This is a genomic window from Paraclostridium sp. (genome assembly GCF_051656405.1).
In the GTDB taxonomy this organism is placed as follows: Bacteria; Bacillota; Clostridia; order Peptostreptococcales; family Peptostreptococcaceae; genus Paraclostridium.
In genome coordinates, this window is the sequence record NZ_JBOGBV010000064.1 from 1 (window position 1) to 41617 (window position 41617).

Below are 41617 nucleotides of genomic sequence, written 5' to 3' on the forward strand. Positions count from 1 at the left end.
TGCTGCATCTTTAAGTTCATATATTAAATAATAATTTGGTTCTATTTTATCTGTATCTTCAGCATATTCACTTAGTTTATTTATTAATTCGTCTATGCTTAAATTTTCCTTTGTAAAATTTTCAATTTCTACTAATAAGTTCTTTACTTCATTTAATGTTTTAAAATAACCTTCATTATCATTTCTATCATCCTTAATTTTACCTATTGTTAAGTTAATACTTTCTAAAAATCTACTTATAAATAAACTTTGCATAATTTCAATAGGTAAGTTTATATCTTTATCTATTTTTTTATACATATCACATACTACGTCTCTTATTCCTATGTATGTTTTTTTGTTTAACTCATTTACAAAATCTAAATTTTTATTTTCTAATATACAGTTTATTTCCTCACTTATGTACTCTATAGAACTCTTTATTGTTTTTTTAGATTGTGTTTTAAGCTTATTTTTATTAGCTATCATCTGAATTGCCATTATTGCTAATCCACAAAATGCAAGAGCTACTATTCTAGTTGGTAACTCTTTTATGTCAACAGGACTGTATAACATAAATAAATACCCTAATGTAAATGCTACATAAGTAGGCTTTTTCGTATTATATGTAAAGTTATATAAAACTGTAAATATTAATATAAAAGTTATAATTAATGCTAAAATTGAATTATTTGCTGCTAGAAAAGCTCCTACACCTAATACAACCTCTAAACCTACAAAATACACTGTATTTCTTACTGGGTTTATAGTATAATCTGTTCCTAGTAAAGATAGAGCGGCTGTGATACCTGCAACTCCAACTAATGTATTTGCATCTCCAAAAATACTTTTAAAACCTATAATTGCTGCTACTATAACTACAAACATTATGGTAGTAGATAAGATTTTTTTCTTCTCCATAATAAAATCTCCTTTGATGTTCTCAAAAATTTTCTATAGAATAATATACCACTACTTATATACTTTTAAAACATAAAAGGAGTAATTTCGTATTACTCCCTCTAAGTTTAAATTTTTCGAATTATAAAATTAGTCTAACCATTTAACTAACCCGGTTTCCATATCATAATTAGATCCAGTTACTTTAACTTTTTTCTCATCAATATATTTTTTAATAATTTCATTTTCTTTAATTAGGTTCATCGAGTTCTCAGTATTAAACTTAACTGCATTATTATAAATTTCTTCTTTTGAGCCACCTTGTATTTTTGCTTTTTCATAACTTGGTTCAATTTTCTTAACTATAGTTTCTAACTTTCCATTCATATTTTTTTCAGATGCTCCTTTTATAACTCCACAATCATCATGCCCCATAACTACAACCAAAGGTACATCTAACTTACTTATTGCGTATTCAATACTTCCTAATACAGTGTCATCAACTACATTTCCAGCAACTCTAATCACAAATAGTTCTCCTAACCCTGTGTAAAATATATTTTCAGGAACTACTCTTGAATCAGAACAAGTTAAAATAACAGCATAAGGTTTTTGTCCGCCTTCATTGAGCTTTTTTCTTGTAGATTTATCAATTTGATTTTTATTGTAGTTCACATCTATATATATTTCATTTCCTTTTTTTAGTCTATTTAAAGGATTTTCTTTAGTATCACTATAAGTTTGAATAATATTTTGATTATTATTACTTAAACTTTTTTTCTCTAATTCTTCAACAAATGACTTTAGAAAAAACAATGCTGCAAGTATAAAAATTGCTAACAATAACTCCTTTTTTTCTTTCATATATATCACCTATACTTATAAATATTATTTTTTCAAACTTATTGTTTCCTAAATATATATATTGATGCGAAAAAATATTCAATTTTAAATTATTTACTTCTTTGTTTATCAATTATATCATCTACTATAACTGCCAAAGTTAAAATAAATGCTTCATCTTCAAAATCAGTTTCTACATTATAGCTATCCGTAAAAGTAAAAACTTCTTTATGAATTCTAGCTATTTGCTCACTTCCTTTATATATTTCATAATTGTGATCAATTATATCTCCTGTTACATTTAAATCCCCATATTTACTTTCTATCTTTATACTATCTCTCATAAACGAAGGCTTTTTATTTACCTCAGCTACAACTTCATTACCTTCTTTAACTTGGTATTTAGCTAGAAGTGATATTACAGTCTCCTTAACAGAATATAATGTTTTTTCATCTTTAATAAGATCAAATTGAAGACCAACTGCAAATAATTTATTATCTACAAAGAACACTTCTTCATTTTCTTCATTTTGTATCCAGAAGTCTTCTTTAATTTTAAACAATTTAGATTTCATATAATATTTCATTATTTTTCCCCTTCACCTTTAATATTTACCTATATTATTTATTATATAGTTTACTTGTATTCATAATGATAATATCAATAGATTTTAAGCTTTTCTAGTTATAAATTTTAATATAATAAAAAAGGAAGTAATAAAAATTACTTCCTTTTTTATTATATTAAATTATTCTGCTCTTTCAGATTTAAATGCTTTTTTTAACATTGATATAGAAGTGTAAGTTATAACTACTATAACTACCCATTTTAGTATATCAATTGGCATACTCTTAACTATAAATGCAGCTATAAATACACCTACAACTCCACCTATTGTTATAAAAAATGAAGTTTTCTTAGCATAAGCTCCTTCTTTTATAAACTTAGTACTTGCAACTGGCATTAACATTGCACAAGATCCCATCATTATAGGGAAAGCAACATCTGGTGACATTCCTAAGAAGTATACCATAGCCATACATGGAGAATATAATCCAACACCTGCAGTCATTAGTGCTCCTAATATAAAATTACCTATTATTCCTATAACTAATTTTGCTCCACTTAATCCTGTAGCAGTTCCGCCTCCAGGCATTAATCCTAATTGAGCTAATAACATTAAAAGTGCAGTTATTGCTAATGCAATTCCCATTATAATTTGTATCTTACGTTCATCCATCTTAGCTATAACTCCAGCTCCAAGATATGAACCTACTACAGCTGCCCCTATTAAGCATATTAAAGTTACTGGATCTACCTTTATAACAGTTGTAAATATAAATGCTTCTAAAACAACTGGTATAGTGTGACATACATTTAATGTACCAGGTATTAACCTATCTGATATATTCATCTTTAAAGCATTAAACATTGCAACCGTTGGTGCAAAAGATCCTATTCCCAGTGTATCAAAAAAGTCTGTTACAAAACCTGTTGCTACTGCTTTACCTGCTGATACATCTTCAAAATTATTTTCTGCTTTTGCTTTTGATATATCCTTGAAATATGAAAATCCAAAGAAAGCTGTAAATACACCTAGTAAAACTCTTATTACGTTAATCATAGTTGAACCCCCTAATATATACTTGTTTTTTCCCCTTAATCATCACATTCGTGAGTCGGCTCATTTTAACTTTCACCCCCTGTAAAAGCCTAATACCTTTAAAAAAAGCAAGTATTGTGCCACTTGTTCTTTTATTAACAATAAAATTTTAAATCGTTTAAATCTTTCAAATCTTTGGTATTTTATATATATTTGCATTGGAATCTATTTATTCTTAAAATTTTGTGTAATTTCTTCTAAACTTGTCAAAAAGTCAATAAACAGACGTATTTTTTTAATATCTCAGATGAAAACATTCTATTAATGGCTATTTTACTTGCTTTTTAGATTTAATTTTTATAATGTCAATTTTCAGACTATTGTCATTTTTTAGACGTATCTTTCATTAAATATATGATGTCCTAAATTATAATTTTTTATAATATTTTTTAATTTTACTTATAGATAAAAGTAAGCTTATATTGTGAAATCTTTTAAGGTAGAAAAAACATATAGGGAGATTTTAAATGCTTAATAATAACAACCAAGAACTATCAATTCCAATAATTGATAATCATAATTCTAAAAAGAATAATTAAAAAAACTTTATAAAAAAAGAAATAGTACTAATACTTTCAGTTTCTTTAGCAATTATAACTTCTTTTATATCTAGTCCAAAATTATCATATATTGATTTTAAAGTTTTAATACTACTATTTAATCTTATGGTAGTTGTTGCAGCTTTTAAAGAACTTAAAGTTTTAGATAGTATCACTATATCATTACTAAGAAAATGTAGTACTTATACAGCAATATCATTTTCACTTGTATTTGTAACTTTTTTAGCCTCAATGTTAGTCACAAATGATGTAGCACTTATTACCTTTGTTCCTCTTAGTATAGTAGTTGCTAAAAAGTCAGATATTAATGTGTTAAAAATAGTTATTTTACAAACACTTGCCGCAAATTTAGGAAGTAGTTTTGCCCCTATGGGCAATCCACAAAATCTATTTATATACTCTTTTTATAACTTAGATCCTAGTGACTTTTTTAAGATAACTGCTCCTTTGGTAATTTTATCTGTACTATTTTTAAGTGTTATCATATTAAAAAGTAAAAAAATTAAGTTAGATTTAGACTTAGAAGATGTAGAAATTGAAAATAAAAAAGATGTAATTTTCTTTTCTATATTATTTGCTATTATACTTTTATCTGTTTTTCACATAGTAGACTATAGACTAGCATTTATTATAACTTTATTAACTGTACTTATCTTAAATAAAAAATTACTAACACAAATTGATTATTCATTACTTCTTACATTTATAGGATTTTTCATATTTATAGGAAATATTTCTACAATGAATTCTATTAGAAGTTTTATGATGGGTATTTTAAATAGTCCTCAATCTACATTTATAACTTCAATACTATCTAGTCAGGTTATAAGTAATGTTCCAGCTACTATGCTTTTATCTGGATTTACAAATAACTTTAAAGAACTATTACTTGGTGTGAATATTGGAGGTATGGGTACTCTTATAGCTTCTTTAGCTAGTGTTATTTCATATAAAATTTATACTAATGAGTTTAAAGCTGATAACTCTACTTATTTAAAATATTTTACATTTTATAATGTATTAGGACTTATAATTACAATTCCAATAGTTTATTTAATATTATTTGTTTAGATGTAAAAAAGGTGTATCCCAAAGTTTCGGATAAATATGTAAGTTTTTCTCACAAAGCTGTAAAAATGCTTTAAAGGTCGATAAAACTTATATATTTATCCTTTTCTAGTTTTGGTATACACCTTTTTTAATTTATATTATTAATTTCCGCTTATAAATCCCCATTTATAATTTTTGTAATTTCAAATGTTTATTAACTTCTTTTCTTCTTTTTAATCTTCTTAAATGCTACAACTCCAGCAACACCTACAACAGCTGTTCCTCCAAGTCCCATAGCTAAATCTTTTTTGCTTTCTTTTTCCCCTTCATTGTACTGCTTTTCTATCTCTGATTTTATTGGATTAAACTTCTCATCAAACTTTAATGTTTCATCATCGTAACCTTGGTTAAAACTAGCTTCTAAAACTTTAGATCTAGCATCTGTCCCTAAATTAAACCCTTCATCATAGCTAGCTTTGTATTTTGAATCTATTTTATTATTATACTTATTTATAATTCCATTTTTGTAACCAATAGCTTTATGTTCTTCATTTTTTATATTTGTATATGTATCTTCATATGACGCTTTATATGCATCTATAAACTCAGAATCAACCCCTGATTCAAAGTTTCTATCTTTTATATTATTCTCACAATCGTTTTTTCCAAGTGCTCTATATTCAGCTATCTTTTCATCTTTATATTCTTTGTTTCCCTTATCAAAGTTTTCTTTGTATGATTTTACAACTGTTTCTTGCACATATACATTATCGTAATTATTCGATTTACCATCATTATAACCCTTTTCTATTGCTTCACTTTCCTCTTTTTCTAACTTTTCTTTACCCTTATAAAAAGCCTCTCTGTACGCCTCTTGATAATCCGATTCATAACTACCTGAATATGAGTACTCACTACTATCCCTCATATTATACCCATCGTTATAACCTTCATTTGAACCTTTTTCAATTATACTTTGTCTTGATGGTCCACTTGGTACTTGAACTTTAGAACTGTTATTACTTTGAGAGTTCGAATTGCTTCCTCCTTGAGATGATGAACTTTCACTTGATCCTCCACCTGTATAAGGGCATCCATTTGTGTGTAAGTGTGCTGGATATCCTCCACAATGATAGTGATATGATCCTAACCCAGACTTGTTTTTGTTGTCTCTATGACCTCCAGATGAATCAGTTCTTCCTGAATGTGCATCTGCTACAAATGGTTGAGCTATAATCATAAGTGCTGATGCTAATACTACAAACCTTTTTTTCATATTTATGCAAAACCTCCATATTTTTTGTCCTCAACCATTTTAACATCATTTGAATAAATTTTAAAAGAACTTTCAAAATACAATTTATCCTATTTTTCGACATTGTTAAATTGCCTAATATTCAACTAATATAATTCTTGTATTATGTAAAAACCTATATAAAAAACTGCATAATTAACTTTTAATTATTCAATTTATTTCTTTATTGACATAAATTCTCTTAGTTGTTAATCTGAAAATACATTATATAAAAATTATTAAAGGGGAGTTTTCATGAAATTAATTAAAATACTAAGTTTAATTGGAGTATTACTTTTACTTAATGTAGGATGCGCTAATGCAAAGTCAATCTCATCAGAGTCTGAAACTAAAACTACTTCTATAAACAAAGAGATTCAAATTTTAGAAGTTAATGCTAACTTAAAAGATACGTCTAAGAAAGGGGCAAATAGTATATCATTTCTTCAAGAAGAAGCTAAAGGTAGTTTGAATTCAGGATCTAAAAAGGCATTTAATATTGATTTGAAAAAAGGTCAATCTTTAAAAATAAATACCGAAACAGAATACCCTATTACAATAATGTTAAAGGATAATTCTACTGAAAAATATGTATATAACAAAACTCAAATGCCTAAAAACAATTCTATTTTATTGAATGATGTTGAGAAAGATGGTAATTATGAATTAATGTTGGATTTTAACGAAGTTGAAGTTTTTAATTTTAAAGTTTATATAGTTACTAACTAAAATTTTCAAATTATTACCCCTATGTCGAGTTTTCCGATATAGGGTCATTATGCAGTGCTTTTGGTAAAATGTAAGTTTTTCTCCCAAAACTTTAAAAGTCGATAAAACTTATATATTTATCCTTCGCTATTTTTATAGTTTAATACCCCTGTCGGATTTTCCGACACAGGGTATAAAGCTTTATTACTCTAGTAATCCAGTTTCATTTTCAATTATTTGAATGGCTTCAAATCTACAATATGTTGTTTCATCAATTTCTACATTATGTTTTTTACTGAGTTTACTTATTTTTAATGTATACCATATTAGCAAAATATGCTTCAATTTCTATATTAAGCTTATTTGCTTGATATCTATAACTTGAATAACTTTTATATGGCAACTTACATATACTAACTAAATCTTTCCATAAGTATAATTCGATATTATAATAATTACTAAATAAATCAAACTTTTCTTTTTGGTTAGATTTATCTAATATATTATAATCAATCCCTTTAATTTCGATATATTTATCATCTTTTATCAAGTAAAAGTCAGGAGTATATCTTTTACCGTTACTTAATTTAAAGCATGTTGCCTCATATTCAAAATCAATATTATTTATCATTAAATAATTTGCATAAACAACTTCATAACTAGATCTACAGTATACTTTCTCATTACATTTTATAAAATACCATCTATCTTTATTTGAACTAGTGCTTGATTGTAGTTTACTCCTAAGTTCTCTTCCATAGCACCCACAAGAAACTGTCTTTGCTTGCCTCATCTTTGTATAGCATTTTAATGATATACTTCCACAATCACAACTACAAACCATTAAGTATTTTCCTCTGTCTTTATTTAAAACTATATCTACAATTTGTAATTCCCCATACTTCTCACCTATTTTTTTGGAAGCTTCTTTATAGTTATTCATCCTGTAGTTTTCCATATTTTTATAGCATCCACAACTTCTAGTATCGCCATTATTTAAATACTTAGCTTTAACAATTATACATCTCCCACAATCACACTTGCATAAGTATCTTCTTCGTCTATCTTTTGAGTTTTCAGCTCTTTCTAATACAACTAATTTCCCAAATCTCAAATTTACTAAATCTTCATATCTTGCTTTAGTAGTTAAGTTGTTTTCTTTCAAATAGCTAATTATTGTATTTTTACCTACTCCTAATTTTTCCCCTATTTGTATTTGAGTATATCCTTCATCTATTAATCTAACTACTTTGTCAAAATCTATTTGAAGTTTCTTTCTTCCCATTTGATTCACCTCTCCTTGATAGTGACTTCACTATTATGGTATGTATATATCATAGTGTTATAAGTGGTAATTTTTTGGTTATAATACACTTTGAGGTGATTTTGTGATTAATAAAGAAATTAACATGAGAACTACACTTACAATTCCTAAAAGTTTAAAATCTAAGCTAGAGCTTCTTGCAAAAAACGAAAATAGAAGTGTAAATAATCTTATAGTAACTATTTTGTACAAATACGTTAATGACGAATTAGTTTTAATAAATAAAAAAAAATACACTCATAAATAGTGTAGTATTTTGGATAAAGATATAAATTTTTCTTTTACATTTGTATGTGCTTAAAACGTTTATAAAACTTATACCTTTATCCTTCCTGTTTTATATTGATATATAATTTTTAATTTATTAATACTTCATTTTATCAGGTATTACCCCTCTTACTCCACCTTTTGGACAATCAGTATCTCCAAAGTATCTTGGAATTAGGTGTACATGAACATGCATTACTGTTTGTCCTGAAACTTCTCCACAATTAATCCCTACATTGTATCCATCTGGTGAATACTTTTCATCTAATAACTTCTTTCCTTCATCTATAAGTTTAAAAATAGATTCTCTTTCCTTGTTAGTTATATCAAAGAAGTCTTTCACATGTCTTTTAGGAATGAATAACATATGGCCTTTATTTACCGGAAACTTGTCAAATATAGCATAAGCCAAATCATTTTCTAAAACATAATCTTTCATATCACAAAATATACAACTCATACTTTGCTCCTTTCCAATCTCATCAAAACTCAAACTTTATATAATTTTTACTTCTCAAATTTATCTTTATAAAACTTTTTCAATCTATAATCTATACAGTCTTTAAACTCCTTAATAAAGATATCATTATCTAAAAACTCTAACATACGATTATCTAAACAAAACATATCTTCTTCCATATAAAAATATTCACTACTAGTTTTTAAAAAGGCATCTATAGGATTTTTCTTTGCATTATTTATAAACTTATCAGTGTATATAGCTTTTTCATCTTTTATATCTTTATCTTTCATAATAAAATATTTATTAGTTCCTGATTTATAAAAACTAATAAAAGATTCATTTAAATCACTATCACTAACTTTAGCTTTAACATTTCCATTATTATAGAAAGCTGATAATATAGGTATTTTATAAAACTTTTGCATCCCTGTAGTTGCTACCATATTTAAAAACTCGCCTGCAAATGAGTCTTTTAAAACTTGTTCAGCATCAGTTATTTCACCTATCTCTTGTAAATACCCTAAGTAGTCTTTAAATATATCATTCTTCCCTTTTATATTTATGTATATCTCATCTTCAGCATAAGTAAATATATCTAACCTAGATGGTCTATGTCCTACATATGACTTAATTCTAAAATACTCTTCAGTTATCTTGTCTTTTACCTTTTGATTTTCTTTTCTCATTCTTTCAAAAATATCCACAAGCCTAAAATCAAAATCTATAAAACAATCTTCAGGGAAATCTTCCTCCGAAGGCATATTTCTATTTGATGATGCATTTACTTTATTTTCACCGATTAGAAGATATGGTACTAAATTAGCCTTTTTATAGTTACCTATAAAATCTAATACATTTAAATACTTTTTATTTTTATCTTTTCTAAGTCCTCTTCCTAATTGTTGTAAAAATATAGTTGGTGACTCTGTAGGTCTTAAAAACATAACCATGTCTATACTTTTAACATCTAACCCTTCATTAAACATATCAACTGAAAATATAACTTTTAATTCTTCATCTCTTAGCTTATTTAAAGCTATATTTCTATCCTCGTTATATTCTCCTTCCCTTCCACTATATACTGCACATGAAGGTATCCCTTGTTCATTGAAATATTTAGCCATAAACTCTGCATGAGATTTACTTGTACAAAACCCTAACGCCCTAGATGATTTATATTTTTTATAATGATTAAATATTAAATCAGCTCTTTTATTTATGCTCAAAGCTTCTTGTAATTCCTTTATGTTGTATTTTCCATTCTTATACTCTACTTCATCATAATTTACACTTTCATCATATATTCCATAATATCTAAAAGGAACTAGCCAACCTTTATCAATTGCAGTTTTTAAAGTAGCTTCATAAACTGTGTTGTAGTCGCATACACTAAAAACATCTTTATTATCTAACCTCTCTGGAGTCGCCGTAAGCCCTAACATAAACTTAGGTTCAAAATAATTAATTATATTTTGATAGTTATTTGATACTGCATGATGAAACTCATCCACAACTATATAATCAAAATAGCCCCTTTCAAAATAATCTTCATTTAAATACGTTTCTTTACCTAAACTTTGTACAGATGCGAAAATAATATCTTTATTAGTGTCTCTTTGAGAATTCATAAAAAAGCCCATATTAAACTCTTCTTCACATCTTTTATAATCTTCAATCTCTATATTTTCAGATACCTTTAACGGTGTTTCTTTTTTGTTTTGTAGATAATCATAACTTTCTATATTGTTATCAACTACCACTATATTTTTATCTATTCGCTTATCTATTCTTATAGTTTTGAATGTTTCATAAGCTTGCTTTAATATTTCTTCTCTATGTGCGATAAATAATACTCTATTAAACTCTCTACTATCAAAAGCCGCTAAATATGTCTTTCCTATGCCTGTAGCTGCTACTACTAACCCCTTATCATTTCCAGCTTCTCTAGTTTTTCTAAGCTCATATAAAGCTTCTATCTGCGCCCCTCTTGGCTCAAATATACTCACTACATTATTTTCTTCTTTTACATCTTTTTTAAACTCATCTACACCTATATTAGAATATATCTTAGGTCTTTTCCATGTTTTTGAGTAAGTCTCTAACTCTTGGTCATTTACTATAATTGATTCATTGTAAAATAAATCTTCAAACATATCTTTAAAATATTTATAATCATCTATATTTTTATGTTTATCTATACGATAATTCCATTCTATACCTTCAGTTAATGCTGATTTTGATAAATTTGAAGACCCTATAAATATTTCTCCTCCATCTTCATATTCAAATATATAAGCTTTTGGGTGGAAGCTCCTTTTTGTATCATTATAAAATCTTAAATCTACATTATCACCTAGTATATCTTTTATAAGATATAGTGCAGATGGTTGAGTTATATTTAAATAATTTCCTGTTAAAATTCTTATTGGTATATTTTTATTTGATATTTCTTCTAAGTCTTTTCTTAATAGCTTAACTCCACTTTCCATAAGAAAAGATACTATAATATCTATACTTTTAGCTTTATAAAAGCTTTGTTTTATATGTTTATATAAATGGTCATTATTTCCTGTTATACAATTTAAGTTCATATACTCCCCTTTCATAAATATATATTATTATATATTTTTACTTTTATATTTTATCATGTTTTGACAAAGGTTATATGAACTTCTATAATTTAAATTGTAATTTTAAATTTGGAGGTAATTATGAAAGTTTACGATAAATTAGTTAGAGATAGAATCCCTGAAATTATTGAATCTAGTGGGAATAAGTGTGAAATTGAAGTTGTTAGTGATGAGGTTGCCCTAGAGTATCTTTATAAGAAACTTAACGAGGAAGTTAGTGAGCTTTTAGACGATAAAAACCTTGATGAGATAGCTGACGTTATGGAAGTTTTATTTGCTATTGGAGCTAAATATGGTTATTCCGAAGAGGATGTTTTAGGTAGAAGGAATGAGAAGAAAGATGCTAGAGGTGGTTTTAAAGATAATTTGATTTTGAAAAAAACGTGGTAATAATTATTTTTAAAAATATATAAATTTTTAAATGTTTTAATTACACTATTTTATGATCAATTTTTAAATAGAGTAAAGAGGAAATGAATAGTATATTTTAGCCACATTTCAAGCATCTCTTTAGCTTGTGTTCCAAAATATACTATTCACCCCTCACCCAACAAAAAAACTAATCAGAAAAGTATCTTAACAAAAAACGCAGCAAATGGTATAGCTATAATAGTTCTTTCTATAAACAATATAATCAACTGCTTTAAATTAACTGGTATTCCAGTAGACTTCATAACAACAATAGACTCAGCAAAAAATATAACCTGAACAGTAGAAACCATAACAACAAAAGCTCTAGCTGCTTCACTTATAACATTAGCTTGATCTGCAATTATTAATGTAGGAATAAACATTTCTGTTATACCTACAGGCATACAAGCTGCAATAGCATTAGCATCAGGAACTTGACAAATTTTTAAAATAGGTAAAAATAAATATCCAAGCCATTCAAAAACAGGTGTATGTTTAGCTATAATCATACTTAAAATTCCTATAACACAAAGTAACGAAACAACCTTAGGTAAAACTTTAAACCCATCTACCAAGCTATCCTTGATACTCTTAAACAAACTCTCTGAATAATAAGCTCTTTTAGTAGCTCTATCAACACCTTTTTTAATCATGCCTTTACCATACTTAGGCTCATTTTTTATATCTTCAATACTTTGTTCTCTTCCATTTATATAGACACTTTCCATTTTATTAATAGGCGGTATCCTAACCACGAAAAATGCTACAATAAAAGCTAATAAAAATGAAGTAAAATACACAGGTAAAAAATATTGTTCAATAGATGCTGTTTTCATTACGACAAAAGCATATCCCACACTAACAGCACTAAAAGATGTAGCTATTATAGTTGCTTCTTTTTTTGTGTAAGTTGTATTTTTAAACAACCTACTAGTTATTATTATAGACATGGATGTTGAACCTACAAATGAAGCTGTTGCATCAACTGCACTCTTTCCAGGAACTTTAAATAAAGGTCTCATCAAAGGCTCTAGCAATACTCCAAAGAAATCTATACTTCCGTAGTTAAGTAAAAATGGAACAAAGAAAGCTCCTACAGGTATAATCCAAGCAACTCCTATTACAATGTCTGGAATAACAACTCCACCTATATCATTTCCTACTATTATTTGTGGTAAATTCATATTAGATATTGTAATTTTCAAACAGTACATAAGCATAAATATAGCTGCCATCAAATATAAAATAGGATGTATTTTTGAATCACTTTTATAATATTCATATAATTTATTGCCAGGCCTAGCTATATACTTTCCATATACGCTACAGATGGCATTTCCTGTAATTAAAATTGCTACATACCAAAATCCTGGTACTCCTAAAAAATTAACTATAGCATTATAAATAATTCCAAATAATATATTGTGTTTTCCATTTTGTTCTATAGGTATAAAAAATATCATTATAGCAATAGCTGAAAATATAAGAAACTTAATGGTTCCAATTTTTCTTTCATCTTTAGTAAGCTTTAGCGAGTCTATAAAACCCGAATCATTTAAATTATCAGGAGTAATACTTGCCTTTTGTAAATTTTTACTCATAACGAACCTCCTTTAGTCTTATTGCTAATATGTATATGGAACATATCTCGTCCTCGTGAATATTCTGATAATTGTTTAATTTTTTATATAACAAAATAAAATACATTCAAATAAACCATGTTAATTTTGACAAACTAAAATGGAAAATTAAAGACGAAAGGAACTTACATCAATGAAAAAATTATTAAAAGGCTTTTTATTATTTTCATTTTTACTAATTTTAGTTTTAACACCTATCAAAACTAAAGCTTTAGAACATACTTTTTCTAAAGATACTAATTGTAACAAGTCTATATGTGATTTAAAAATGGCCGAAAGAAGACTTTGGATAGACCATGTTTCATGGACTAGAAATTACATTGTAAGTGATTTATCTTCACTTGAAGATAAAAGTTATGTATTATAAAGGCTACTTAAAAATCAAGATGATATTGGAAATTCAATTAAACCTTATTATGGAGAAGAGGCTGGAAATAAGCTTTCAGACCTATTGAAAGAACATATAGCACTTGCTGGAAAAGTTGTTGATGCTGCTAAAGTTGACAATAAAAATGATTTAGAAAAATATAATAAACTATGGTATGAAAATGCTGATAAAATTGCTAGTTTTTTAAGCTCTGCTAATCCTAATTATTCTGAAAAAAATCTTAAAGACATGTTGTATAAGCATTTACAATTTGTTACAGATCAGGCTGTTGCTAGGTTAAATAAAGATTGGAAAGCTGATATTGAAGCATACGATAAAGGTGAAAATCATATGATTATGTTTGCAGATGTTCTTACTGATGGAATAATTAAACAATTCCCTCAAAAGTTCAAGTAATTGATACCTAATAATTGATTTTATATACTATATTTATTAATTGTACAAAAGTAACTGATTTGCTCCTCTTCAAACAAATAGGGAGGAATAGTGTATTTTAGCTACATTTCAAGCATCTTTTCAGCTTGTGCACCAAAATCTCCTTGCTCCTCATTTCCCTATACAACCAGAAGGAGCCTTATATGTTGCAGTCACATTTCAAGCATTTTCCCAGCTTGTGTGCCAAAACATATAAGGCTCCTTCTTGCCCTTACTCTTTAATTAACTTTTGTTCTATTAAAAACTCTTTTGCTACAGTATCTGGGTCCATATGTAGCTCATCTACCTTATAATTAAGTTCCATCATAATTTCCTCTGTTAAAACCGCTCCTAAATCATTTAAAACAGGTTCAATTTCAGGATACTTCTCTAAAACATCACTTTTAACTATAGGAGTTACATAATATGGAGGGAAAAATTGCTTATCATCCTTAAGTAGTTTCAAATCAAATTTTTTGATTAAACCATCTGTAGTAAACGCATCTATTACATCCACATCTCCATTTTTTAAAGCAACATACCTAGGCGAACTATCTAATGCAACTTCATCTTTTAAATCAAAGTTGTAAGCTTTTTTTAATCCTAAAAGCCCATCAGCTCTATTTAAAAATTCAAATGTAGTTCCTGACTTAAAGTCCTTTGAAACCTTAGCAAAATCACTTATTGTTTCTAAGTTATATTTTTTCGCTGTTTCTTTAGTTACAGCTAATGTATAAGTATTATTAAATTTCATTGGAGTTAATACTTGTAAATCATTTTTTTCTTTTAAGTCAGTTTTAACGGTGTTATAAACCTTATCCATATCATTTGCAGGCGGATATTTAAGTATATCAGAATATGCAGTCCCCATATACTCTAAATACATATCAATCTCACCTGTGTTTAAAGCTGAAAAAATAACTTGTGTACCTCCAAGATCAGTTTTCTTTTTAACTGATATATCAGTATTTTCTTCTATCATATATGCTGCTAAGTTTGTTAAAACTGATTGTTCTGTAAAATCTTTTCCACCAATTGTTATAGACTTATCTTTTTTTACACCACCTGTTATTGATGATGCAATTAAAGCTATTATCACAACAGCAGCACTTATCCCTATAATAGTTTTTGTGTGCTTTTTACTTTTATTATTTGTATTTTTTTGCATATTTTTAGGTGTAACTAATTTCTCTATAGTTGCAACAATAAAATCTACAGCTAAAGCAAGTAAACATGCTGGAATCGCACCTGCTAATATTTGACTATTATTAACCGTTCTTATTCCTGAAAATACAAGGTATCCTAATCCTCCAGCTCCAATAAATGCAGCCATCGTCATCAGTCCTACCGCTGTTACAGCTGATATCCTAACCCCTGCCATAATAACAGGCAATGCTAGCGGAATCTGAACTTTCACTAGTATTTGAAATTTTGTTAATCCAATTCCTTTAGCTGCTTCTAAAGTATTTGGATTTATACTTTCTAACCCTGTATATGTGTTTTTAATTATAGGCAATAAAGAGTACATTATAACTGTTACTATTGCCGGTATTTTACCTATTCCTAAAAAAGGAATTAAAAATCCAAGTAATGCCATACTAGGAATTGCCTGAACTACATTTGCTACACTTAAAATTGGCTTACTCAATTTCTTTTTATAACTTATTAAAATCCCCAATGGCATTGCAATTAAAATAGCAATACACACAGATATTACAGTTAGGTTTATATGTTCAATTAATAATGTTATTATTTGTTCTTTATTTTGAATAAAGTAGTTTAATAAATTCATTCTATTCCTCCTCTACTTCTAAATACTGCTGACTCAGTGTAGTAACTAAACTACTTTTTGTAACTAATCCCTGAACAATTTTATTTTCATTGATAACTGGAATAGCTGAAATTTTATGTTTGTTAGTAATATTTAATGCATCTAAAATAGTATCATTTGGCGTAAGTATTGGAGTTTCATTCTTTACAATGTCCCCAATTCTTTGAGACTTATTTTCTATATTTCTTATAAATTTAGCTTTTACAACTCCTATAAACTCTTTACTTGTCGCGTCATTAACTATAAGACTATCAACTTTATTTCTTCTCATTTTCTCGATACACTTTAAAATTGGTAGTTCTGAACCGCACATAATTGGATTTTCAATCATGATATCTGAAATTTTTATAAATTCAGGAGATGACCATATACGATTTTTACCTATGAAGTTTGATACAAAGTTATTTATTGGATTTTTTAAAATATTTTCAGGCGTGTCATACTGTACTACTTTTCCGTCTTTCATTATGCATATCATATCTGCAATTCTTATTGCTTCATCCATATCATGCGTAACAAATATAATAGTTTTTTTGAATTTTGACTGTAATTCTACAAGCTCATCTTGTAAATCTACTCTTGTAATTGGATCCAATGCTGAGAAAGGCTCATCCATTAATATTATCTCTGGATCTGTTGCAAATGCTCTTGCTACACCTACCCTTTGTTGCTGTCCTCCACTTAGTTCAGAAGGATACCTATCTAGGTATTTTTCAGCATCAAGTCCTACCATGTTCATTAATCTATACGTGCTCTCTTCAATCTTTGCATTATCTACTTTTTCAATTTTAGATATGATTTCAATATTTTCTCTGACAGTCATATGAGGAAACAATCCCGTTTGCTGAATGACATATCCTATATTTCTTCTAAGTTTAATAGGGTCTATCTTTGAAATATCTTTTTCATCTATATAAATTTTTCCGTGACTTGGTTTTATTAATCTATTAATCATTTTTAGTAATGTTGTTTTTCCGCATCCACTCTCTCCAATGATAGCTACAAGATTCCCTTTTTCTATTTCGAAAGAAACGTCTGATAAAACATAATTACCATTAAACTTTTTTACTATATTCTCAAATTTGAGCATAATACCCCTCCCATCTTATTAACAAACAACTTCTTTTTTATTTAAAAGTTGTTTCTTGTCGTAATATAATATTACACTTAAATTAGCACCTTGTCAAATTTCACTAAACAAAACAAGAGAGATAAATAGCATATTTTAGCCACATTTCAAGCTTTTCTTCCAGCTTGTGTAGCAAAACTTCCTTGCCCTTATTCATAAAGAAGGAGCCTTATATATTGCAGCCACATTTCAAGCTTTTTTCTAGATTGTGTGGCAAAACTTCCTTGCTCTTACTCATAAATAAGGAGCCTTATATGTTGTAGGCACATTTCAAGCTTCTTTTCTGCTTGTGTGCCAAAACTTCCTTGCTCTTACATACAGAAGGAGCCTTATATGTTGCAGGCACATTTCAAGCTTCTTTTCTGCTTGTGTGCCAAAACTTCCTTGCTCTTACATACAGAAGGAGCCTTATATGTTGCAGGCACATTTCAAGCATTTTCCCAGCTTGTGTGCCAAAACATATAAGGCTCCTTCTTCCCTCAACTTTATAGCAACTCTTTATCCGGAGTAACTAAAATCTTAACATGTTTTTTCTTTTCAGGTCCAGTTAACGTACCAAACCCTTCTTCAACAATATCATCTAAATGAATCTTCTTAGTTATATAACCTTCAGCTTTAATTCTTCCATCATTCATTTGAGCCATAGTTGCAGGAAACTCATGTCTATAAGCTAGCGTTCCTACAATTTTCTTTTCAGTAAACACCAAATCATTAGGATTAAAGTTTATAGGATTTTCCCAAATACTAGTTATAACCATAGTCCCTTCAAACTTTAAACTCTTAATACCTATATCAAACCCTATTTGTGCTCCAGTAGTTTCAAATACAGCATCTACACCCAATCCATCAGTAAGCTTTTTCACTTCTTCTGCTATATCAACTTCATTAGGATCTAAAACAAAATCCGCTCCTGCTCTTTTAGCATACTCTTGTCTAATAGACTTTCTTTGAAGAACAACTACTAACTTAGCTCCTGCTGCTTTTAAACATTCTATAGTTGCTAACCCTATTGGCCCTGATCCTAATACTAATGCACTATCCCCTATTTTAAAATTAGATATTCTAATTGAATGTAGTGCAACAGCCATAGGCTCAACTAATGCTGCTTGTTCATAATCCATTCCATCTGGTATTTTATGAATAAATTCTTCTGGAAAAACTGTATACTCAGCAAGTCCGCCTCCACTTCCACAAAGTCCATGGAAACCTAAAGATGAACATAAATTATACTTACCTTCTAAACAAGCTTCACATTTACCACATGCTACAATAGGCTCAACTATAACTCTATCTCCAACTTTAAATTCACTTACATCTTCACCTATTTCTACAACTTCCCCTGAAAACTCATGTCCTAAAACTACAGGTGCAACTCCTTTACTTACAGGATGAGGTTGCCCTACTGGAATAAATATAGGTCCTCCTAAGTATTCATGTAAGTCTGACCCACATATTCCACACCATTTAACTTTAATTTTCACATTATTTTTTGTAGCTTTTGGCTCTTCAATATCTTCTACCCTAACATCTCTTTTTCCATACCATAGTGCTGCTTTCATTCCCAAATCCTCCCTAAGTTTCATTATATAAACTGTTAATTTATTCACATTTTATATAGCAACCCCTATGCCAACATATAAGTTACATATTTTATTTATTATAATTCTGTTGAAACCTAGTATTTTCAAGGAATTATGTTATTTCTTTATATTTGTATAAATTTATAATTTACAAATTTACTTAAAATAAAAATAGCAAGTGTATCATTTTAATACATTTGCTATCCCATTTTGATACACTATATATTTTATGTTTCATTTTGATACATTATATTATATTTATTAATTTTCCTATATAATGTGGATCTTCCTATATTTAATAATTTAGATACCATAACCATGTTTCCATTACACTTTTTCATAGCTTCTTGTATGGCTTTTTTCTCTAAACAATCTAAAGGTATTATTTCTTTTTCTTTGTTTTGTTCATCTTTAAACATGTTTATATTATCTAATCTACTTATACTTATTAAGTTGTTTTCACTCAGATAATAATCTCTTTCTATTATATTTCTAAGCTCTCTTATATTTCCTGGCCAATTATATTTTTTTAATTCCTGTATATATGAAAAACTAACCTCTACATTATCACTTTTGTTCTTATAGTTCAATTTTTCTACAAAGTGATTAACCAACACGTCTATATCATCTATTCTTTCTCTTAAAGGAATAGTGTTTATATTCATTACACTTAACCTATAATATAAATCTTCTCTAAAGTTCTTTATAGCTATTTCATTTTTTAGTATCCTATTTGTTGCCCCAATAATTCTTACATCAAGTTGCTTTTCATATGTACCACCAACTCTAATCACTTTTCCATTATCTAAAACTCTAAGCAATTTACTTTGTGTATCTAGTGGTAACTCACCTATTTCATCTAAAAATATTGTTCCTCCATCAGCTAATTCAAACTTTCCTGGATGACCTTCCTTTGATGCTCCAGTAAATGCTCCTTTTTCATATCCAAATAATTCACTTTCAACTAATTCCCTAGGTATAGATGCACAGTTTATAGCAACAAAAGGTCCATTTTTTCTTTCACTAAAATTATGTATTGATTGGGCAACTAATTCTTTTCCTGTTCCACTTTCCCCTTCTATCAAGATATTGCAATCTGTTTTCGATATCTTCTTTGCAAAAGAAATCATACTTTTCATTTTTTCATTTTCAGTTATTATATCTTCAAACTTATACTGAGCTTTATATCCCACTACTTTGTTTACTAATTTATGAACTTTCTTTGCTTCATTGAAAGTTATTACAAAACCAGTATTGTTGCCATGTGTATTTAATGTAGTTATATTTACTACACACTTTATTCTATTAGAATTAATATAAAAATCGCACTCTATATTAGTTACTCTTTTATCTTCATTTAAAATCTCATAAAAATCTATATCTTTTAATATGTTTTCAACATTTATCTTTATTAAATTATCTAATGATGTATTTAATATTTTTAAAGCTCTTCCATTTACTTTTTTTATACTTAAATCTTGATTAACAACAATCATACCTTCTGATATAGAGTCAAAAGTAATGTTTAGTAATTTATATGAAAGAGTTAAAGCTAATTGATTTTGAATTGACTTAGCTGCAGCTGTTACAATTCCTAGCGTATGTGAATGTGCATCATAATAATTTCCAGACATATTTATACAACCTATTAATTTGTTATCTTCATCATAAATTGGAGATGCAGAACAAGTCCAAGAATGTTGATTTTTACCATAATGCTCTGCTCCTATCGTTTGAATAGGTTTGTTAAGATATATAGCTGTTCCTATTGCATTTGTTCCGACTATATTCTCAGTCCATAGCTCCCCCTTTAAAAAGTTTAGCTCATTGGCCCTATCCATTATATCCTTATCACCAATAACTTCGATAATATATCCATCTTTATCAGCTAACATAATTGCAAACCCTGAACCTGAAACCATACTATATATACCTTCCATAATAGGATTAGACACAGAAATAAGTTCACTATTTTTTTCTATTAAACATTTAATATTATCATGCTTTACACTTCCACAACCATTATTGTAATCAACTCCATAAGACTTACATCTTATCCAAGAATCTCTTATATCTTTTCTAACACTTAAATCAACTTCCCCTGTATTAATAAATCTCTTCCACGCATTTTCAATAAAGTTTATATAATCTCCCATATGCATAACTCCAATACCTGTATATTTACTAATCTATATATATTCTATTTCAAATACCAACCTTATACAATCACCTTTCAAAATAAGATGGATAGATAATATATTTTAGGCACATTTCAAGCTTTTTTCCAACTTGTATAGCAAAACTTCCTTGCTTTTTCCCCAACATAAATAAGGAGTACTATTGTGTTTTAGCTACATTTCAAGCATATTTCCAGCTTGTGTAGCAAAACATAATAGTACTCCCTCTACTTTATTATCTATGCTATAGACTTTTCTTTTGCATTAGACTCTTCATCTTCTACAAGACGATTTAACTTTTTATCAAAGATAAATAGTAATGCAGCTGCAACGAATAATATAACAGGTATAACAGTGTATACAGTTATCATATCGAATTTTAAAGTAAAGTCATATAAATATCCGTAACTCTTTCCAGCAACGAAAGTTGCGAAAGTCCAAACTCCCATTAAAACTGCTAATACTCTCTTAGGAGCATACTTACTTACAAATGAGTTTCCAAGTGGTGAGAAGAACATCTCTCCCATACTTAATAAAACTCCAAATGCAACTATCCAAAGTATACTAGCCTTAGCTGTATCAGGAGCACCTATTCCTCTTGCAAACTCTGCTCCAACTAGCATAAAGAATGATAATCCTAAGAATATAAATCCTAATCCAGTTTTCTTAAATAAACTTATATCCCCTTGAGATCTCTTTGAAAGCTTTAACCATAAAGCTGCAAATATTGGACCTAATACTATACAAGTTAATGCATTTAATGAGTCAAACCAAGCTAAAGGTACTTCAAATCCTCCAACATTCATATCAACGAATGCTGCACCATAATCATAAACTGCAAGGTAAGTTAAATACCAGAATAACCAGAATAATACAGAGAAAGCAGAAACTAAAACTATAGCCCATATTCTCTTTTTATCTGTACGAGTTAATGGTGTACTCGCCTCAGCATCAGTTTTTTCAGCAACGACACCTTCTTTAAAAGGTCTCTTTCCTGCATCTCCTAAGAATCTCCATCCAAATATAAACCATAATCCACCTACAACACATAAGATTGCTGCTATAAGGAAACATTGAGAGAATCCTAAAACTCCATTTTTAGCAAATGTCTTAAGGTATAAAACTCCAACTGCTGTAGTTCCTACAAAAGAACCTATATTAACAAATGAATATTGAACAGAGAAAGCTGAATCTAACTCTTCTTGATTCTTAAACAATTGTCCATTTACAGCTGAAACATTCCCTTTGAAAAACGCTGTCCCAATCGCTACTAAAATAACCATTAACCCTACCATAGATGATGATGTGGCTATTGATCCTACATAATAACCTGCCCCCATAATAAACATACCTAAAGGTATCGTATATCTAGCACCTATCCATCTATCAGATATATATCCACCTATTATAGGTGAAAGATAAGTAAATGCTACAAGGTTTGCTTGCATCATAGCTGCTTGACCTTTTTCTATACCTAAACCACCTTTAACTACTGCTGTAATTAAGAAAATATAGATTAGATATTTTGAAGCATAGTAAGCTGCTCTCTCAAATGCAAATGTAGTTGCACAAATATAAAATCCCATTGGAAATTTATTTTTTTTCACTGCTGTTGTACTCATAATTTCACTCGTCCTTTCTTAAGTATAATATAATTTCAAAATCAATTGATGATAACTTAAGATAATTACGTATGTTATTGTTTTCCTGGTCCCTTTATTCGAGGTTAACGTTTTCATTTTAAATTAAATAATTCAATCATAATGTCTGATGTCATACCTCAATGCCCTCTATACAAAGCCCCTCGTAGTTATCTTGTTGACTAAATATTATCATATCCGACAAATTTGTACAATCCCTTAAATTATAAATTAATTATAAATTTTCTTTTTGTTTATAATCTTCAAACATATTAGAATTTTATTGTTAAATTTTTCATAAAAAATTCAGGCAACCAAAGTTGCCTGACCTATTTTAACTTATACTTTTTCATTTATTTATAATAGTACTTAGAAATCCCAATTTAAATTTAATTTTTTTCAATTTACAACAATCTCAATATCGAAATTTCCTCGGAAATACGATATTTTAAAAGCAAGTATATCTATTTCTTCCATTTATCTTGGATTTGTATAATCTTTCATCCGCATCTATTATAATCTTTTCTACATCTTCTTTAGAACTTATTTTACTATACTTAATTCCTATACTAATAGTTACTCTATCACTAACTGCAGAAAATTCATGTTTTATATTTTCTTTGTATAATTTGTCTCTTAAGATACTTATTAACAATAAACTTTCCTTTAAACTTCTTTCTGATACAACAGCAAACTCTTCTCCACCATATCTAAATACATAATCTTGACTGAATGTGTTTTCCAATATTTTAGCTACTTTTTTTAATACTTCATCGCCTTTTAGATGACCATAATTATCATTGAAATTCTTAAAAAAATCAATATCTATCATTATAAAAGTAATTTCTTTTTTATCATCTGAAATTTTTTCCAATACATTGTAAAAGTGTCTTTTATTATATACATCCGTTAAAGGATCTTTTATAGAAATTTCTTCTAAATCTTTGTTTAGCCTGTTTATCTTACTATTTTTTATAGCTACTATAAGTGCTAGTATAGAAATTAATGCTAATAAAATTATAGAAAATAATAATTTAATATTTTGAGATTTTTGGCTTTCTTTATATATTTTAGCTTGTAACTCAAAAAATATTGTATCTGTAGATTCTACATTTTCAGATTTATTTTCATATTCGTCCAAAATTTTATTATACTTTATGATATTTTTATAATCATTGTTTTCTTCTGTCAAATTGATTATATCTTTTAATACAGTTATATATATATCTGATTTTATACCTCTTTTTTTAATTTCATTTAATAATTCATTATAACTTTCTAGGGTTTGTGAATATGTGATACTTGAATCATTTTTATAATCATTTCCAATCTCTAATTTTTTTAAATATAAATCTGAATTAGAATAAGCATTTAAAGAATTTTCATCATATAGTTTATTAGCTTTATCTAAGTATTCCTTAGACATTTTTACATTATCTTTATCTAATTTAACATTTGAATAAACCATATAAAGCCATATTAATTCTTTATTTTTTTCGCTAGGTTCTAATTTACTTGCAATCTCTTCGTACTCAAATTTTAATTTTTCTGCTTTTTCATTTTCATTTAATTTAAAATATGATTCCATTAAATACCCTATCACTGACAAATTTTTGTCATTCATTTTAAACTTATCATCCTTAAGAATAGACTCATATACATATGCAGCTTTTTTATAATTTTCTTGAACGTAATAATTTTCGCCTAAGTTTATAATTGCTTTGCACATATTTTCATAGTCTTTATTCTCATATGCAATTTTCCATCCCTCCATAACATAAGTTAAGGATAAATTAAATTGCCCATTAGACCTATACAAAGATGCTAAAAAATTATACTCTTCCATTTTTGTTTTATCTGTACTTTCTAACTTTATAGCTTTTTCCATTAAGTCAATGCTATCGCATATACTTCCTTTATATCTTAAATTCATTCTTGCTAGCGAAAAGTAAAAATTTGATAGTTCATCAGTTAAATTTGATTTAATTGCCATTTTTTTAGCTTCTTTAAAGTATTTTTTAAATTGATTAATATCATTTGTACGAATAGCATTAAATGATAAATTTCTATATATTTTAAAATCCACTTCACTATTTTTATTTTCCATATATCCAATAGATTTTATTAAATAGGTATTTGATTGTTTATAGTTTTTTTTAAACGACTCTATTTTACCAAGAGCATAATAACTATTTTTAATATTTTTTTTATTTTTTAGGAGCTTCTGATTAAGCTCATTTTTTAATTCATTTTTTATTTTATCTTCATATAAATTTACATCTTGTTCAGATAGACCCCCTACCATTTTTTCATTTTCAGTGTTTATTAATCTAATGGTATATATATTATCATATATACCATCTATGGCTATCACTCCCAAAGATATAAATGCTATAACTAATACACATATAAATATTTTTTTCATATTGTTTCTCAAAATGTTTTCTCTCCTCAAATGTCCCGTGTTTAAACTGTATTAATATTACCCTTAAATTTATATTACCAAACAATCACTAAAAATCAGTATAAAATTTTGTTACTTGACTTTTATATTATAAAGTGACTACGATTATAGTAAATATGATTTCTAGGGGGTTTTTTAATGATTGGTACTGAAATTGGAATAAGAGCTATTCTAGGATTATTGTTTATAGCTTATGGACTTATAGTTTCTGGAATAGAAAAGTACAAAGGACTTCCTTTCTTTTATTCTAAAGACCAGATAAATGGTTCAATAAATGGATTTATATGCTTATCTGTAGGGGTACTATTATTATGGACTAATCCAAGACAAGGTATACTTTGCGCTATTATTGCTATTGCTTTATACGCTATAGTAAAATTTTCAGTAGGCAAAGTAGTTGAGAATAAAATAAAAAAGCAAGAAAAAAATAATAAAAATATGTAAAATCAACCTGATAAATAATAACTAATAAGGGTTCATTATTATACTCAAAATACGCCAAAGCTTTTAGCTTGTATTTTAATATAATAATGAACCCTTTTATACTAATTTCATTTTAATATTCAACTTAATACACTATATAAATACTATATTGTATCTATGGAGCTTACACAGTTTTATTCTTTCTTTTTTGGTTTAGATATCCAATTAATGTTATAACTGATAATATAATCATAAAACATACTGATAATAATTTTTTCATAATCATGTCCCCCATACTTTTCTGTTATTTTACAAACATTGTGTTTTTACAATTCAAATATACCATTTTTGCATATATATATCAATCTATTTTCGGAACCTTCCAAATTTTCACACCGATTATCACTTTTAATATTCAATTTATTTTTCTCCACGCATATAATAAATTAACTACCATTAAAATTATCTATAATGAGGATGTGTTAAATATGTTTACCAAATTAGTAGGTCTAAGATTGGTTATAGGTATATGTTTAATAGGTTATGGCCTTTTATTAGCTGCACTTGAAAAATATGATAGTTTGCCTACTTTTAATACTAATTTCAAAGTAAATGGATTTACCTTTATGGTAGTTGGAGTATTAATCTGTTCTACTAGCTTTCTAAACTTTATAATTTTATCAATAGCTTCAATATCTCTACTGCTTATTGAATCTTATCTCATAAATAAAAATTTATAACACAAAAGTGAGTAATATCATATTTTAGCCACATTTCAAGCTTCTTTCTAGCTTGTGTAGCAAAATATGATATTACTCACTTTAAATTCAATTCCACTAAAATAAATAAGGAGTATTGATATGATTTAGCTACATTTCAAGCTTCTTTTCAGCTCGTGTAGCAAATCATATCAATACTCCTTTATTCCTATAATCCTATTAACATATTCATAAGTTTATTATTTCTACTTATAAACTCATCTAACTCTTTAGCGTCTAATTCTTTATTTGCAAGTAATGCAACATCTACAATTTGATTACATATTAATTCTATTTGATCTTTCTTACTTTCATCATCTTTTAAAGATACTAACTTTTTAATTATAGGACTATTGTCATTTATAACTAAAGTTTTTTCTTCTTCAAAACTCATTCCAAGATCCATTCCTGCAAATTGAGATTTCATTTCAGCCATTCTTCTAGATTGTTCTGATACTAATATTATAGCTGTAGTATCCTCGCTTTTTAAGCTTTCTACAGAATAATCTTTTACTTTATCTTTAACATATTCTTTGAATAAATTTTCTATTTCTATTTTATTTTCTTTATTTTCATCTTCATTTTTGTCTTTTAATACATCTGATAAATCTGCATCTATTCTATTAAATGTAACTCCTTGATTTTTAAATTCTATAAAAGATATAAAATGATTATCTATGCTAGAGTCTAGTATAACTGCATCTAAATCATAATCTTTAAATAGCTTAATGTATTGTGATTGCTGTTCTTCATCACTTACATAGAATACTTTATTTTCATGTTTTTCCTTACATTTTTCTAAGTAATCATTAAGTGTAATATAATTTGAATTTATATCTTTAAATAATAAAATATCTTTTATCTTATCGTAGAATCCTTCATCTTTTAAACATCCAAACTTAATAAATACTTGTATATCATCCCAGAATTTTTCAAAATTGTCTCTTTCATTTTTATAAAGTGATTTTAGTTTATCTGCAACTTTTTTAATTATATGTTTAGATATTTTACTTACATCTTTATCGTTTTGTAAGAAACTTCTAGATACATTTAACGGTAAATCCGGACAATCTATTACACCTTTTAGTAATAATAAGAACTCTGGTATAACTTCTTTTATGTTATCTGCAACGAACACTTGGTTATTATACAATTTAACCTTACCTTCTATAAGTTCAAATTCATTTTTTAATTTAGGGAAATATAATATTCCTTTTAAATTAAATGGATAGTCTACGTTTAGATGTATCCAAAATAATGGTTCATCAAATGTATTAAATACTTTTCTGTAAAACTCTTTATATTCATCATCTGTACAATCTTTTGGAGATTTTAACCATAAAGGATAAGTATCATTTAATGGTTTTATTTCATTTTCACTATTTTCATCTTTTTCTTTTGAACTATCTTTAACATCTAAATATATATTCACAGGTAAGAATGAACAATATTTATCTATTATGCTTCTTACTGTATATTCTTCTAAAAACTCTTTGCTATCATCAGCTAAAAATAAAGTTATAGTAGTACCTCTTGATTTTCTATCTTCACTTGCTGAAAGTTCATATTCTGTTTGCCCTTCACTTATCCATTTTACAGCTTGAGCGTCTTCTTTATATGATAAAGTGTCTATTTGAACTTTGCTAGCTACCATAAATGCTGAATAAAAACCTAATCCAAAGTGTCCAATAATATCATTTTCTTCGCTCATTTTATCTTTATATTTATTTACAAAGTCTTCAGCGCCTGAAAATGCAACTTGATTTATATATTTTTCAACCTCTTCTTCAGTCATCCCGATTCCATTGTCTTCAAATATAAGAGTTGAATTGTCTTTGTCTATTGTTACATTAATTTTATAATCTTGTTCTTGCTTGTTTTCTACTTCCCCTAGTGATACTAATTTTTTGTATTTATTTATTGCATCACAACCATTACTTATAAGCTCTCTTACAAATATATCCTTATCAGAATATAACCACTTTTTTATTATAGGAAATATGTTTTCTGTATGTATTGATATGTTTCCTTTTTTGTTTTCCATATTTATCTCCTCCTTAAATTTATATTTATTAAATAAAATTGGGATAAAGTAAATCCCCCTACATTTATTATTTTATCATCTTTGTTAGCACTGTCAATACTAGAGTGCTAATTTTTTTAAAATAGATTGCAAATCAAAAAAATGTTGTTAAAATGATACTATAAACAAAATTAAAGGGGTGATCAATGTGGAGTTCGAACACAAGGATGACATTAGAAATACAATAATACTAGAAGCATCTAAGCTTTTTATTCAACAGGGGTATACAAAAACAACAATAAGAGAAATAGCACAAGTCTGTAATTTAGGTCGAGGTCATTTATACTACTATTTTAAGAAAAAAGAAGATATTGTTTTGTATCTTTATAAAAACTTAATTGAAAAAATTTATTTTCATACAAAGAGATCAAGTAGTGAATCTATAGATCCTCTACTTAGTTATGCTATAACCCAATATATATACATAAAGACTATAGCAACTAACCAATCTTTATTTAGAGTGTACATAGAAGCATCTGAAATAGACTCAGTAAGAAAGGAATATCTTAAAACTCTAGGTGAAATATTAAAAGCTAACTTAAGAGAGTTAAATTTTGATTTTAAAGAAAAGGATATAAGTCTAAGCATTGTAATTGGTTCAGCTGGGGAAGATGAACTTTTGCGTAGATTTTATAAAAATGATATAAACTTGACACTAGATGAAATTATTGAAAGTACAATAAAAACTAGGCTTCTACTATTAAATATAAGCCAAGAAAAAGTAATTCAAATTATTTCAGACACTAAAGAATCAACTAGTAACATAGAAATTAATGAAATAATAAAAAACATAAATATACTTGACATATAGGTTGTACTACTCATACAATCTATTCTGTAAACAAATTTGGGCATGCCTAAATATTTTAGAGGGGGGTAAACTTTAGATGAGGGGATTGTCAAAACAAATAGCTAAAAGAAGTAAGTTAATTTTAGTAATAGCTATATTATTATTAGTTCCATCAGCAATTGGCTTTTTAAACACAGACATAAACTATGATATCTTAAGTTATTTACCAGATAATTTATCGACAACTCAGGCAGAGAAAATACTTAAAGACGAGTTTGATTGCGGGTCTTTGGCTATGTTAATAGTTGAAAACATGGAAGATAAAGATGTAGCTAGGCTCAAAGAAAAATTAACCAAAGTTGAAGGTGTAAAAGATGTTTTGTGGGTTGATGATGTTGTAGATTTATCAGTCCCTAGAGAACTTCTACCAAAGGATGTAACAGATTTATTGTATACTGAAAATTCAACTCTTATGGTTATAAAATTAGAAGAAGGTTCTGCAGCTCTTAAAACATTAAATGCTGTAGAAGAGATCAGAAAAGTTACAGGAAAACAAGCATTTCTAAGTGGTATGGCAAGTATCATAAAAGACACTAAAGACATTTCAGATAAAGAAACTCCACTATATGTAGTAGTTGCTGTAATACTTACATTAATAGTTTTAAGCTTTACAATGGATTCATATGTTACTCCATTTATATTTTTACTTAGTATAGGATTTGCGATAATCTATAACTTTGGTAGTAATATAATATTTGGTGAAATTTCTTATTTAACCAAGGCACTAAGTGCTGTATTACAACTAGGAGTTACCATGGACTACTCCATATTCTTACTTCACAGGTATGATGAAGAAAGAGAAAAATATGATAGCCATATAGATGCAATGGCTGTAGCTATTTCAAATACCACAACAGCAGTGTTTGGTAGTTCATTAACTACAGTAGCAGGATTTTTAGCTCTTTGTGCAATGGATTTGGCCCTTGGAATGGATATGGGCTTAGTTATGGCAAAAGGAGTTTTGCTAGGAGTTTTATGTACAGTTACTATACTCCCTGCTCTTATACTAATCTTTGATAAGCAAATTCATAAATACAAACACAGACCAATTTTACCTACATTTAAAAAATCATCAAAAATAGTTGTTAAACATTACAAATTATTAGTAGTTTTATTTTTATTGATGTTTATACCATCTGTAATAGGTTCATCAAATGCAAAAGTTTATTACAACCTAGACGAATCTTTACCTGATGATTTACCATCTATAGTTTCTACAAACAAATTAAAAGATGACTACAAGATGAATAGTACAAATATCATTTTGGTTAAAGATTCACTTGATTCTTATAAAGTTGACCAAATGATTAAAGAAATTGAGAATTTAGATGGAATAAATTCAGTTGTTGCACTTGAAAAAGTAATAGGTCCTGCAATAGTTGAAGATATACTTCCAAGTGATTTAATAAGCTCAGTTAAGTCTGGCGGATACGAACAACTCATAGTAAATTCAGAGTATCGAGCTGCAACAGATGAAGCTGGTATTCAAATAGATAAGCTAAATAACATAGTTCATAAGTATGACAGAGACGGTCTAGTTGGAGGAGAAGCACCTTTAACTGATGACCTTATAAAAATTGCTGACACAGATTTTAAGAAAGTAAGTTTAGTATCTATAATAGCTATATTTGTAATTATAGCCATAGTATTTAAATCACTTTCTCTACCTATTTTATTAGTTTTAGCAATTGAATCAGCTATATTTATAAACCTTGGAATACCTTACTATACAGGTACTGTAGAACCTTTTATAGCATCAATAGTAATAGGTACTATTCAACTTGGTGCAACCGTTGACTATGCAATACTTTTAACTTCTAGGTTTAAAGAAGAGTTAGCTGTAAATGATAATAAGTTTGAAGCTATGACAGCTTCAATACAAAGCAGTGCAAGATCAATTGTAACAAGTGCTTTATCATTTTTCTCCGCTACAATAGGTGTTGGACTTATTTCTAAACTAGAAATGATAAGTGCATTATGTTCACTTATGGCAAGAGGAGCTATCATAAGTATGTTTATAATCATTTTTATGCTTCCTGCAATTTTATTAGTTTGCCACAAATTTATAATAAAAACTAGTAAAGGGTTTGTGACTCCACAACCTAAAAATTTAAATAAGGGGGATATATAAGGATGAAAAGAATTAATTTACCAAAGGCTTCAATAGCTACTTTAACTACACTTATGATATTTTTAAATACTGGGATTTGCTTTGCAGATGTAAAAAAAGAAGAAACTGTATATGCCATATTAAACAATAATGGTAGTGTTGAAAAAACTATTGTTTCTACTTGGATAAACAGCGATGAGAAACTTGGAAAATTTACTGATTCTAGTAATCTTAAAAATATAAAAAATGTAAAAGGTGATGAAAAACCTGTAATAAATGATGATTCAGTTGAGTGGAATGTCAACAAAGAGGATTTATACTACCAAGGAGAGAGTTCTAAAAAACTCCCTATTGATGTAGATATTCAATATGAATTGAATGGCAAAAAAGTTAGTGCCAAAGAAATTGATGGAAAATCAGGTAAATTTAAAATAACTATCGACCTTAAAAATAATGAAAAGAAAATCCGTAAAGTAAATGGTAAAAATAGAGATATGTATGTACCATTTTTAACAGCTACTGAAGTTTTATTTGAAAGAGATAATTTTAAAAATATAAAAATAAATAGTGGAGAGCTTCTAGATGATGGTAAAAAATCTAGTGTAACATTTGCATCTTTCCCTGGTTTAAAAGAAAGCTTAGACTTAAGTAAAGATATAGAAGACTATTTAGAATTAGAAGATACACTAGTTATTGAAGGAAATGCTAATAAATTTAAAATGCCTAATATAATGGTTATGGCAACTCCAAAAATTCCAGAGCTTAAAGGAATTGATAAAAATTCTACGTTAGATGATTTATCTAAATCTTTAAATGATTTAAGAAAAGGTGGAGATGATTTATTAGATGGATCTAAAAAATTATTGGACGGAAATAATGAACTGAACACTAATTTCGCCAAATTTGATCAGGGTGTAAAATCTTTGGATAAAGGATCTAAGGATTTAAGTAGTGGTATAAATAAATTAAATCAATCAGCTCCATCTTTAGATAACGGTGCAAAAAGCGTAAGTAGCGGTCTTAGTCAGCTAAATGATTCTCAAGGTAAGTTTTCTAATGGTGTTGAATCTTTTGTAGGAAATACTAATAAGCTTTATGACGCTTACTCAGCTATTAACAATGGAATTAATAGTGCTAGTGACGGTGCTAATGCACTTAGTTCTGGACTTTCTAATGGAGCTTCTGGTGTAGATAGTTTAATAGCTTCTACAAATAATATAGACCAAGTTGCTGGAGGCTTAAACAATATAGCTGGAGCTTTAGATGAATCTAATCCAGAAGTTGCTAATCAATTAAGAGGATTAGCAGGTTCTTTAGGTCAAGTTTCTGAAGGTCAAAGGGGTGGCCTAAATAGTTTAAAAGATGGAATGGGCAGTGCTGTAAGTGGGGCTAATAACTTAAGTGCTGGGCTAGAAAACTTAAAATCTGGTTCAAATAGTTTTAATTCTAATTTCAAATCTTTAGTAGATGCTGGTTCAACTTTAAGTAGTAGTTCAAAACAATTATCAGCCGCTACTAATAAACTTGAAGATGGTAGTAAAAAGTTGGCTGCAGGAACTAGTGAATTAAGCAAAGGTACTAACCAACTATCTCAAGGTAGTAAAAGCTTAGTTAGTGGTACTAAAACTTTAAATGATAATTCAAGCAAACTTTTAAAAGGAACAAATGACCTAGCAAAAGGATCTAATGAATTATACAAAGGTGTTAATAAGTTAAAAAAAGATGGGCTAGATAAAATATATAAAGAAGGAAATACTAAATTATCAGATATACAAGGCTTAGTAGATGTTAAAGATGAAATAGTTAAACTATCTAAAGATTATAATAACTTCTCTGGTCTTAATAAAGATATGGATGGAAAAGTTAAGTTCATAATGAAAATAAATGAATAACATAAAAAAAGAAGCTATTTTCATAGCTTCTTTTTTACTCTTTATTTAAATATCTGATAACTCTAAATTAACGATTTTATTTGTATCTACATAATTTGAAGGATCATATTCTGGTAAACTTTCATCTATCTTTATAGGAAGAATAATTCTAAATAAAGATCCTTCTTGTAGTTTGCTTTCTATCTCTATCTTACCACCATGAATTTCTACTATTTCTTTTGATATACAAAGGCCTATTCCACTTCCTTCATTTTTTCTAGTATATAAATTATCTACTTGATAGAATCTTTGGAATATGTAGTTTAATTTACTATCCGGTATTCCTACTCCATTATCTTTTACTTCTATAATAATATCCTCTTTATCCTTATATATTGATAAATCTACAACTCCATTTTCATTTGTAAATTTAATTGCATTTGATAAAAGGTTTAATACTACCCTTTGTATTTGATAAACATCAACAGCAGTATTTATTTCTTCATATTTTGTATCAAATATCATCCCTATATTTTTTATTTTAGCGAATTCAATACTTGATTCAAAAACATCCTCTATTACGCTAACTATATTACAATTTTCTAAATTTAAACTAAGCATTCCACACTCAGCTTTTGTCATATCAATTATATTATTTGATATCTTTAATAATCTGTATGAATTTTGATTTATATTTTCTAGTTTTTCTATAACATCCTCTTCTTTAACTTTCCCCTTATATATATTGCATTCTAAAAGTTTAGTTGTGCCCAATATTATATTTATAGGTGTTCTTAACTCATGACTTAAGTTTACTATAAAATCAGTTTTTAACTTTTCACGTTCTTTTGCTTTTTCTTCATCTTCTTGTTGCTTTTTAATATCTTTTCTATACCTTGAAGCTGCTTTAGTAACAAATACAATAGATATTAAAAAGAATATAAGCAAAGTAAGTAATAAGTGTTTCATCCATGTTGGAGCTAATAATTCATATTGTCCTTTATTTATTAAGTTTACGCTTGTTCCTACATCAAAAGGATCTATATAATATTCATATATACTTTTATAATCAACATATGCCTTTGCCGATGGCTCTACCTCATTTTCAATCTTTTCAATAGGAGTTCCGTTTTTTATTTTAACTATCATATCACAAACAATCTTTGCATGTTCTTGCCCTATATCTACGTGCCCTCCAAGAATACCTGCATTTAAATAAGTCTGATCATTTGAATATATAGGTGCACTACTATACTTTTTGATATCATCTATTAAATCCTTAGGCTCTACATATCCACTTGATTTTTTGCACTGAAATTCACCAGCTATAATGTTTATAGTATCTGGTTTATCATCTGACTTTTTTAATTTAGCTATTATATCTTCAGTGTAGTTACTTTGTATGTAATTTATATCTATTTGATTGTTTAAATAAGTGTCTATCAATTTATTAATTTCGCTTTTTACAGACTCTCCATACTTAGACTTTTCAACTATTAAATTTATATTTTCAGTTTGTTGATTAAGTGAATAGACCAAGTTCATTAAACTTAAGCTATCGTCACCATGGTATATACCTGCCCTGTATTTTTTTTCTTCTTTGCTTCCATCTAGTTTTCCATCTATTCCACTAAATACTAATGGAATTTTGTAAAAACTACTATTAGTATTTAACACTTCTTTATTAAATACCTCAAAAGACTCATCATTTACAGTGTATATAGCATCTATACTTCCCCTTGGATACTTTTCATTTAACATGTGCTTTAATGACTCTATATATTCGTCATTATAGTTATTTCTAAAATCTAGATATTCGATTTTAAAGTTTATACCCTCATCAGGATTTTCTTTAGAATAAGATTTGAGCCCATCCATTATAGCCGCTTCCCAGTGATGTCCTTGATTGTATGAATTTAATACCAAAACATTAAATCCTCTAGATTCTTTTTCATATGCTTCATATGCTTCCACCCTATAATTAAACATTTGGAAAAAGATTATAAAAATAAATATTAATATAAAAATATATTTTTTCATTCCCCGTTTTTTTTTCATTAAAAAGTTCTCCCTGCCCTTACTTAAGTGTACTTCAAATATAATAATTCTACATAGAGTACCTTTTTACCTTCTGTTTTTCAAAATTTTTACATTTTTTAATTTATTCTATTTTCATCATAAAATTAACTTAATACTACAAATGGTACACTTTAAATATTTTATTCATACATATAAATTAATAGATTATTTAGGGGGGATTTTTTTGTATAAAGGATTATTGACAATTAAAGTAACTGATGAAATTACAAACTTCCCAATTGAAGGAGTTTCTATAAATATATGTGTAATGCCTAAAGAAGGAAGCACCAAAAGTAAATACATTTATAAAAATCTCATTACCAATTCATCTGGGATGGTAAAAAAAGTATCATTAGATGCTCCAAATTTTATTTACTCTCAAGTTCCTAATTCACCTAGGGCTTATAGTACTTATATACTAACAATATCTAAGGATGGTTATCAAACAGTTATAATACAAGGAGTTCAGATTCTCCCTCTTGTAGAAGCCATTCAAAACATTTCACTATCAAAAATTTCGGCTTTTACTACTACCAATAAAAAGATTTATAAAATCGGTGATAATGTATTATACGGAAATTATCAACCTAAAATACTTGAAGATGATTTAAAAAAGGTCCCATATGTTTTACCTAATGTTGTAGTTCCAGAATATATAATAGTTCATGATGGAATGCCAAGTGATAAAAATGCACCTAATTATTGGATTCCATTTAGAGATTATATTAAAAATGTTGCAAGTTCTGAGATATACGCTACATGGCCAACCGAAACAATATATGCAAATGTAGTAGCTATAGTTTCATTCACTTTAAATAGAGTTTATACTGAATGGTACAGAAATATGGGATATGATTTTACAATTACATCTACTACAGCCTATGACCATAAATTTATATACAATAGAAATATTTTTGATACTATAAGTGTTGTTGTTGATAATATATTTAATGTCTATATTCAAAGACCAAAAGGAAATCCTCAACCACTTTTGGCTCAATACTGTGATGGAATTCAAACTCAATGTCCTGGTAAAATGACTCAATGGGGAAGTAAATATCTAGGTGATCAAGGTTATAAATTTGATGAAATTTTAAGATATTACTACGGCCAAGACATAGGACTTCAAGGTACAGATATGATAAAAGGAGTTCCCTCTTCATTCCCTGGATATACACTTACACTTTGGTCTACAGGAGAACCAGTTAAAACTATACAAGATCAATTAAACGCTATAGCTAATGCTTATCCTGCTTTACCTAAAGTTGATGCTGATGGTATTTATGGTCCAAAAACACAAGAAAGTGTTCGTAAATTCCAAGAAATATTTAGAATGACCCAAAGCGGAAACGTTGATTTTGCTACTTGGTATGCTATATCTAAAATTTATGTAGCAGTAACTAAAATAGCAGAGTTTGAAATATAAATTAAAATAACCCAAAATAAATAGCGAAAGTGGTAATAGAAGTTTTAGCGACCTTCAAAGCATTCTTCCAGCTTTGGGAGCAAAACTACTGTTACCACTTTCGCAACTACAAAATTTTTAAACTTAGCTTAATTTTGTGAAGCCCAATCAGCAGGATAAGTTACATATATAAATCTAGCATAATTCTTAACTGAGAATTGTATACTACTACCTTTTGGTATTAATATTAATTCCCCTGCAGATGCTGATACCGTTTTTCCATTTATTATAATATCTAATGTTCCTTCTATTACATAATCTACTTCATCATAATTTAATGTCCAATCAAATGTAGTTTCTTTCATCTCCATTATTCCACATCCTAATCTAGGACTTTCTTCTAATGTAAATAAGTCTTTAGTATATACTACATCACTTGGGTTACCCGTATCTAATCTATTTGATTCATCAACTTTTACAGTTGGAAGTTTTATAGAAATTACTCCACTTTCATCTTTATCTCTTAAAAAGTCAACACTGCTTTCGCTGCCATTTATCTTTTCTTGTATAATTTGTCTTACTAACTGTTCTAACATAGATTTATCTAAATTCTTTATATCCATCTTAAGCATTCTCCTTTTTTAACATCTTGTTTGCTAATCTCATAGCTAAAATAACTGCAGTAATTCCTCCAACTAACTTAGCTACTATCATAGGTGCTATCATATCAGCATTAAATCCAGCAGTAAATCCTAAATGATCTCCAAATACAAATGCCGCAGATACAGCAAATGCCACATTTATAATCTTACCTCTATCATCCATATCTTTCATCATACCAAACATAGGTATACAGTTAGCTAAACTTGCTACTAATCCTGCTGCTGCTATATCATTCATTCCTAAAAGTTTTCCTAAAGCCATAAGTGGTTTATTGAAAACTTTAGTTATAACAAATACTAATGGGAATGCTCCAGCTAAAACTATAGCTATATCTCCAACAATTTCTATTCCATCGCTAATAGGTTTCATACCCGGTATTACAACAATTCCAGTTAAAGCTTCAACTATTGCTGCTGCAAGTCCTAAAGTTATTACTATAACAACACCTTTACCAAAGTAAGTAAATCCTTTTATCATTGCACTTTCAAACTTTAATAATCCTAAAGCTATTATTGCTGCAAATATTATTATAGGAATTAAGTTTCTAATTATCATCATTACATCAAATCCTGCAACTAACCCTCCTACAAACGCTCCTATAGGTATAGTTATTATCCCTGCAAGAATTCCTGTTGCTAAGAATTTTTGATCTTCTTTATCTATTATTCCAAGTGCTACTGGTATTATAAATACTATAGTTGGTCCCATCATAGCTCCAACTATAAGTCCTCCAAACAATCCTGCATTTGGATCTTTTGCAAGTTCCATTGCTAAAGGTGCTCCACCCATGTCATTTGCTAATATAGAACCTGCAAACATAGCTGGGTCAGCTCCTAGCATATCAAATACTGGAACTATAATAGGTCTTAATACATCTGCTAGTACTGGAGCTAAGCATATTACCCCTACCATTGCAACTGCAAGTGAACCCATAGCAACAATACCTTCTTCAAATTGTTCACCTAAACCAAATTTATTGCCTATGCACTTATCTATAGCACCCAATACCATAAATGCTACCATTATATAGATTATAATTTCATTTATACTCATGGCTATCCTCTCCCTATTAAATGTTTTATTATTTTTTCATCTACATGAGGCATTACTAAAGCTTGTATTACATCTTTGTCCTTCAACTCTTTTTTACCTTCATCTATTCCATAATTTACACTACTTAGACTTCCACAAACTATATATACAAGTTTTCCTCCTATTGCAAATGACAATTGAAGTTTAATTATGGTTGTATCGCTACTTTTTAATGTTTTGTCTAACGCTCTTAATCCTGCACATACTTTACTAGTTTCCATAACCCCTATACAATTAACTTCAGTTATAGTTTCGTATTTGTTTTTTAATGCGCCTATTATGCTTTCGTGTACTGAGTTTATAACAAAACTATCTACGATAAATCCTTGTGATATACTAAGTCCATACTCAATAGCAGTGTTAACTTCTCCTGTATCACCGCTTATAATTATAATAAACTTTCCAGGACAAATACTTTTTAAGTATAATATATCGACATAAGATTTTTTAACCATTTCATTAGACACTTCAATTCCCTTTGCAATACTTCTAAACTCTATAGAGCCTATGCTTTTATTCATCATGTACCTCTAGTGAATCTACAACGCCAACTATAGTAGCATCAACTGGTATAGATCTATCCTCCAAAGATTCTCTAGCTCCAGATCCTCTAGTAACTAATACTAAATCTCCATTCCCTGCTCCTGCATTATCAGCTGCAACTAAAAATCCATCACAATATGAATCTTTATCTTTTAAAAGTTTTAAAACTAATAATTTCTGTCCACATAATTTTTCATCTTTTCTTGTGGCCCAAACATTTCCAACTACTTTTCCAATCTCCATAAGAATATCTCCTTTACTCTTTGTCTAATTTTAAGTTGTGTATTCTTATAAAATCATTAGCTAGTGGTGTTATTATACTTTTCTTACCTAATAAAATTCTATCTATACCATTTATTTGAGGTTTTCTTAAATCAGATTCTGATATAAGTTTTTTACTTCTCAAATCAAGTGTGTTCTCGGTTAAATTTACATTTACTTTAATCTCTTTATTGTCTTTTGTATATTCCTCTTTGTAGTTAACCTTAGTTTCATTTAATATGCTTTTAGGGTTATTTATAATTTCTACTCCATAGCTCTTAATTTCTTTTTCAAAGTTTAAATATTTGTTATATAAAGTCTTAGGTGCTGTTTGTTTGTACCTTTTATATTCAAGTCCATCTTCCATTACATAAACTTTTTTTCCGCTCATAATCATCTTCAATATAAAACGTTCTTCATCTGATACGCTATTTCCCATAGCTAAATTACAAAGCCCTCTCAAACAAAGTCTTGATATTACTAAAACATCGCAATCTTTTATATCTTTATTGTAATTTAAAACTTTAAATTTATCATTTAAGAATTTATATTTTTCTTCATCTCTTTCCCACATTAATACACATTCAGGAAGATCATTGTTTTCTTTTACATCTTGATTTTCAAGTTTTTTATATATTTCATCTACTATAAATTCTATAAGCTTATCATAATCCATACATATCACCTACCTTATAGATTATCTTTTATTATTCTAGCTAAACATCCTTTGCTAAATCCACATGCATTGGCTTCATCATAATCAATATGCATATATGTCTCAAAGTTTTTGTTAACTCTTATAACAACATCGTCAAATATTAATGGTCTTTTTCCAAACACTTTAACTTTTACAACTTCATTGTCACAAACGTTGAACTTTCTAGCATCTTCTTCATTCATATGCACATGTCTTTTTGCTACCATAAGACCTTTTTCTAATTCAACACTGTCTTTTTCTGTATATATTTTTATACCTAATGTTTCGTTTAAATCTCCACTTTGCTTTATAGGTGCTTTTAATCCTAATTGAGAACAATCAGTTAAAGACACTTCAACTTGAGTTTGTGCTCTTTCTGGTCCAAGTACTATAACATTTTTAAATTCGCCTTTAGGTCCACTTATACAAACTCTTTCTTTACAAGCATATTGCCCTGGTTGAGACAAATCCTTTAGCTTTGTAAGTTGATAACCTACTCCAAATAATTTATCTATGTCCGCTCTACTTAAATGAATATGTCTTCCAGATGCTTCAACTTCTATAAATGCTTCTTTTTTTATTCTTTTTACAACTTCATCTACGATATTATCTAATGCTATATTCATGCTATCCTCCAACTATTTATATTTATTTGTTCTAATTTTATAGATCATAATCCAAAATACTGAGGATAATCGGTTTAAAGCTTTTATTAAATCTTCTCTTTCAACTTGCCCATATTCTCCTTTAAAAGCTTCATATGCAGCAAGTTCAACCTCTCTTGTTAGTGTTCTTATACTATTTATCTCAACTACCATTTCTCCCATTTCATAATTTGGAAACTCATGACCTATTCCAAAGTATTTTTTAGGATAATGAGATTGTTCTCTTAGTTCTTCAGGTGTCAATCCTAAAAGTTTAAATTCTTCTAATTTTTCTTCTAAAACTTCACATCTCATTATAGTTCTAACAAACACTAAAACTTCTTGAAGATCTTTTAGTAACTTTTTCATTTCATGCTTTTGACATAAAATCTGAGCTTGTAAAATTCTAGCTTCTAAGGAATCTACCTTACCTCTTAAAATAATTCTTTTATGATCTTTAAATACAAGTAAATTACCGTTTAAAGAAGTCATATGTTCAGGTTTTTCGTCTAAGTTAGCTCCAAATACAGTAACATACTTATATCTTTTTTCTTGTTTTACATCAGCTTTATCTTCACTAGCTTTATTTTTTTCTATTTCATCTAATGAATCTACGTATTTTAAAACTATATTTTTATCAGTTAAATACGATTTTGCTGAAGGAGTTATAATTTGCCCCTTTTCTATATAAAACTCTTTTACATCTGTATGTCCTATTTTTTTTCTTACTTCACTTTCTGTTAAAACACCCATATCCTCACAACTCCTATCGGATGTGTAAA

Annotated in this window: 36 protein-coding genes; 12 read left to right on the forward strand and 24 right to left on the reverse strand. The window is 28.1% G+C overall.

Annotated elements, in window-relative coordinates:
* The 4 genes from ACRDDE_RS09250 to ACRDDE_RS09265 form a co-directional block, all read right to left on the reverse strand.
* A partial coding sequence (locus tag ACRDDE_RS09250; RefSeq protein WP_438626974.1) for a hypothetical protein occupies positions 1-900 on the reverse strand: 900 nt, incomplete at its 3' end.
* 129 nt (positions 901-1029) lie between these two features.
* The gene (locus ACRDDE_RS09255) at positions 1030-1743 is read right to left on the reverse strand and encodes a carbonic anhydrase (RefSeq protein WP_438626975.1); all 714 of its coding nucleotides are present in this window, start codon (positions 1741-1743) and stop codon (positions 1030-1032) included.
* A gap of 89 nt (positions 1744-1832) precedes the next feature.
* Positions 1833-2309 (reverse strand): LURP-one-related/scramblase family protein, encoded by a 477-nt coding sequence (locus ACRDDE_RS09260; RefSeq protein WP_053831034.1) that lies wholly within the window; start codon positions 2307-2309, stop codon positions 1833-1835.
* 162 nt (positions 2310-2471) lie between these two features.
* Positions 2472-3347: a sulfite exporter TauE/SafE family protein gene (locus ACRDDE_RS09265; protein WP_438626976.1), complete on the reverse strand. Its 876-nt coding sequence runs from the start codon at positions 3345-3347 to the stop codon at positions 2472-2474.
* Positions 3348-3955: 608 nt separating this feature from the next.
* On the opposite strand from ACRDDE_RS09265, the gene ACRDDE_RS09270 reads away from it, so the two are divergent.
* On the forward strand, positions 3956-5017 hold the full coding sequence (locus ACRDDE_RS09270) for an SLC13 family permease (RefSeq protein WP_438627008.1): 1062 nt from the start codon (positions 3956-3958) through the stop codon (positions 5015-5017).
* Between the two features lie 193 nt (positions 5018-5210).
* On the opposite strand, the gene ACRDDE_RS09275 is transcribed toward ACRDDE_RS09270, so the two are convergent.
* On the reverse strand, positions 5211-6272 hold the full coding sequence (locus ACRDDE_RS09275) for a YHYH domain-containing protein (RefSeq protein WP_438626977.1): 1062 nt from the start codon (positions 6270-6272) through the stop codon (positions 5211-5213).
* 273 nt (positions 6273-6545) lie between these two features.
* Here ACRDDE_RS09275 and ACRDDE_RS09280 point away from each other — a divergent pair, with 273 nt between their 5' ends.
* Entirely contained in the window at positions 6546-7019 is a 474-nt protein-coding gene (locus tag ACRDDE_RS09280) for a hypothetical protein (protein WP_438626978.1), read from the forward strand.
* Between the two features lie 280 nt (positions 7020-7299).
* Here the strand turns inward: ACRDDE_RS09280 and ACRDDE_RS09285 are convergent, their stop codons facing one another.
* Positions 7300-8283 (reverse strand): hypothetical protein, encoded by a 984-nt coding sequence (locus ACRDDE_RS09285; RefSeq protein WP_438626979.1) that lies wholly within the window; start codon positions 8281-8283, stop codon positions 7300-7302.
* Positions 8284-8386: 103 nt separating this feature from the next.
* On the opposite strand from ACRDDE_RS09285, the gene ACRDDE_RS09290 reads away from it, so the two are divergent.
* Positions 8387-8569 (forward strand): hypothetical protein, encoded by a 183-nt coding sequence (locus tag ACRDDE_RS09290; protein ID WP_438626980.1) that lies wholly within the window; start codon positions 8387-8389, stop codon positions 8567-8569.
* A gap of 117 nt (positions 8570-8686) precedes the next feature.
* Here the strand turns inward: ACRDDE_RS09290 and ACRDDE_RS09295 are convergent, their stop codons facing one another.
* Together ACRDDE_RS09295 and ACRDDE_RS09300 are read right to left on the reverse strand one after the other, a co-directional pair.
* Entirely contained in the window at positions 8687-9049 is a 363-nt protein-coding gene (locus ACRDDE_RS09295; RefSeq protein ID WP_438626981.1) for an HIT family protein, read from the reverse strand.
* A 47-nt stretch (positions 9050-9096) separates the two neighbouring features.
* Positions 9097-11643, reverse strand: a complete 2547-nt coding sequence (locus ACRDDE_RS09300; RefSeq protein WP_438626982.1) for a DEAD/DEAH box helicase family protein — start codon at positions 11641-11643, stop codon at positions 9097-9099.
* Between the two features lie 120 nt (positions 11644-11763).
* Here ACRDDE_RS09300 and ACRDDE_RS09305 point away from each other — a divergent pair, with 120 nt between their 5' ends.
* Complete coding sequence (locus ACRDDE_RS09305; RefSeq protein WP_438626983.1) at positions 11764-12072, forward strand: phosphoribosyl-ATP pyrophosphohydrolase; 309 nt, start codon at positions 11764-11766, stop codon at positions 12070-12072.
* A gap of 173 nt (positions 12073-12245) precedes the next feature.
* Here the strand turns inward: ACRDDE_RS09305 and ACRDDE_RS09310 are convergent, their stop codons facing one another.
* A complete protein-coding gene (locus ACRDDE_RS09310; RefSeq protein WP_438626984.1) occupies positions 12246-13694 on the reverse strand; it encodes a YjiH family protein in 1449 nt (482 codons plus the stop codon).
* A gap of 172 nt (positions 13695-13866) precedes the next feature.
* On the opposite strand from ACRDDE_RS09310, the gene ACRDDE_RS09315 reads away from it, so the two are divergent.
* Positions 13867-14100 (forward strand): hypothetical protein, encoded by a 234-nt coding sequence (locus ACRDDE_RS09315; protein ID WP_438626985.1) that lies wholly within the window; start codon positions 13867-13869, stop codon positions 14098-14100.
* A gap of 84 nt (positions 14101-14184) precedes the next feature.
* Positions 14185-14517: a hypothetical protein gene (locus ACRDDE_RS09320; RefSeq protein WP_438626986.1), complete on the forward strand. Its 333-nt coding sequence runs from the start codon at positions 14185-14187 to the stop codon at positions 14515-14517.
* A 250-nt stretch (positions 14518-14767) separates the two neighbouring features.
* On the opposite strand, the gene ACRDDE_RS09325 is transcribed toward ACRDDE_RS09320, so the two are convergent.
* The 6 genes from ACRDDE_RS09325 to ACRDDE_RS09350 all read right to left on the reverse strand — a co-directional run bounded on the left by ACRDDE_RS09325 (position 14768) and on the right by ACRDDE_RS09350 (position 25329).
* Positions 14768-16327, reverse strand: coding sequence for an ABC transporter permease/substrate-binding protein (locus ACRDDE_RS09325; protein ID WP_438626987.1), 1560 nt, complete (start codon positions 16325-16327; stop codon positions 14768-14770).
* A gap of 1 nt (position 16328) precedes the next feature.
* The gene (locus tag ACRDDE_RS09330; RefSeq protein ID WP_438626988.1) at positions 16329-17456 is read right to left on the reverse strand and encodes an ABC transporter ATP-binding protein; all 1128 of its coding nucleotides are present in this window, start codon (positions 17454-17456) and stop codon (positions 16329-16331) included.
* Between the two features lie 524 nt (positions 17457-17980).
* On the reverse strand, positions 17981-19054 hold the full coding sequence (locus ACRDDE_RS09335) for a 2,3-butanediol dehydrogenase (RefSeq protein WP_438626989.1): 1074 nt from the start codon (positions 19052-19054) through the stop codon (positions 17981-17983).
* A 248-nt stretch (positions 19055-19302) separates the two neighbouring features.
* Positions 19303-21231: a sigma-54-dependent Fis family transcriptional regulator gene (locus ACRDDE_RS09340; protein ID WP_438626990.1), complete on the reverse strand. Its 1929-nt coding sequence runs from the start codon at positions 21229-21231 to the stop codon at positions 19303-19305.
* Between the two features lie 260 nt (positions 21232-21491).
* Positions 21492-22874, reverse strand: coding sequence for a peptide MFS transporter (locus ACRDDE_RS09345; protein WP_438626991.1), 1383 nt, complete (start codon positions 22872-22874; stop codon positions 21492-21494).
* Between the two features lie 466 nt (positions 22875-23340).
* Positions 23341-25329, reverse strand: a complete 1989-nt coding sequence (locus tag ACRDDE_RS09350; RefSeq protein ID WP_438626992.1) for a tetratricopeptide repeat-containing diguanylate cyclase — start codon at positions 25327-25329, stop codon at positions 23341-23343.
* Between the two features lie 165 nt (positions 25330-25494).
* On the opposite strand from ACRDDE_RS09350, the gene ACRDDE_RS09355 reads away from it, so the two are divergent.
* Both ACRDDE_RS09355 and ACRDDE_RS09360 read left to right on the forward strand, forming a co-directional pair.
* Positions 25495-25800, forward strand: a complete 306-nt coding sequence (locus ACRDDE_RS09355) for a hypothetical protein (protein ID WP_438626993.1) — start codon at positions 25495-25497, stop codon at positions 25798-25800.
* Between the two features lie 467 nt (positions 25801-26267).
* The gene (locus ACRDDE_RS09360) at positions 26268-26519 is read left to right on the forward strand and encodes a hypothetical protein (RefSeq protein WP_438626994.1); all 252 of its coding nucleotides are present in this window, start codon (positions 26268-26270) and stop codon (positions 26517-26519) included.
* Positions 26520-26706: 187 nt separating this feature from the next.
* On the opposite strand, the gene htpG is transcribed toward ACRDDE_RS09360, so the two are convergent.
* The gene (htpG, locus tag ACRDDE_RS09365; protein ID WP_438626995.1) at positions 26707-28581 is read right to left on the reverse strand and encodes a molecular chaperone HtpG; all 1875 of its coding nucleotides are present in this window, start codon (positions 28579-28581) and stop codon (positions 26707-26709) included.
* A gap of 187 nt (positions 28582-28768) precedes the next feature.
* On the opposite strand from htpG, the gene ACRDDE_RS09370 reads away from it, so the two are divergent.
* The 3 genes from ACRDDE_RS09370 (at position 28769) to ACRDDE_RS09380 (ending at position 33472) form a co-directional block, all read left to right on the forward strand.
* Entirely contained in the window at positions 28769-29431 is a 663-nt protein-coding gene (locus ACRDDE_RS09370) for a TetR/AcrR family transcriptional regulator (RefSeq protein WP_438626996.1), read from the forward strand.
* Positions 29432-29507: 76 nt separating this feature from the next.
* Positions 29508-31601 carry an efflux RND transporter permease subunit gene (locus ACRDDE_RS09375; protein WP_438626997.1) on the forward strand — a complete coding sequence of 698 codons (2094 nt, stop codon included), beginning with the start codon at positions 29508-29510 and terminating at the stop codon, positions 31599-31601.
* A gap of 2 nt (positions 31602-31603) precedes the next feature.
* Positions 31604-33472, forward strand: a complete 1869-nt coding sequence (locus ACRDDE_RS09380; protein WP_438626998.1) for a hypothetical protein — start codon at positions 31604-31606, stop codon at positions 33470-33472.
* 45 nt (positions 33473-33517) lie between these two features.
* On the opposite strand, the gene ACRDDE_RS09385 is transcribed toward ACRDDE_RS09380, so the two are convergent.
* Complete coding sequence (locus ACRDDE_RS09385; protein ID WP_438626999.1) at positions 33518-35509, reverse strand: ATP-binding protein; 1992 nt, start codon at positions 35507-35509, stop codon at positions 33518-33520.
* Between the two features lie 205 nt (positions 35510-35714).
* Between ACRDDE_RS09385 and ACRDDE_RS09390 the strand changes: the two genes are divergently transcribed.
* The gene (locus ACRDDE_RS09390) at positions 35715-36956 is read left to right on the forward strand and encodes a peptidoglycan-binding protein (RefSeq protein WP_438627000.1); all 1242 of its coding nucleotides are present in this window, start codon (positions 35715-35717) and stop codon (positions 36954-36956) included.
* Positions 36957-37084: 128 nt separating this feature from the next.
* Here ACRDDE_RS09390 and ACRDDE_RS09395 read toward each other — a convergent pair whose 3' ends face one another.
* From ACRDDE_RS09395 to ACRDDE_RS09425, 7 genes are all read right to left on the reverse strand, one after another.
* Entirely contained in the window at positions 37085-37558 is a 474-nt protein-coding gene (locus ACRDDE_RS09395; protein ID WP_438627001.1) for a cupin domain-containing protein, read from the reverse strand.
* Position 37559: 1 nt separating this feature from the next.
* The gene (eutH, locus tag ACRDDE_RS09400; RefSeq protein WP_438627002.1) at positions 37560-38651 is read right to left on the reverse strand and encodes an ethanolamine utilization protein EutH; all 1092 of its coding nucleotides are present in this window, start codon (positions 38649-38651) and stop codon (positions 37560-37562) included.
* Between the two features lie 2 nt (positions 38652-38653).
* The gene (locus ACRDDE_RS09405) at positions 38654-39211 is read right to left on the reverse strand and encodes a BMC domain-containing protein (protein ID WP_438627003.1); all 558 of its coding nucleotides are present in this window, start codon (positions 39209-39211) and stop codon (positions 38654-38656) included.
* Positions 39204-39476, reverse strand: coding sequence for a EutN/CcmL family microcompartment protein (locus ACRDDE_RS09410; RefSeq protein WP_438627004.1), 273 nt, complete (start codon positions 39474-39476; stop codon positions 39204-39206). Before ACRDDE_RS09410 ends, ACRDDE_RS09405 begins: the two co-directional genes overlap by 8 nt.
* A 13-nt stretch (positions 39477-39489) precedes the next feature.
* On the reverse strand, positions 39490-40170 hold the full coding sequence (locus ACRDDE_RS09415) for a TIGR02536 family ethanolamine utilization protein (protein ID WP_438627005.1): 681 nt from the start codon (positions 40168-40170) through the stop codon (positions 39490-39492).
* 14 nt (positions 40171-40184) lie between these two features.
* Entirely contained in the window at positions 40185-40817 is a 633-nt protein-coding gene (eutD, locus tag ACRDDE_RS09420; protein WP_438627006.1) for an ethanolamine utilization phosphate acetyltransferase EutD, read from the reverse strand.
* 12 nt (positions 40818-40829) lie between these two features.
* Positions 40830-41617, reverse strand: a 788-nt coding sequence (locus ACRDDE_RS09425; RefSeq protein WP_438627007.1) for a hypothetical protein, incomplete at its 5' end; no start/stop codon positions are given.

Excerpts from the sequence above, each read along its gene's own strand:
- ACRDDE_RS09295 (WP_438626981.1), bottom strand. The coding sequence starts at position 9,049 with ATGAGTTGTATATTTTGTGATATGAAAGATTATGTTTTAGAAAATGAT.
- ACRDDE_RS09360 (WP_438626994.1), top strand. The coding sequence starts at position 26,268 with ATGTTTACCAAATTAGTAGGTCTAAGATTGGTTATAGGTATATGTTTA.
- ACRDDE_RS09345 (WP_438626991.1), bottom strand. The coding sequence starts at position 22,874 with ATGAGTACAACAGCAGTGAAAAAAAATAAATTTCCAATGGGATTTTAT.
- ACRDDE_RS09375 (WP_438626997.1), top strand. The coding sequence starts at position 29,508 with ATGAGGGGATTGTCAAAACAAATAGCTAAAAGAAGTAAGTTAATTTTA.
- eutD (WP_438627006.1), bottom strand. The coding sequence starts at position 40,817 with ATGAATATAGCATTAGATAATATCGTAGATGAAGTTGTAAAAAGAATA.
- ACRDDE_RS09275 (WP_438626977.1), bottom strand. The coding sequence starts at position 6,272 with ATGAAAAAAAGGTTTGTAGTATTAGCATCAGCACTTATGATTATAGCT.
- ACRDDE_RS09285 (WP_438626979.1), bottom strand. The coding sequence starts at position 8,283 with ATGGGAAGAAAGAAACTTCAAATAGATTTTGACAAAGTAGTTAGATTA.
- ACRDDE_RS09355 (WP_438626993.1), top strand. The coding sequence starts at position 25,495 with ATGATTGGTACTGAAATTGGAATAAGAGCTATTCTAGGATTATTGTTT.
- ACRDDE_RS09380 (WP_438626998.1), top strand. The coding sequence starts at position 31,604 with ATGAAAAGAATTAATTTACCAAAGGCTTCAATAGCTACTTTAACTACA.
- eutH (WP_438627002.1), bottom strand. The coding sequence starts at position 38,651 with ATGAGTATAAATGAAATTATAATCTATATAATGGTAGCATTTATGGTA.
- htpG (WP_438626995.1), bottom strand. The coding sequence starts at position 28,581 with ATGGAAAACAAAAAAGGAAACATATCAATACATACAGAAAACATATTT.
- ACRDDE_RS09305 (WP_438626983.1), top strand. The coding sequence starts at position 11,764 with ATGAAAGTTTACGATAAATTAGTTAGAGATAGAATCCCTGAAATTATT.
- ACRDDE_RS09330 (WP_438626988.1), bottom strand. The coding sequence starts at position 17,456 with ATGCTCAAATTTGAGAATATAGTAAAAAAGTTTAATGGTAATTATGTT.
- ACRDDE_RS09300 (WP_438626982.1), bottom strand. The coding sequence starts at position 11,643 with ATGAACTTAAATTGTATAACAGGAAATAATGACCATTTATATAAACAT.
- ACRDDE_RS09260 (WP_053831034.1), bottom strand. The coding sequence starts at position 2,309 with ATGAAATATTATATGAAATCTAAATTGTTTAAAATTAAAGAAGACTTC.
- ACRDDE_RS09280 (WP_438626978.1), top strand. The coding sequence starts at position 6,546 with ATGAAATTAATTAAAATACTAAGTTTAATTGGAGTATTACTTTTACTT.
- ACRDDE_RS09395 (WP_438627001.1), bottom strand. The coding sequence starts at position 37,558 with ATGGATATAAAGAATTTAGATAAATCTATGTTAGAACAGTTAGTAAGA.
- ACRDDE_RS09325 (WP_438626987.1), bottom strand. The coding sequence starts at position 16,327 with ATGAATTTATTAAACTACTTTATTCAAAATAAAGAACAAATAATAACA.
- ACRDDE_RS09385 (WP_438626999.1), bottom strand. The coding sequence starts at position 35,509 with ATGAAAAAAAAACGGGGAATGAAAAAATATATTTTTATATTAATATTT.
- ACRDDE_RS09265 (WP_438626976.1), bottom strand. The coding sequence starts at position 3,347 with ATGATTAACGTAATAAGAGTTTTACTAGGTGTATTTACAGCTTTCTTT.
- ACRDDE_RS09315 (WP_438626985.1), top strand. The coding sequence starts at position 13,867 with ATGAAAAAATTATTAAAAGGCTTTTTATTATTTTCATTTTTACTAATT.
- ACRDDE_RS09415 (WP_438627005.1), bottom strand. The coding sequence starts at position 40,170 with ATGGATTATGATAAGCTTATAGAATTTATAGTAGATGAAATATATAAA.
- ACRDDE_RS09405 (WP_438627003.1), bottom strand. The coding sequence starts at position 39,211 with ATGAATAAAAGCATAGGCTCTATAGAGTTTAGAAGTATTGCAAAGGGA.
- ACRDDE_RS09335 (WP_438626989.1), bottom strand. The coding sequence starts at position 19,054 with ATGAAAGCAGCACTATGGTATGGAAAAAGAGATGTTAGGGTAGAAGAT.
- ACRDDE_RS09410 (WP_438627004.1), bottom strand. The coding sequence starts at position 39,476 with ATGGAGATTGGAAAAGTAGTTGGAAATGTTTGGGCCACAAGAAAAGAT.
- ACRDDE_RS09255 (WP_438626975.1), bottom strand. The coding sequence starts at position 1,743 with ATGAAAGAAAAAAAGGAGTTATTGTTAGCAATTTTTATACTTGCAGCA.
- ACRDDE_RS09340 (WP_438626990.1), bottom strand. The coding sequence starts at position 21,231 with ATGGGAGATTATATAAACTTTATTGAAAATGCGTGGAAGAGATTTATT.
- ACRDDE_RS09310 (WP_438626984.1), bottom strand. The coding sequence starts at position 13,694 with ATGAGTAAAAATTTACAAAAGGCAAGTATTACTCCTGATAATTTAAAT.